Origin of the sequence: Falsiroseomonas frigidaquae (assembly GCF_012163145.1) — a bacterium.
GTDB lineage: Bacteria > Pseudomonadota > Alphaproteobacteria > Acetobacterales > Acetobacteraceae > Falsiroseomonas > Falsiroseomonas frigidaquae.
This window is the reverse complement of the sequence record NZ_JAAVTX010000001.1, coordinates 729972-784876: the sequence shown is the minus strand read 5'-3', so window position 1 is coordinate 784876 and position 54905 is coordinate 729972. Positions and strand designations below refer to the sequence as shown.

General features: G+C 71.0%; 52 protein-coding genes (1 of these 52 only partly in view). 14 read left to right on the top strand and 38 right to left on the bottom strand.

Translation table 11 applies throughout. The features are described 5' to 3' along the window. The 4 genes in view from HB662_RS03700 to HB662_RS03685 are tightly spaced (at most 5 nt apart) and all read right to left on the bottom strand, a layout consistent with a single transcriptional unit that may run on beyond the window. Positions 1-371, bottom strand: partial view of a MaoC family dehydratase gene (locus HB662_RS03700; protein ID WP_168047237.1) — the 5' portion only. Its footprint begins 73 nt before the window's first position; only the first 371 of its 444 coding nucleotides appear in the window; its start codon is at positions 369-371; its stop codon lies off the left edge, out of view. Then, positions 371-814 (bottom strand): hypothetical protein, encoded by a 444-nt coding sequence (locus HB662_RS03695; RefSeq protein ID WP_168047235.1) that lies wholly within the window; start codon positions 812-814, stop codon positions 371-373. Before HB662_RS03695 ends, HB662_RS03700 begins: the two co-directional genes overlap by 1 nt. A gap of 1 nt (position 815) precedes the next feature. Continuing rightward, positions 816-1589 (bottom strand): enoyl-CoA hydratase/isomerase family protein, encoded by a 774-nt coding sequence (locus HB662_RS03690; RefSeq protein WP_168047233.1) that lies wholly within the window; start codon positions 1587-1589, stop codon positions 816-818. A 5-nt stretch (positions 1590-1594) separates the two neighbouring features. Then, positions 1595-2566, bottom strand: coding sequence for a Bug family tripartite tricarboxylate transporter substrate binding protein (locus HB662_RS03685; RefSeq protein ID WP_168047231.1), 972 nt, complete (start codon positions 2564-2566; stop codon positions 1595-1597). A 235-nt stretch (positions 2567-2801) separates the two neighbouring features. On the opposite strand from HB662_RS03685, the gene HB662_RS03680 reads away from it, so the two are divergent. Both HB662_RS03680 and HB662_RS03675 read left to right on the top strand, forming a co-directional pair. Next, on the top strand, positions 2802-3797 hold the full coding sequence (locus HB662_RS03680) for a Bug family tripartite tricarboxylate transporter substrate binding protein (RefSeq protein WP_168047229.1): 996 nt from the start codon (positions 2802-2804) through the stop codon (positions 3795-3797). A gap of 16 nt (positions 3798-3813) precedes the next feature. Next, a complete protein-coding gene (locus HB662_RS03675; protein WP_168047227.1) occupies positions 3814-4794 on the top strand; it encodes an MBL fold metallo-hydrolase in 981 nt (326 codons plus the stop codon). 10 nt (positions 4795-4804) lie between these two features. Here HB662_RS03675 and HB662_RS03670 read toward each other — a convergent pair whose 3' ends face one another. From HB662_RS03670 to HB662_RS03660, 3 genes are all read right to left on the bottom strand, one after another. Then, entirely contained in the window at positions 4805-5695 is an 891-nt protein-coding gene (locus HB662_RS03670) for a LysR family transcriptional regulator (RefSeq protein ID WP_209443074.1), read from the bottom strand. Between the two features lie 128 nt (positions 5696-5823). Then, positions 5824-6789 carry a Bug family tripartite tricarboxylate transporter substrate binding protein gene (locus HB662_RS03665; RefSeq protein WP_168047223.1) on the bottom strand — a complete coding sequence of 322 codons (966 nt, stop codon included), beginning with the start codon at positions 6787-6789 and terminating at the stop codon, positions 5824-5826. A gap of 5 nt (positions 6790-6794) precedes the next feature. Then, positions 6795-7775, bottom strand: a complete 981-nt coding sequence (locus tag HB662_RS03660; protein ID WP_168047221.1) for a Bug family tripartite tricarboxylate transporter substrate binding protein — start codon at positions 7773-7775, stop codon at positions 6795-6797. 93 nt (positions 7776-7868) lie between these two features. Here HB662_RS03660 and HB662_RS03655 point away from each other — a divergent pair, with 93 nt between their 5' ends. From HB662_RS03655 to HB662_RS03645, 3 genes are read left to right on the top strand one after another with little or no spacing between them, the layout of a single operon-like run. Beyond that, on the top strand, positions 7869-9578 hold the full coding sequence (locus tag HB662_RS03655; protein WP_168047219.1) for an SMP-30/gluconolactonase/LRE family protein: 1710 nt from the start codon (positions 7869-7871) through the stop codon (positions 9576-9578). Positions 9579-9590: 12 nt separating this feature from the next. Next, positions 9591-10502, top strand: a complete 912-nt coding sequence (locus HB662_RS03650) for a dihydrodipicolinate synthase family protein (protein ID WP_168047217.1) — start codon at positions 9591-9593, stop codon at positions 10500-10502. After that, a complete protein-coding gene (locus HB662_RS03645; protein WP_168047215.1) occupies positions 10499-11683 on the top strand; it encodes a mandelate racemase/muconate lactonizing enzyme family protein in 1185 nt (394 codons plus the stop codon). Before HB662_RS03650 ends, HB662_RS03645 begins: the two co-directional genes overlap by 4 nt. A 43-nt stretch (positions 11684-11726) precedes the next feature. On the opposite strand, the gene HB662_RS03640 is transcribed toward HB662_RS03645, so the two are convergent. The 6 genes from HB662_RS03640 to phnA are packed head-to-tail and all read right to left on the bottom strand — an operon-like array spanning position 11727 to position 19248. Beyond that, the gene (locus HB662_RS03640) at positions 11727-13382 is read right to left on the bottom strand and encodes a dipeptide ABC transporter ATP-binding protein (RefSeq protein ID WP_168047213.1); all 1656 of its coding nucleotides are present in this window, start codon (positions 13380-13382) and stop codon (positions 11727-11729) included. Continuing rightward, a complete protein-coding gene (locus HB662_RS03635) occupies positions 13379-14290 on the bottom strand; it encodes an ABC transporter permease (protein ID WP_168047211.1) in 912 nt (303 codons plus the stop codon). The genes HB662_RS03640 and HB662_RS03635 overlap by 4 nt, the downstream gene beginning before the upstream one ends. Continuing rightward, positions 14287-15135, bottom strand: a complete 849-nt coding sequence (locus tag HB662_RS03630; RefSeq protein ID WP_168047209.1) for an ABC transporter permease — start codon at positions 15133-15135, stop codon at positions 14287-14289. The genes HB662_RS03635 and HB662_RS03630 overlap by 4 nt, the downstream gene beginning before the upstream one ends. A 2-nt stretch (positions 15136-15137) precedes the next feature. Further along, positions 15138-16676 (bottom strand): ABC transporter substrate-binding protein, encoded by a 1539-nt coding sequence (locus HB662_RS03625; RefSeq protein ID WP_245185389.1) that lies wholly within the window; start codon positions 16674-16676, stop codon positions 15138-15140. Positions 16677-16678: 2 nt separating this feature from the next. Next, positions 16679-17965: an alkaline phosphatase family protein gene (locus tag HB662_RS03620; RefSeq protein ID WP_168047205.1), complete on the bottom strand. Its 1287-nt coding sequence runs from the start codon at positions 17963-17965 to the stop codon at positions 16679-16681. Further along, positions 17962-19248 (bottom strand): phosphonoacetate hydrolase, encoded by a 1287-nt coding sequence (gene phnA, locus HB662_RS03615; protein ID WP_342449434.1) that lies wholly within the window; start codon positions 19246-19248, stop codon positions 17962-17964. Before phnA ends, HB662_RS03620 begins: the two co-directional genes overlap by 4 nt. 134 nt (positions 19249-19382) lie before the next feature. Here phnA and HB662_RS03610 point away from each other — a divergent pair, with 134 nt between their 5' ends. After that, the gene (locus HB662_RS03610) at positions 19383-20285 is read left to right on the top strand and encodes a LysR substrate-binding domain-containing protein (RefSeq protein WP_168047203.1); all 903 of its coding nucleotides are present in this window, start codon (positions 19383-19385) and stop codon (positions 20283-20285) included. A 48-nt stretch (positions 20286-20333) separates the two neighbouring features. Here HB662_RS03610 and HB662_RS03605 read toward each other — a convergent pair whose 3' ends face one another. From HB662_RS03605 to HB662_RS03540, 14 genes are all read right to left on the bottom strand, one after another. Continuing rightward, positions 20334-21314: a Bug family tripartite tricarboxylate transporter substrate binding protein gene (locus HB662_RS03605; RefSeq protein ID WP_168047201.1), complete on the bottom strand. Its 981-nt coding sequence runs from the start codon at positions 21312-21314 to the stop codon at positions 20334-20336. A 37-nt stretch (positions 21315-21351) separates the two neighbouring features. Then, positions 21352-22428 carry a 3-isopropylmalate dehydrogenase gene (leuB, locus tag HB662_RS03600; protein ID WP_168047199.1) on the bottom strand — a complete coding sequence of 359 codons (1077 nt, stop codon included), beginning with the start codon at positions 22426-22428 and terminating at the stop codon, positions 21352-21354. Between the two features lie 11 nt (positions 22429-22439). Then, positions 22440-23042: a 3-isopropylmalate dehydratase small subunit gene (gene leuD, locus HB662_RS03595; RefSeq protein WP_245185388.1), complete on the bottom strand. Its 603-nt coding sequence runs from the start codon at positions 23040-23042 to the stop codon at positions 22440-22442. Next, positions 23039-24457, bottom strand: a complete 1419-nt coding sequence (gene leuC, locus HB662_RS03590) for a 3-isopropylmalate dehydratase large subunit (RefSeq protein ID WP_168047197.1) — start codon at positions 24455-24457, stop codon at positions 23039-23041. Before leuC ends, leuD begins: the two co-directional genes overlap by 4 nt. Beyond that, on the bottom strand, positions 24454-25599 hold the full coding sequence (locus HB662_RS03585; RefSeq protein WP_168047195.1) for an iron-containing alcohol dehydrogenase: 1146 nt from the start codon (positions 25597-25599) through the stop codon (positions 24454-24456). The genes leuC and HB662_RS03585 overlap by 4 nt, the downstream gene beginning before the upstream one ends. A 19-nt stretch (positions 25600-25618) precedes the next feature. After that, entirely contained in the window at positions 25619-26650 is a 1032-nt protein-coding gene (locus tag HB662_RS03580) for a LacI family DNA-binding transcriptional regulator (RefSeq protein WP_168047194.1), read from the bottom strand. Between the two features lie 83 nt (positions 26651-26733). After that, complete coding sequence (locus HB662_RS03575; protein WP_168047192.1) at positions 26734-27705, bottom strand: tripartite tricarboxylate transporter substrate binding protein; 972 nt, start codon at positions 27703-27705, stop codon at positions 26734-26736. A gap of 33 nt (positions 27706-27738) precedes the next feature. Next, positions 27739-28548: an enoyl-CoA hydratase/isomerase family protein gene (locus tag HB662_RS03570; RefSeq protein WP_168047190.1), complete on the bottom strand. Its 810-nt coding sequence runs from the start codon at positions 28546-28548 to the stop codon at positions 27739-27741. Then, the gene (locus tag HB662_RS03565; RefSeq protein WP_168047188.1) at positions 28545-29696 is read right to left on the bottom strand and encodes a CaiB/BaiF CoA transferase family protein; all 1152 of its coding nucleotides are present in this window, start codon (positions 29694-29696) and stop codon (positions 28545-28547) included. The genes HB662_RS03570 and HB662_RS03565 overlap by 4 nt, the downstream gene beginning before the upstream one ends. Further along, positions 29689-31428: a hydantoinase B/oxoprolinase family protein gene (locus HB662_RS03560; RefSeq protein WP_168047186.1), complete on the bottom strand. Its 1740-nt coding sequence runs from the start codon at positions 31426-31428 to the stop codon at positions 29689-29691. Before HB662_RS03560 ends, HB662_RS03565 begins: the two co-directional genes overlap by 8 nt. Continuing rightward, entirely contained in the window at positions 31428-33497 is a 2070-nt protein-coding gene (locus tag HB662_RS03555) for a hydantoinase/oxoprolinase family protein (RefSeq protein WP_168047184.1), read from the bottom strand. The genes HB662_RS03560 and HB662_RS03555 overlap by 1 nt, the downstream gene beginning before the upstream one ends. A 217-nt stretch (positions 33498-33714) precedes the next feature. After that, positions 33715-34581 carry an amidohydrolase family protein gene (locus tag HB662_RS03550; RefSeq protein ID WP_168047182.1) on the bottom strand — a complete coding sequence of 289 codons (867 nt, stop codon included), beginning with the start codon at positions 34579-34581 and terminating at the stop codon, positions 33715-33717. An 11-nt stretch (positions 34582-34592) separates the two neighbouring features. Continuing rightward, a complete protein-coding gene (locus HB662_RS03545; protein WP_168047180.1) occupies positions 34593-35579 on the bottom strand; it encodes a Bug family tripartite tricarboxylate transporter substrate binding protein in 987 nt (328 codons plus the stop codon). A gap of 14 nt (positions 35580-35593) precedes the next feature. After that, positions 35594-36586: a Bug family tripartite tricarboxylate transporter substrate binding protein gene (locus HB662_RS03540; protein ID WP_168047178.1), complete on the bottom strand. Its 993-nt coding sequence runs from the start codon at positions 36584-36586 to the stop codon at positions 35594-35596. 293 nt (positions 36587-36879) lie between these two features. Here HB662_RS03540 and HB662_RS03535 point away from each other — a divergent pair, with 293 nt between their 5' ends. Beyond that, positions 36880-37734: a DNA-binding transcriptional regulator gene (locus HB662_RS03535; protein ID WP_168047176.1), complete on the top strand. Its 855-nt coding sequence runs from the start codon at positions 36880-36882 to the stop codon at positions 37732-37734. Positions 37735-37760: 26 nt separating this feature from the next. Further along, a complete protein-coding gene (locus HB662_RS03530) occupies positions 37761-38669 on the top strand; it encodes a DUF6282 family protein (RefSeq protein ID WP_168047174.1) in 909 nt (302 codons plus the stop codon). A gap of 85 nt (positions 38670-38754) precedes the next feature. Here HB662_RS03530 and HB662_RS03525 read toward each other — a convergent pair whose 3' ends face one another. Both HB662_RS03525 and HB662_RS03520 read right to left on the bottom strand, forming a co-directional pair. Beyond that, positions 38755-40137: an MmgE/PrpD family protein gene (locus tag HB662_RS03525; RefSeq protein WP_168047172.1), complete on the bottom strand. Its 1383-nt coding sequence runs from the start codon at positions 40135-40137 to the stop codon at positions 38755-38757. After that, entirely contained in the window at positions 40134-41114 is a 981-nt protein-coding gene (locus HB662_RS03520; RefSeq protein WP_168047170.1) for a Bug family tripartite tricarboxylate transporter substrate binding protein, read from the bottom strand. The genes HB662_RS03525 and HB662_RS03520 overlap by 4 nt, the downstream gene beginning before the upstream one ends. 209 nt (positions 41115-41323) lie before the next feature. On the opposite strand from HB662_RS03520, the gene HB662_RS03515 reads away from it, so the two are divergent. Then, positions 41324-42388, top strand: a complete 1065-nt coding sequence (locus HB662_RS03515; RefSeq protein ID WP_168047168.1) for a mandelate racemase/muconate lactonizing enzyme family protein — start codon at positions 41324-41326, stop codon at positions 42386-42388. 6 nt (positions 42389-42394) lie between these two features. Here HB662_RS03515 and HB662_RS03510 read toward each other — a convergent pair whose 3' ends face one another. From HB662_RS03510 to HB662_RS03480, 7 genes are read right to left on the bottom strand one after another with little or no spacing between them, the layout of a single operon-like run. Continuing rightward, a complete protein-coding gene (locus HB662_RS03510) occupies positions 42395-43348 on the bottom strand; it encodes a Bug family tripartite tricarboxylate transporter substrate binding protein (protein WP_168047166.1) in 954 nt (317 codons plus the stop codon). Between the two features lie 22 nt (positions 43349-43370). After that, on the bottom strand, positions 43371-44144 hold the full coding sequence (locus tag HB662_RS03505) for an SDR family NAD(P)-dependent oxidoreductase (RefSeq protein WP_168047164.1): 774 nt from the start codon (positions 44142-44144) through the stop codon (positions 43371-43373). A 20-nt stretch (positions 44145-44164) separates the two neighbouring features. After that, positions 44165-45121 carry a Bug family tripartite tricarboxylate transporter substrate binding protein gene (locus HB662_RS03500; RefSeq protein WP_168047162.1) on the bottom strand — a complete coding sequence of 319 codons (957 nt, stop codon included), beginning with the start codon at positions 45119-45121 and terminating at the stop codon, positions 44165-44167. A gap of 22 nt (positions 45122-45143) precedes the next feature. After that, positions 45144-45968, bottom strand: a complete 825-nt coding sequence (locus HB662_RS03495) for an amidohydrolase family protein (protein WP_168047160.1) — start codon at positions 45966-45968, stop codon at positions 45144-45146. Between the two features lie 10 nt (positions 45969-45978). Continuing rightward, positions 45979-46830, bottom strand: coding sequence for an amidohydrolase family protein (locus tag HB662_RS03490; RefSeq protein ID WP_168047158.1), 852 nt, complete (start codon positions 46828-46830; stop codon positions 45979-45981). A gap of 28 nt (positions 46831-46858) precedes the next feature. Then, on the bottom strand, positions 46859-47659 hold the full coding sequence (locus HB662_RS03485; RefSeq protein WP_168047156.1) for an IclR family transcriptional regulator domain-containing protein: 801 nt from the start codon (positions 47657-47659) through the stop codon (positions 46859-46861). A gap of 20 nt (positions 47660-47679) precedes the next feature. After that, positions 47680-48684 carry an NAD(P)H-quinone oxidoreductase gene (locus HB662_RS03480; RefSeq protein ID WP_168047154.1) on the bottom strand — a complete coding sequence of 335 codons (1005 nt, stop codon included), beginning with the start codon at positions 48682-48684 and terminating at the stop codon, positions 47680-47682. A gap of 170 nt (positions 48685-48854) precedes the next feature. Between HB662_RS03480 and HB662_RS03475 the strand changes: the two genes are divergently transcribed. Genes HB662_RS03475 through HB662_RS03460 form a run of 4 tightly spaced genes read left to right on the top strand, consistent with a single transcriptional unit; the run spans position 48855 to position 52119 of the window. Continuing rightward, positions 48855-49847 carry a Bug family tripartite tricarboxylate transporter substrate binding protein gene (locus HB662_RS03475; RefSeq protein ID WP_168047152.1) on the top strand — a complete coding sequence of 331 codons (993 nt, stop codon included), beginning with the start codon at positions 48855-48857 and terminating at the stop codon, positions 49845-49847. Continuing rightward, on the top strand, positions 49844-50653 hold the full coding sequence (locus tag HB662_RS03470) for an amidohydrolase family protein (protein ID WP_168047150.1): 810 nt from the start codon (positions 49844-49846) through the stop codon (positions 50651-50653). Before HB662_RS03475 ends, HB662_RS03470 begins: the two co-directional genes overlap by 4 nt. 28 nt (positions 50654-50681) lie before the next feature. Continuing rightward, positions 50682-51665, top strand: a complete 984-nt coding sequence (locus tag HB662_RS03465) for a Bug family tripartite tricarboxylate transporter substrate binding protein (RefSeq protein ID WP_168047148.1) — start codon at positions 50682-50684, stop codon at positions 51663-51665. 16 nt (positions 51666-51681) lie between these two features. Then, complete coding sequence (locus HB662_RS03460; RefSeq protein WP_168047146.1) at positions 51682-52119, top strand: nuclear transport factor 2 family protein; 438 nt, start codon at positions 51682-51684, stop codon at positions 52117-52119. 24 nt (positions 52120-52143) lie between these two features. On the opposite strand, the gene HB662_RS03455 is transcribed toward HB662_RS03460, so the two are convergent. Both HB662_RS03455 and HB662_RS03450 read right to left on the bottom strand, forming a co-directional pair. Continuing rightward, the gene (locus tag HB662_RS03455) at positions 52144-53046 is read right to left on the bottom strand and encodes a cupin domain-containing protein (RefSeq protein WP_168047144.1); all 903 of its coding nucleotides are present in this window, start codon (positions 53044-53046) and stop codon (positions 52144-52146) included. A gap of 69 nt (positions 53047-53115) precedes the next feature. Beyond that, positions 53116-53907, bottom strand: coding sequence for an IclR family transcriptional regulator (locus HB662_RS03450; protein WP_168047142.1), 792 nt, complete (start codon positions 53905-53907; stop codon positions 53116-53118). A 125-nt stretch (positions 53908-54032) separates the two neighbouring features. Here HB662_RS03450 and HB662_RS03445 point away from each other — a divergent pair, with 125 nt between their 5' ends. Beyond that, the gene (locus HB662_RS03445) at positions 54033-54809 is read left to right on the top strand and encodes an HpcH/HpaI aldolase family protein (RefSeq protein ID WP_168047140.1); all 777 of its coding nucleotides are present in this window, start codon (positions 54033-54035) and stop codon (positions 54807-54809) included. The last annotated feature ends 96 nt before the right edge of the window (positions 54810-54905 follow it).

Here is a 54905-nt window from a genome sequence, read left to right as displayed (position 1 = left end):
GAAAGGCGCTGGCCGCCCTGCGGCAGGGCCTGCACGCCTTCCACGCGCAGCACGCAGGTGATCGGCACATCCTCGTACACCGGCGCCACGAACTTGGTCAGCAGCGCGCCCGGATCCTCCAGCACCTGGGTGCCGAAGCTGCGCAGCAGCAGGTCCAGGATCCAGTTGGTGGTGATCATGCCATCCGAGATGATACCCGGCAGGCCCTGGCCGCGCGCATATTCGTCGTCGTCATGAATGGTCGGCACGCTGAAATGCACGCGCCCGTCATTCGCTTCCACCGTCGGCAGCGCATCGACATACCAACGCATGCGTTCCCGCGTCATGATGCGCGGCGCGGAGCGGATTTCGTCGCCCGGGGACAGTTCCATCACGCGGCATCCTTCGCGGCTTCGCGGTAGGAAAGGCAGACCGTGTCGCGGTATTCCACCAGCAGGCGGTCGGCGGCCTTGTCACGCATGGTGATGTCCACATCCATGTATTCGCGGCCGCGCTTCATGTAGCGGCTGCGCACCACGCCCTCCACCACCAGCGGCGTTCCCGCCCGCAGCGCGCCATGCCAGCGCACATCGAAGGTATAGTGCACCCGCGCATTCGGCCCGCAGCCATCCGGGCAGTAGATCGTGTAGAAGCGCAGTTTCTCCAGATGCGCCATGGTCGGCGGCACGATCGGGTTCGGGACGTTCTGGAAGCAGGGCTGGTGCATCTCGTTCGCGTGGCAGTATTCGCGCACCTGGAAGGGGCTGATCACGACATCCACCGGCCCGAGCCGGTCGCCTTCCTCCAGGTCGCTCGTGTAGCGGCCGGTTGCCATTCTATTCCCCCTTGAAGACGGGCTTGCGTTTCTCGACGAAGGCGCGCTGCGCCTCCTGCGCATCGGCGGTGTGGGAGAGCCCCTCCGTCACCGTCTGCTCGAAGCGGTAGGCCTCGCGATAGGGCATGCTCTCGACCACGTTGAAGGACCGCTTGATCTCGCGCACCGCGAGCGGGCTTTTCGCCGCGATCTCCCGCGCCATCTCCATCGCCGCCGGCAGCAGCGCCTCGGGCGGCAAGACCGCTTCGAGCAGGCCCAGGCGGTACAGCTCGGCGGCCGGGACCTTGCGGCCGGTGAAATACATGGCGCGGGCGCGGGACCGGCCGAAATGCTCGGACAGCAGCTTGGTGCCGCCGGCCAGGCCGACATCGATCTCCGGCATCTGCACCCAGCAGGTCTCGGAGGCCAGCATCACGTCGCAGGACAGCATCAGCGCGAAGCCGGCGCCGATGGCGGGCCCGTTGGCGGCGCAGATCACCGGCTTCAGGCAATCCATCGGCGCATAGAAGAATTCCCGCGTCAGCCGGTTGTGCGCGATGTAGTCGCCCGGCTCCTGCACCAGGCCGACGCGTTCCTTGATGTCGGCACCGGCGGAGAAGGTGCCGCCCGCCCCGGTCAGCACCACGCAGCGCACGTCGCGCCGGTCGCTGCAGCTGTCCAGGATCCAGGTCAGCTCCTCCCGCAGCCGCCGGTTCTGCGCATTCACCGGCGGGCGATCCAGGGTGATGCTGGCGATGCCATCGGCCACCACCAGGCGGCAGGTCTGCAATTCCATCGGGCTCAATCCAGCTTCACCGCGGCACGCTCGATCACCGCCCGCCATTTCGTGCGGCCTTCCGTGATCACCTGCGCCAGCTCCTCCGGCGAGCCGCCGGAGGCCGCCATGCCCATCTCCCGGAACCGTCCGCGGATGCGTGGCAGGGCCAGCACCTCGTTGAAGGCCACGTTCAGCCGCTGCACCACGGCGGGCGGCATGCCTGCCGGGCCAAGCATGTAGAGCAGGGTGGTGCCCTCATAGCCTTCCAGTGTCTCGGCGATGGCCGGGATCTCCGGATGATCCTCCAGCGGCCGCGCGGTGGAGATGCCGAGCACGCGCAGATGGCCAGCGCGCACCGCCGGGATCATCGCCGCGAAGCTGTCCAGGCTGACCTGCACGCGGCCCGCCATCAGGTCGATCAGCGCCTGGCCAGAGCTGCGATAGGGCACATGCGTCATCCGCGTGCCGCTCATGCTCATGAACAGCTCCATCGCCAGGTGGCTGGAACTGCCGGGGCCGGTGGAGGAGAAGCTCAGCTTGTCCGGGTTGGCCCGTGTATGGGCGATGAACTCCGCCACATTCCGCACCGGCAGGCTGGGATGCACCACCAGGATATTGGGCAGGTAGGCGATGTGGACGATCGGCGTGAAGCCGCGCTCCGCATCATAGGGCAGGTTGCTGTAGAGGAAGGGGTTGGTCATCTGCACGCCGGGGGTGCAGATGAGGATGGTGTAGCCATCCGGCGGCTGCTGCGCGACATGCGCGGCACCCACCGAGGCCGCCTGGCCCGGCCGGTTCTCCACGATCAGCGGCTGGCCGAGGCGCGGCGTCAGCTCCTCCACCAGCAGGCGGGCGACGATGTCGCTGCCGCCGGCGGGGGCGAAGGGCACCACGAAGCGGATGGGGCGGTTGGGGAAGGGGGCTTGCGCGATTGCGGGCGCGGACAGCACGAGGCCTGCCCCCATTCCCAGCACTCCGCGGCGGGTCGCCTGCATCGATCTCTCCTCCCGGCTGGTCTTGCCGTCAGTCTTGCGGCGCGGGGCAGGGGCGGACAACGTGCAGCGGATGAGCAGCATCCTTGCTCTGGATGCAACGCCGGGCCGGCGCCCGCATCCTTTCATCCGGCGCAAGGATGCCGTGCTGCGGAACGACATTCTCCCGCCGCCGCGCCATGCCTAACGTCACGGCAACCCGGCCGCGTGGCGGCACGGGACGAAGGGGGAAGCGTCGATGCACAAGCTGGGCCGCAGGCAGGCTGTTCGTCTGGTGGGCATGGCCACCGCCATGCTGGGAGCCCCCGCCCTGGTGCGCAGCGCCGGGGCGCAAGCCGCCTGGCCGGACCGGCCCATCCGCATCGTCGTGCCCTATCCCCCCGGCGGGTCCACGGACCCGGTGGCGCGGCTGCTGGCGGCCGAGCTGCAGACCCGCCTCGGCCAGCCCGTGGTGGTGGAGAACCGCGCCGGTGCGGCCGGGTCGATCGGCACCGAATCGGTGACGCGCGCCGCGCCGGATGGCAGCACCTTCCTGTTCCACACCTCGGTCCTGGCGACGGAGCCGAGCTTCAAGCAGAACCTGCCCTACAATGTGCTGACCGACCTGGTGCCGGTCTCCCTGCTGGTCACCGGACCCTATCTGCTGGTGGTCAATCCCACGCTGCCGGCGCGCGATGTGGGGGAGCTGATCGCCTATGCGCGAGCCAATCCGGGCAAGGTGAATTTCGGCTCCGCCGGCACCGGGTCTTCCGGCCATCTGATCGGGGAGCTGTTCGCCCTGCAGGCGCGCACCCAGATGGTGCATGTGCCCTATCGCGGCGGCGGGCCTTCCGTGACCGCGCTGATGCAGAACGACATCCAGTTCATCTTCGACACCATCCCCGGCTCCCGCGGCCTGGTGGAGGATGGCAAGCTGCGCGCCCTGGCGGTGACCAGCGCGGAACGCGCGCCGCTGCTGCCGCAGGTGCCGACCATCGGCGAAAGCGGGCTGCCGGACTTCGCCAATGAGTTCTGGCTCGGCCTGATGGCGCCCGCCCGGCTGCCTGCCCCGATCCAGGCGCGCATGGCGGAGGCGGTGCGCGGGGCGCTGGCCGAACCCGGTCTGCGCGACCGGCTGCTGGCGCTGGGCATGGTCCCGCGCGGGCTGGGGCCGGAGGAGTTCGGCGCGACCTTGCGCCGCGACATCGCCGCGTGGCGGGACGTCATCCAGCGCGCGAATATCCGCGCGGAATAGGGTCGGGGAGCAGATCATGCACAGGACCAACCTGCCGCGCCGCTTCATGCTGCTCGGCACGCTCGCGGGCGCCGCTGCCCTGGCGAGCGACCCGGCCCCCGCCGCCGTGCCGCGCGCCACGGGCCAGGCGCCGGGCTTCTACCGCCACCGCGTCGGCGAGATCGAGGTGACTGCGCTGCTCGACGGCAACCTGGCCTTCCCGGACGCCGCGCTGCCCAACCTGTTCCGCGGCTATGACCCCGCCATTGGCAGCCGCCTGCGGACCGAAGCCTTCGACGCGCCGGGCGGCGTGCCGCTCGCGGTCAATGCCTTCCTGGTCAATACCGGCACGCGGCTGATCCTGGTGGATGCCGGCGCGGCCGCGGCGCTGGGCCCGACCCTCGGGCAGATCCCGGGAAATCTGCGCGCCGCTGGGGTGGAACTGGCGGATATCGACGCCATCGTGCTGACCCATCTGCACCGCGACCACGCCGCCGGCCTGCTGACCGCCGATGGCGCCGCGCTGTTCCCCCGCGCGGAGCTTCTGGTGGCGGAAGCCGAGGCCGCCTACTGGTCCGATCCCGGCGAGGAGACCCGCGCCCCGGCGCCGCTCCGCCCCTTCTTCGCGCCCGCCCGCGCCGTGCTCGCGGCCTATGGCAACCGGGTCCGGCGGATCGGCGTGGAGACGGAGGTGGCGCCGGGCATCCGCACCATGGCGATCCCCGGCCATACCCCCGGCCATCTCGGCGTGCATGTCGCCTCCGGCAATGCGCAGTTCCTGATCTGGGGCGATGTGGTGCATGCGCAGTCGCTGCAATTCGCGCGCCCGGACTGGTCGATCTCCTTCGACTCCGATCCGGACCTCGCGGCCCGCACCCGCAGCCGCATCTTCGACATGGCGGCGACGGACCGCATCGTCATCGCCGGCTCGCACCTCGCCTTCCCGGCGATCGGCCATGTCGCACGGCGGAGTGAGGGCTATGGCTTCGTGCCGGCGATGTGGCGTTCGCCGCTGTAGCGTCTTCCGCTCAGCGCTCCGCGGCGCGGAAGGTCTCGACCAGGAAGTCGATGAAGACGCGCACCCGCGCCGAGAGGTGGCGGCTGCGCTGGTAGACGGCGAAGACGCCGTTCTCGAATTCCAGATGGCTCGCGCGATGCCCGGGCAGCAGCCGCACCAGCCGGCCGGCGCGGATATCCTCCCGCACCGACCAGTCGGGCATCAGCACGATGCCGAGGCCCGCCAGCGCCGCGGCATGCAGCGCCGGGCCGTTATCCGTGGTGAAGGACCCGGTCACCGGCACCTCCGTGGTCTGCCCATCCGCCGCGGCGAAGCGCCAGACGGCGCGGCCCATGCTGAGCCGGTAGGTCAGGCAGTTCTGCGCCGCCAGATCCGCCGGCGCCAGGATGGGCGGGCGCTCGGCCAGATAGGAGGGCGCGGCGCAGACCACGCGCTCGCTGGTCGCCAGGCGGCGGGCGATCAGCGCGCTTTCCGTCAGCTTGCCGATCCGCACATCGACATCGACGTTGCGCTCCGCCAGGTCGATCGCGTGGTTCGACATGGCGAGTTCCACGGAAATCTGCGGATAGGCCTGCAGGAAGCGCGGCAGGCTCGGCATCAGCACCAGCGTGCCGACCAGCAGGCGCGAATGCACGCGCAGCAGGCCTGACGGTTGCTGTTCGCGCTGGCTGACCTCGACCTGCATCTCCTCGATCTGGTGCAGGATGTTCTCGGCGTGGCGCAGGTAGATCTCGCCGGTGCTGGTCAGCGTCATGCTGCGGCTGGTGCGGTTCAGCAGCCGGGCGCCGAGCTGTTCCTCCAGCGCCGTGATCTGGCGGGAGACGGAAGCCGGCGAAAGCCCCAGCTTGCGCCCGGCCGCGGACAGGCTGCCATGGTGCGCCACCGCGGCGAACAGGCTCATCGTACGCAAGGTTTCCATGGCCGGGCCGGACTTCTTTTCGCTCCCTGCACGGATTGGTAGCGCCCTGGCCCGGGATATCAAGCCGCAATGCGCGACGCGGCCACGCGGCCGGGGGCGCGGCCGGGCGGCTAGTCGATGCGGATGCCCGCCCGGCGTGGCACGGCGGACCAGCGTTCCACCTCCGCCAGATAGAAGCGGCCCCACTCCTCCCGCCCCATAGGCTTCGGGATCAGGCCCAGCGTGCCGAGGCGCGCCTGCACCTCCGGCATTGCCGCCACCTGGGTGAAGGCGCCGTGCAGCCGCTCCAGCGCCGCCGCTGGCGCCGCGCGGGGGGCGAGGATGCCGAACCAGCTATCGGATTGCAGGGCGGCGACGCCCAGCTCGGCGAAGGTCGGAACCTCCGGCAGCAGGGGGCTGCGCGTCGGACTGGTGACGGCGAGCGCGCGCAGCCGCCCGGCGCGGACATGCTCCGCCACCTCCAGCACGTTGCTCACCATGAAGTCGAGCCGCCCGGCGATCAGGTCCGTCTGCCCCTGCGGGCCGCTGCGATAGGGCACATGTTCCAGCGCCAGGCCGTAGGCTTCCTTCATGATCTGGTGCGCGGGCTGCCAGCCGGCCAGCGCGGCGCTGCCGGTCTGCAGGGGCGTGGCGGAAGCCTTGCCACGCGCGACCAGCGCCGCCAGGTCGCGGTCCGGCGCGGCGGCGGGCACCACCAGCACATTCGCCGAATTGCCGGCGAAGAACACGGCGGCGAAATCGCCGGCCGTATCATAGGGCAGCCGTGCATAAAGGCCCGGCGCCACCGCATGCGCATTGGCGATCAGCATGATGGTGGTGCCATCCGGCGCCGCCTTGGCGACGCGGTCGGAGGCGATGGTGCCGCCGGCCCCGGGCTGGTTCTGCACCACCATCGGCTGGCCGAGCAGCGGCTGCATCCGCTCCGCCAGGGTCCGCGCGATGATGTCCGTCGCGCCACCGGCGCCGTAGCCGACGACCAGGGTCACCGGACGCTCTGGCCAGCCTTGCGCCCGCGCGGGGAAGGGTGCGGCGAAGGGCAGGGCAAGCCCGGCGGCCAGCAGGGTTCGGCGATTCATGCGCGTCACTCCACCACGATGTTCTGGGCGCGGGCGAGGTCGCGGAAGGTCGCGAGTTCCCGTGCCATGAAGGCGCTGAAATCGGCCGGCGTGGTATGCTGCGGCATCTCCAGGGAAAGCTGCGTGTAGCGCTGCACCGTCTCCGGATTGCGCAGGAAGGCCTGCGTTTCCGCCGACAGCCGCGCCAGGATCGGCGCGGGCGTACCGGCCGGGGCGGCGAGGCCGTGCCAGGAGGCGAGTTCCGCACCCGGATAGGTCTCGTTCAGCGCCGGCAGGTCCGGATAGGCCGGCATGCGCGCGGGGGCGGTGGTGGCCAGGGCGCGGATCTGGCCATCGCGGATCAGCTGCGTGGTCGTCGCCGCGACATCCAGCGAGACATCGATGGTGCCGGCCAGCAGCGCCTGCAGCAGCGGCCCGCCGCCGGCGAAGGGCACATGCGTCATGCGGATGCCGGCCTTGGCCATGAACAGCTCCATGCCGAGATGCAGCGAGGAGCCGACGCCGGAGGAGCCGAAGTTGATCGCCTCCGGCCGTGCCTTCGCCGTAGCGACCAGGTCCGCCACCGTCTTCACGTCTGGCAGCTTGCGCGGGTTCACCAGCAGCAAGGCAGGCGTCACCGCGAGGTTCGAAATTGCGGAAAAGTCCTCGATCGGGCGGTAGGGCAGCGGCGCCTTGCGCACGGCGGGCAGAATGGCGTTGGCGGCGATGTTGATCATCCCCACCGCCGTGCCATCCGCCGGCGCCTTAGCCAGCGCATCGACGCCGATGGCGCTGCCGGCGCCGCCGCGGTTCTCCACCACGAAGCCCTGGCCGAAGGCCTGCTGGAAATGCGCCGCCAGCATGCGGCCCACCAGATCCGCCGCGCCGCCGGGCGGGAAGGGAATGATGAAGCGCACCGGCCGGCTCGGCCAAGCGGCCTGCGCCTGGGCGAGGCGGGGCGCTGCGAGGGCGGCGAGGCCGAGGGCTGCGAGCTGGCGGCGGCGCATGGGGGAATTCCTCCTGTTCCTTGGTGTCTTGCGTGACTTGGAACTTGGTTCCACGATATGGACACGACCGAAGGCGGTCAATCGGGGAGATTCATGGCGCGCAGCAGACCGGCGGAGGTGGAGGAGGAAGCAGCCTCGGTGCCCGGCACCCAGGCGCTGACCCGCGGCATCGCGCTGCTCGGCCTGGTGGCCGACGCGCCCGCGCCGCTGCGCTTCGCCGAGATCGCCGACCGCGCCGGCCTCGCCCGCCCCACCGCGCACCGCATCCTGGCCGCGCTGGTGGAGGCGCGGCTGCTGCGGCATGAGCCGGCGACGCAGACCTACGCACTCGGCGCCCGTTTCCTGGAGATGGCGCATCGGGTCTGGGACGGTTTTGACCTGCGCGCCACCGCGGCGCCGGAGCTGGAGCGCCTGGCGCGCCTTGCCGGCGAGACCGCGCGGCTGGCCGTGCTGGATGGCGATGGCGTGCTCTATGTCGACCAGCGCGATACGGAGCAGGAGGCGGTGCGCCTGGTGAACCGCGTCGGCGCCCGCGCCCTGCCGCATGCGAGCGCCTGCGGCAAGGCGATGCTGGCGCAGCTTCCGGCCGCCGAGCGCCGCGTGCTGATGGAGCGGCTGATGCCGCTTGCCGCCCCCGGCCCGCGCAGCATCACGGACCAGCCGGCGCTGGAGCGCGAATTGGCGCTGGTCGCGGCACGCGGCTACGCGCTGTCGCTGGAGGAAGCCGCCGCCGGGGTGAATGCGGTGGCCGCCGCGGTGCTGGACCGCCGCGCGCGGCCGCTCGGCACCATCTGCCTCGTCGGCCCCGCCTTCCGGCTGGGCGAGGCGCGGCTGCATGCGCTGGGGCGGGAGGTGATGGAGGCGGCGCGCCGCATCTCCGGCAACGCCGCCCAATCCGCCATGACGCTGACGGTGGCGCCGCGCCCCGCCAGCGTGTCCGAGGGCGTGCGACTTGCGGTGCGGGCCGAGGCGCTGCTGGGCGAGGGGCCGCTCTGGCATGAAGGCCGGCTGCACTGGGTCGATATCCTGGCGCCCGCCGTGCATGTCAGCGATCCCGCGACCGGCGAGGATGCCGTGATTCCGGTGGAGGAGCTGGTCGCGGCGCTGGCGCCGCGGCAGGGCGGCGGGCTGGTCGCCGCCGCGCGGTCCGGCCTGCGGCTGCTGGATGCGGCGGGGCTCGGCCGGGTGGTGGCGGCGCCGATCGCGGAGGGCGCCTCGCTGCGGCTGAACGATGGGAAATGCGATCGCGCCGGGCGCTTCTGGGTGGGTTCCCTGGCGCTGGATTCCACGCCGGATGCCGGCGCGCTGCATCGCATCGATGCGGCGGGCCAGGTGCGGGTGATGCAGGCGGGGCTGCATGTGGCGAACGGCATCGGCTTCAGCCCGGATGATGCGCGGCTGTACCTGGCCGATAGCGGCCGGCGGCGCATCGACGTGTTCGATTTCGACCTCGCCGCCGGCACCGTCGCCAACCGCCGCCCCTTCGTCGCCTTCGCGGAGGGGGAGGGCGTGCCGGATGGGCTGACGGTGGATGCGGAGGGCTGCGTCTGGGTGGCGCTGTGGGATGGCTGGCGCGTCGCGCGCTACCGGCCGGATGGCACGCTGGACCGCGCCGTGAACCTGCCCGTGCCGCGCCCCACCAGCTGCGCCTTCGGTGGCCCCGACCTTGCCACGCTGTTCGTCACCAGTGCCCGCGTGCGGCTGTCCGCCGCGGAACTCGCGGAGGCGCCGCTTTCCGGTTCCGTCTTCGCCATCGAAATTGGCGGCCCGCGCGGCCTGCCCGAACCGTCCTTCAACGGCTGAGGATCTTCTTCCATGCACAGGCTCTCGGGTGTCTTCCCGGTTCTGCCGACACCCTTCACCGCGGAGGATGCGGTGGATGAGGCGGCGTTCCGGCGGCTGATCGACTTCGCCGTGGAAGCGGGCGTCGATGGCGTGGTGTTCCCCGGCATGGCGAGCGAGGTGGAGACGCTGAGCGCGGCCGAGCGCGGGCAGATGGTCGCCGTGCTCGGCGCGCATCTCGCGGGGCGGCTGCCCTTCATCGTCGGTGCGTCCCATGCCGATCCGGCCGAGAGCGCCGCGCGGGCGCGGGAGGGCATGGCGGTCGGCGCCGTCTGCGCCATGATCATGGCGCCGCCGCAGGCCGGCCAGGATGTCGCGAAGCAGGTCGCCTTCTTCACGGCGGTGGCGGATGCGGCGCCGGGCCTGGTGATCATGCTGCAGAACGCGCCGGCCCCGAATGGCGCGGCGCTGTCGCCGGAAGCGGTGGCGGCGGTGGCGGCGGCGGTGCCCGCGATCCGCTACGTGAAGGAGGAGACTTTGCCCTGCGGCCAGCACGTCACCCGCATCCTGGCCGCAGCGCAGGGTGGGCTGGATGGCGTGATGGGCGGCGCCGGCGCGCGCTTCGTGCTGGATGAGCTGGCGCGGGGCGCCAACGGCACCATGCCGGCGCTGGAAATCGCCGATGTCCATGCGGCGCTGTGGAAGGCGTGGCGCGCCGGCGACAAGGCGAAGGCGCGGCGCATCTACACCGAGACGCTGCCGCTGCTGCTGTTCCAGATGAATTTCCGCGTGCGCGCCACCAAGGACGTGCTGCGGCGGCGCGGCCTTCTGGAGCACATCGGTGCGCGGGCGGCCGGGCCGAAATTCGATGCGGGCGATCTGGCGCAGATCGGGGAACTCATCGCCACCGCGGCCAGCTGCATGACGATGCACCGGCCGCGATGACGCGCGCTGACAGGATCACGCGCGTCACGGCGCATGTCATCGCCATCCCGCGCGAGGTGCCCTATCTCGGCCCGCTGCGCGAGGGCGAGTTCATCAACCGCGCCGGCTATATCGTCCGTCTCGGCAACCGCACGCTGTACCCGACGCAGGACCGCAGCATCGTGCTGCGCATCGACACGGAACAGGGCCTGACCGGCTGGGGCGAGACCTACGGCATCGTCGCGCCGGAAGCCGTGCGCGCCATCGTGGATGATGTGCTGGCGCCGGTTCTGGAAGGCCGGGATCCCTCCGCGCCGGCGATGATCCATGAGGATCTGTATGATCTGATGCGCGTGCGCGGCTTCTTCGGCGGCTTCTACCTGGATGCGCTGGCCGCCGTGGACATCGCGCTGTGGGACCTGCTGGGGCGGCGGCTTGGCGTGCCGGTCTCCACCCTGCTGGGCGGGCGGCGCCATGCGCGCATCCCCGCCTATGTCTCCGGCCTGCCGCGCGCCACGCTGGCGGAGCGCGTGGACTTCGCGCGGGACTGGCAGGGGCGCGGCTTCGCCGGTTTCAAATTCGCCGCCGTCGTCGCCGATGATGGTGCGGAGGCGGAGATCGCGGCGCTGCGCGAGGGGCTCGGCCCGAAGGCCGCCATCATGGCCGACCTGCATTGGAAGAACAGCGCGGCGGAGGCGATCCGCCTGATCCGCCGCCTGGAACCGCACGGCCTCGCCTTCGCCGAGGCGCCCTGCGCGCCGGAGGATATCGCGGGCGTCGCGGAAGTCGCGCGCGGCGTCGGCGTGCCGATCGCACTCGGCGAGGAACTGCGCACCGTCTTCGAATGGCTGCCGCGCCTGCAGCAGCGATGCATGGCGATCGGCCAGCCGGAGATGGGCCATACCGGCATCACCGAATTTTCCCGAATCGGCGCGCTGTGCCACGCGCACCACGTTGCGATCATGCCGCATGCGGCCATCGGTATCGGCCTGTTCATGGCGGCCAGCCTGCAGGCCGCCAGCGCCCAGCAGAAGCTGCCCTGGCATGAATACCAGCACAGCATCTTCGACCCGAACCTGCGCCTGACCCGCCCTACCGGCAGCAGCCACATGCAATGCGAGGCCGGCTTCTACACGCTGCCGGACGGACCCGGCCTGGGGGTGGAGCCCTCGGAGGCGCTGCTGGCCGCCATGGAAGCGTAGCGCCCGCTTCCGCGCATTTAACCGATGGCCGGCCGAGGCGGCCTCACATCCCCGCGGCGGCCGGAGCCCGGGCATGGGCGCCTTCCGATGCGGGTGCCGGCCTGGTTGCGGCGGCATCGCCGCCACGCGCCAGCCGTCGCGGCATGGCGGCGACCAGCGCCTGGGCATAGGCGGTGACGGGCCTGCGCAGCACCGCCTCGGCGGTGCCGATCTCGACCACGCGGCCATCCTTCATCACCGCGATCCGGTCGGAGACGGCGCCCACCGCCTCCAGGTCATGGCCGATGAACAGCAGCGCCAGGCCACGTTCACGACGGATGCGGGCGAGCAGGTCCAGCACCTGCGCCTGCACCGTCATGTCCAGCGCCGAGACCGGCTCGTCGCAGACCAGCAGGCGCGGATTGACCGCCAGCGCGCGGGCGATGGCGACGCGCTGGCGCTGGCCGCCGGAAAGCTGGTGCGGATAGCGGTCCAGATGCGCGGCCGGCAGGCCCACCTCCTCCAGCAGCCGCGCCGCGTGGTGGCGGCGCTGGTCCATTGGGCACAGCGCATGCACCGCCAGCGGCTCCGCCAGGATGGCGGCGATGGTCAGGCGCGGGTTCAGGCTGCCGGCGGCGTCCTGGAACACCATCTGCACGGTCCGCGCCATGGCGCGGCGCTCCCCGGTCATCGGATCGCGGCCGAAGACGCGGATGCTCCCCGCCGCCGGCACGGCCAGCCCGACGGCGGTGCGCGCCAGCGTGCTCTTGCCCGAGCCGCTCTCGCCGACCAGGCCGAGCGCCTCGCCGGGCGCGATCCGCAGCGAGACGCCGTCCACCGCGCGCAGCGGCACGCCGCCCAGCCGATGCGCGCGGAACACCACGGCGAGGTCGCGGACCTCCAGCGCCGGAACCGCCGCCGCATCACCGGCCACGGCCGGCGCCACCGGTCCTGGCCGGCTGGCCAGCAGCGCCGCGGTATAGGCATGCGTCGGCGCGGCAAACACCCTTGCCGTCGGCCCTTCCTCCACGATGCGGCCGTGCTGCATCACCGCCACGCGCTGGGCGATGCCCTCGACCACCGCCAGGTCATGCGAGACGAACAGCATCGCCAGCCCGCGGCGTGCCTGCAGCGCCACCAGCAGGGCCAGGATCTGCGCCTGCACCGTGGCATCCAGCGCGGTGGTGGGCTCATCGGCGATCAGCAGGGCCGGGTCCGCGGCCAGCGCCATGGCGATCATCACGCGCTGCTGCTGGCCGCCGGAAAGCTGGTGCGGGAAGGCGGCGGCCTTGTCCCGCGGATTGGGCAGCCCGACCTCCTCCAGCGCTTCCAGCACGCGGCGCGCGACCTCGGTGCGCGGCAGGCGCAGATGCGCTTCCATCACTTCCGCGATCTGCGTGCCGATCCGCATGGCGGGGTTGAGGCTGCCCATCGCATCCTGGAACACCATGCCGATGCGGGCCCCGCGCAGCCGGCGCCAATCGCGCTCCGGCGCGCCCAGCATCTCCCGCCCCTCGATCCGCAGGCTCCCGGACAGCAGCGCCGCCGGCGGCGACAGCCCGGCGATGCCGAGCGCGGTCAGCGACTTGCCGGAGCCGCTTTCGCCGACCAGCGCCAGGGTCTCGCCGCGTCGCAGGGTCAGGGACACGTCCTGCACCGCGACCGCCGCGCCGAAGCGCACCCGGAAGTCGCGCAGTTCAACCAGTGTGGTTTCGGTCATCGGCGCAGCCTCGGGTCCAGGGCACGCTGGGCCAGGTCGGCCAGCCAGTTCACCAGCACGACGCCGGCAGCGAAGACCAGCACCACCGCCTGGATCACCGGGTAGTCACGGCCGGACACCGCCTGGAAGGCCAGCGTGCCGAGGCCCGGCAGGCCGAACAGCACCTCCATGGTCAGCGCGCCGCCGATCATGCCGGCGAGGATCAGGCCGCCCAGCGCCACCACCGTGGTCAGCGCGTTCGGCAGCAGGTGCCGCAGCACGATGCGCGCGGGCGACAGCCCCTTGGCGCGGGCGGTGCGGATATGGGCGGCGGTCGCGGCTTCCTTCAGATCCTCATGCAACGGCTTGGCCACCTGGCCCGCGATGTCGAGGCCAAGGATGGCGACCGGCGACAGCCATTGCTCGATCACCGGCAGCCAGCCCAGCCCGACCGAGAACAGCAGGATGGAACCCAGGCCCAGGCAGAAGGTCGGCAGGGCGATCGACCACAGGTTCAGCGCCTCGACCAGCGCCGGCAGGACCGAGCGCGGCCAGAGCACCGCCGCGGTCGCCAGACCGATGCCCAGCGCCATGCCGAATGCCAGCGCCAGCGTGGCGAGGCCGATCGTGGTCGGCACCGCGGCCAGGATCAGATCCGCCACCGGCATGTCGAAGCGCAGCGAATTGCCGAAATCGCCTTGCAGCACCCGCCCGGCCCAGATGCCGAACTGGGTCAACGTCCCGGCATCGAGGCCGAGATCGGCGCGCAGCTGCGCGATCGCCTCCTCGTCCAGGCTGCCTTCCAGCGCCATGGAATCCACCACGTCGCCGGGGACGATGCGGATCAGCAGGAACACCGCGATGGCGATGCCTGCCAGCAGCATGGCTTGTCGCGCCAGGCCCAGCCCGGCCCGCATGGCGAGGCTCATTGGCCGCGCTCCCGCAGCGGGTCCAGCGCCAGGCGCAGCCGGTCCCCGGCCAGGGCGAAGCCCAGCGTCACCAGGCACAGCGCCAGTACCGGCGCCAGCACGGCATGCGGCGCGGCCTCGGCGAAGCGGGTGGCGCCGGAGATCATGCGGCCCCAGCTCGGCGTTTCCGGTGCGACGCCCAGGCCGAAGAAGGACAGCACGCTTTCGGTGGTGATGGCGCGCGGCATGATGATGGAGGCCTGCGTCACCAGCGCGCCGGCGATATTGGGCAGCACATGCCGCCGCAGCGTCGCCAGCGGCGCGGCGCCCATAACCCGCGCCGCGGCGACATAGCCCGCCGCGCTTTCGCGCCGCCAGGCGGCGCGCGCGACCAGCGCCATATGCGGCGCGAAGGCGATGCCGAGCGCCAGGATCAGCGGCGCCATGCCGACGCCCAGCGCCACCATCAGGGTCAGCGCCAGCAGGATCGATGGCAGGGCGCGCACCATGTCGAAGGCGCCGAAGACGAGGAAGGACGGCCAGCGCCCCAGCGCCTCCGCCGCCAGCCCCAGACCGGCTCCGACCAGCACCGCCAGCAGCGTCGCGCCCAGCGCGACCGCGAGGGAGATGCGCGTGCCGGCCGCGAGGCGGGCAAGGATGTCCCGCCCCAGATGATCCCGGCCCAGCCAGTGCAGGGCATCCGGCGGCGCGTTGCGCGCCGCCAGTTCCTGCACCAGCGGGTCATGCGGCACCAGCATGGGCCCAAGGATGGCGACCAGCAGCGCGGCGGCGAGGATCGTCAGCCCCACCGCGGTGCCGCTGATCCCGCCGGCGCGGCGCGGGCCTGCTGTCGCGCTGGCGGACATGCTCAGCCCCGCGCGCCGAGCGCCGCGAAGGCCAGGCCGCCATCGACGCGGTGCTGGCCCCAGGTGAAGCCGGGCGAATAGCCGGAGACCTCGCGGCGGTTGACGATCGGCTCCGGCGCATGGCCGATGACCACGGTGTAGTACTTGTCCATCGCCCGCTGCCAGGCGGCGAGATACAGGCGCCGGCGTTCGTCCAGATCCACCGCCGCGACGGCGCCATCCACCAGGCGGTCGAATTCCGCATCCCGCGTGCCGCCCCAGAGCCCCGGGTTCGGCCCGTCCGACATCATCCGCACGAAGCGCAGGAAGATGTCGGCGCGCGGGCCGGAGGCGAAGGGCGCCAGGTCCCAGTCATACTGGCCGAGCCGGCGCTGCGCGCCGATATCGTCCAGCGCCAGATGCTCCACCTGGAAGCCGAGCTTGCGCATCGCCTGCCCGGCGATCTCGGTATAGGGCGACTGCCAGGAGACGATGCGGCAGGGCGTGCTGGCCGGATTCACCCCGGCCTCGCGCAGCAGGGCGCGGGCGCGGTCTTCGTTCGGCGTCGCATGCGCGTCGGCGTCATGCATCGCCTTGTCCCAGAAGAACTGGCCGGGGGCGGCCATCTGGTTGGTGACGACGCCGGCATCCCCGGCGACGAAGCGCATGAAGGCGGGCTTGTCGAGCATATAGGCCACCGCCTGGCGCACGCGGATGTCGTTGAAGGGCGCGCGCGGGTTGCGGTTGTTGAAGGACCAGAACCACCAGGTGGTGTCCTTCATGAACTGTACCTCGAGCGCCGGGTCGGCGCGCACCGAGGCCAGCTTGTCGTAGCCGACGCGCGCGATGTGCAGGTCGCCGGCGCGCAGCGCCAGCGACAGGTCGCTGTCGTCACGCAGCGAGAATTCCACCGCCTCGGCGCGCGGCAGGCCCGGCTGCCAGTACTGCGCGAAGGCCGGCGCGTGGAAGCTGACATTCGGCTGCCAGCGGCCGAAGCGGAACGGGCCGGTGCCAATCGGCTGGCGGATGGTCTGCGCCCAGCCCTCGCTTTCCGGCGCCACGATCCACAGCTCCGACAGCAGGTTCAGCAGCGGGCCGTAGGGCTCCTTCATGGTCATCACGAAGGTCCGCGCATCCGGCGCCTCCAGCGCCTCGACCAGCTTCATCGGCGTCGAGAGCCAGCCGCCGCGCACCTGGTCGCGCACCCGCACCGCATTGGCGCGCACATCCTCGGCGGTCAGCAGGCGGCCATTGTGGAAGCGGACGCCCTCGCGGATCGTGAAGGTGTAGCGCTTGCCATCCGGGCTGATCTCCCAGCTGCTCGCCAGGAACGGCTTCACCGTGCCGTCATCGGCGATCGAGGTCAGCGTCTCGACGAAGACCTGCTGCACGGCGATGGAGCCGGTATGGCGATGCGGGTCCGCCGTATCCAGGCCGAGGAAGGCGACCTTCAGCGTGCCGGCGCGTGGGGCGGATTGGGCGATCGCCGCGGTCGGCAAGGCCAGGGCGGCGCCACCCAGCAGCAGGTGGCGGCGCAGCAGGTTCAGCGGAACGTCGGTCATCGTCATTCTCCCGGGTTGGGCGTCTGGAGCGCAACGCCGTCGCAGCCATCGGCCGCAAGGCGCAGGTGGCGCAGGATGGAGGGCGCCAGGTCGATCGGGCTGCTCGGCCCGTCATGCCGCGCACCGGCGGTGAAGCCGGCGCCCTCGATCATCAGGAAGGGCATCTGCTCGGCGGCGCCGAGGCCGCCATGCTGGCCGCAGCCCAGCCGGTCCGGCTTGCTGCCGGCAGGCTTCGCCGCATAGGCGAGGCCAGGGATGCCGTATTCGTTCGGCTCCGGCTCGGTGGCCATGGCGACGGCACACAGAAGGTGGTCCCGCGCGGCATGGCCGATCTCCGCCAGGCCGGCGCCGCTGAAGACCGCGCCGGCCCAGGGCTGGGCCGCGAGGAAGTCCAGCACCGCCCCGGCCTGCGCGGCGCGGTCCGGATGCAGATAGACCAGCAGCCCGGTGCCGTTGGAGACCGAGAGCAGGCCGGCATCGGCGGCATCGCGCTTCAGGCCGGCGGCGATGAACTCCGCCTCGACATCGACCACGGCACGCACGGTCTGGTGCCCGTGGTCGGAGCAGGCGATCAGAAGGATATCCTCGCCGGCATCCCGGCGGGCCTGCACGGCGGCGCGGATCTGGGCGAAGCGCGCATCGGCGGCGGCAATCGCCTGCATCGCCGCTGGCGCACCGAGCGGCACGGCGTGCTGCGTCGCATCCGGCTCGCCGAGCCACAGCACCGCCAGCGCCGCCTCCCGCCCCGCCAGCGCCCGGGCCAGGAAGGCCTCGGTCAGCATCGCATCGCCGGCGGCATCCAGGGTGACGGCGGCGACCGCTTCCTCGCCCTGCAGCGGGCGCAGCCCCGGGCCATGCGCCCAGGCCCGGTGCAGCACCCAGCCATGGCCATCCGGGTCATGCGCGCGGGCCGCGCCGGGCGAGACATTGGAGAAGACCATCACCTCTCGCCCCGCCGCCGCCAGCCGCTCGGCCAGGGTCGGCACGGCCAGGCTGTGGCCGCGCAGGCTGCGCAGATGGTCCATGAAATCCGGCCGGCCGACGTCATGCGCGACCAGCACGCCGGCCTCCATCAGCGCCACGCTATTGCCCTGCAGCCCATGCCGGGCCGGCAGGCAGCCGGTGGCGAAGCAGGCCGAGACCACCCGCGTGGCGGAGGGGAATACCGAGCGGTGCCGGGCGAACCAGGTTGCGGCGCCAGCAAATTCGGCCAAGGCCGGCGTGGTGTCCGGCCGAACCATGTCGCGGCGCAGCCCATCGAGCACGACAACCACCGCGCGGCGCGTCATGGCCTGGATGTCCCGTTCAGGGCGGCGTCGAAGATGTCGTAGTTCCGCGGCGCGGGGTGCGCCGCCTGCCAGGCCGGATCGAGCGGCGCGGAGAGCAGGAAGGGCACCCGGCGCTCGAACAGCCCGCCATGCGAGCGCAGCCTTTCGCCCGACAACTGGCTGAGATCGTGCTCGGCGGCCCGCGCCCCCAGCGCCACGCCGCGCGCCCCGAGGACGGCGACATCGCCCTCCATCTCCGGCACCAGGTCGTAGCGGGCGCAGGCCTCGGCGCCGGTCAGCGCGAGATGCACGCCGGGCACCTCCTGCAAGGCGGCGATGATCTCGGCCGGTGTGGGGCCGCCCGGGGCGAGGTGGACCCGTACGAAGCCGCCCAGGGCGCCGTGGTGGCGCACGAAGGGGTCGGCGATCGGGCAGATGACGCGCGCGGCGCCGGGGCCGAAGCGCGCATCCAGCAGGTCGCCGACGAAGACGATGTTGGGGCGGCCATCGGGCAGTGCCATATCCGTCATGCCATGGTCGGCGGTGGCGGCGACCAGCGCGCCGGCCGCCATCAGGGCGCCGATCCGCTGATCCACGGCGCGCAGGAAGGCGCGCGCCTCCGGCGCCTCCGGCGCGTGGCGGTGCTGGATATAGTCGGACAGCGACAGGTACAGGAACTGGGCGCGGCCGGCGCGCAGCAAAGCGAGGCCCGCATCCAGCACGAACAGCGACAGTTCCGCGGAGTACTGCCCCGGCACCGCGGCGCCGGCCAGTTGCGGCAGATCCTCGATGCCATGGGTGGCGAGCCGCGCCTCCCCTGCGCGTTCGGCGGAGACGGCGATGCCCCTGGCGCCGATCGGCAGCCCCTTCGCGAGGGCGCGGCGCAGCTTGTCCTTGGCGGTGACGACGGCGACCGGAATGCCGGCCTCGGCCAGCGCGGCGAGGATGGTGGGCGCGCGCAGCTCGGCATCGCCGGTCACCATCACCACCTCGCCCGTCGCGCGGTCGAGATAGGTGTTGCCGGAGACCCCGTGCCGGGCTGGCGGCACGCCGGTGACGAGGGAGAAGTTGTTCGGGTTGGTGAAGCTCGGCATGGCCGAATCCGCCTCGCCGAGGAAGCCCATGGCGGCGCAGCGGGCGATCGCGGGCAATTCCCCGGCGGCCAGGGACAGGTCGAGATAGGCGGGGTCCCAGCCATCCAGGCAGATCACCGCGACGGGATCGGCCGGGCAGCGATAGCGGCGCCCGCTGACCAGGATCTCGCGGTCTGCAACGGTCGACGAGGGATGCAACGCGATGCTCACTCTTCCGGATCTCCTGTGCCGGGCGCTATATGTCGGAGGAGATGGCTGCGGTCGAATGACGAATATTCGTCGCCGTCGTGCGTTACTTTCGCTGTGACTTCAATTTGTCATAAATTTGACTGGGATTGATCACCATGGTCGCCCCTGCAAGGTCACGCCCGTCCCTGCGCATGATCGAGAGCTTCGAGGCGCTGGCACGGCTGGGCTCGCGCAGCGCCGCGGCCGCGGAGCTGAACGTGACCCCGGGCGCCATCAGCAAGCAGATCCGGGCGCTGGAACGCTGGGTCGGCCAGAAGCTGTTCGCCGAGGAGGGCCGCGATACCACCCTGAACGGTGCCGGCCGCAGCCTGGCGCAGGCGGTGACCGCAGGGCTGGCGCAGATCGGCGATGGGCTGGAGGCGTTGCGGCCAGCGGATGCCGGCCGCAGCCAGCTCAGTGTGCTGGCGCCCGCCACCTTCGCGATGAAGTGGCTGATCCCCCGCCTGCATCGGCTGGAGCGCGTGGCGCCACAATTGCAGGTGACGCTGCGGCAGACCAATACGGATGACGATTGGCTGATGCTGCCGCACCATGTCGCCATCCGCCGCGATGGCTTCGTACCCGCGGGGTATGAGGCGCAGCCGCTGCTGCGGGAACGCCTGACCGCCTATGCTGCGCCGTCACTCGCCGCCGGGGCCGGCACGCCCGAGGCACTGGCGCTGTTCGAAAGCCAGACGCGGTCCGGCGACCTGGACCGCTGGCTGGTGGCGGCCGGCGTGGCGCGGGTCGGGCAGCCGCGCCGGCGCTTCGCGCATTTCTATATTGCCTATGAGGCGGCGCTGGCCGGCGAGGGGATGATCGTGGCGCCGACCCTGCTCGCCGCCGCCGATGTCGCCGGCGGGCGCCTGGTGGCGCCGTGGCCCGATGTCGTCGTGCCCGGCGCCGCCTACAGCATCGTCCTGCCCGCGACCGCCGCGATGCATGACCGGGTGGCGCCCTTCCTGGCCTGGCTGCGGCCGGAAATTGCCCGCTGCAGCGACGCCGAGGCAGTGGATTGACCACGGCGGCGGACCACGCGCCGCCGCCGGGCCAGGGGGAAAGGCCGGTCAGCCCAGCGTGATGTTCGCCTCGCGGATCAGTTCCAGCACCTGGCTGCGCTGCGAGGCCAGCCATTCGCCAAACGCGGCGGGGCTGTTGCCGATCATGATCGCGCCGGCCGGATCCATGCGCGCGCGCACCGCCGGCGCCTTCGCGGCCTCGGCGGCGGCGGCGGCGATGCGGTCGATCGCGATGCGTGGCGTTCCCTCGGCGGCGAACAGCCCGTTCCAGTCATTCAGGTCGAAGCCGGGGAAGCCGGATTGCGCGAGGGTCGGCACATCCGGCAGCGAGGGTGGCCGTTCCAGGCTGGTGACGGCCAGCACGCGCGCCTTGCCGGAGACGACCGGCGGACGGATGGAGGAGGTGGTGATCAGCACGGAATCAACGCTGCCGCCCATGATGTCCCGCGCCGCATCGGCACCGCCGCGATAGGCCGCATGCACCAGCTTGATGCCGGCGCGCTTCTCGAACGCCGCCAGCGCCAGATGCGCCATGCCGGCGGCCGGCGGCGTGCCTATGGTGATGGTGTTGGGCCGCGCCTTGGCCTGCGCGACGAAGGCCGCGATGTCCTGCGCCGGGAAGTCGCTCTTTACCGCGATGACCTGCGGGAAGGCGGAGATCTGCGTCACAGGGATGAAGGCTGTGGCATAGTCGAAGGGCAGGTCGCGCATCAGCGCGGGATTTGTAAGCTGGTTCGCCGCATCCACCAGGAAGGTGTAGCCATCACGCGGCGCCTGCAGCAGCGCATTGGCGGCGATCACCGCGTTGCCGCCGGTGCGGTTCTCGATGACGATGTTCTGGCCCAGCAGGTCCTGCATGGTCGCGGCGATGGATCGCGCCGCGGTATCGGCGGCGCCGCCGGCGCCGAAGGGCACGATCCAGCGGATCGGGCGCGTCGGCCAGGCGCCCTGCGCCAGGGACGTGCGCGCGAGCGCGGGTGTCGCCAGCGCCGCGCCCAGCAGCGTGCGGCGAGAGAGGATATTGGTCATTGTCGTTGCCTCCTGTTGTTCTTGTCGTTGGTGGTGGTCAGTCGGTCAGGCGCGCCAACTCCCTTGCCACGGCGTCGCCCATCGCCTCGGTGCCGACCTGCGTCGCGCCCGGCTCCATGATGTCCGGCGTGCGCAGCCCCTCGGCGAGCACGCGGCGCACCGCCCGCTCCAGCCGTGTCGCCGCCTCCGGCTGGCCCAGTGAATGGCGCAGCATCATCGCGGCGGACAGGATGGAGGCGAGCGGGTTGGCCAGGTCCTTGCCCGCGATATCCGGGGCCGAGCCATGCACCGGCTCGAACAGCCCCTGTCCCGTCGCGTTCAGGGATGCCGAGGGCAGCATGCCGATCGATCCGGTCAGCATCGCCGCCGCATCGGACAGGATGTCGCCGAAGATGTTGCCGGTGACGATCACGTCGAAGTCGCGCGGCCGGCGGATCAGCAGCATGCAGGCGGCATCGACATACTGGTGCGTCAGCTCGACATTCGGGTAGTCGCGCGCGACCTCGATCACCACCTCGCGCCACAGCGCGCTGGTCTCCAGCACATTCGCCTTGTCCACGGAGCACAGCTTGCGCCGCCGCTGCTGCGCCGCCTTGAAGCCGGCATGGGCCACGCGCCTGATCTCGCTTTCCGTGTAGCGCATGGTGTTGAAGCCGACGCGCTCGCCGCCCTCCGTCACGATGCCGCGCGGCTGGCCGAAATAGATGTCGCCGGTCAGTTCGCGCAGCACCACCAGGTCGACGCCCTCGATCACCTCCCGCCGCAGGGTCGATGCGCCGATCAGCTCGGGGAAGGCGAAGACCGGTCGGAAATTGGCGAACAGGTCCATGCGCTTGCGCAGCCGCAGCAGCGCATGGCCGCCGCGCGCCTCCGGCGGGCGCAGGTCGCTCTCATAGGTGCCGGCGGCGCCGAACAGCACGGCATCGGCGCGCTCCGCCAGTTCGGCGGTGGCCTCCGGCAGCGGGTCGCCGGTCTGGTCGTAGCCGGCATCGCCGATCGGCGCCTCGGTGAAGGTGAATTGCGGACCGTTGGCGGCCAGCGCGCGCAGCGCCTTCACCGCCTGGCTGGTGACCTCCGGGCCGATGCCGTCGCCGGCGAGCACCGCAATATGCATGGATCCGATCCTCAAAAATTCTCGCGCCCGAGGCGGCGCTCGAAGGCGGCGATATCCTCGTGGTGCGAAAGGGTGAAGCTCATCTCGTCGATGCCTTCGAGCAGGCATTTGCGCGCGAAGGGATCGACCTCGAAGGGATGGATGGTGCCGTCGGCCGCCGTCACGGTCTGGGCTTCCAGATCCACCGTGACCTCGCCTTCCGGCATCGCCTCCGCCTGCGCGATCATCATGGCGACGGTCTCGGCCGGCAGGCGCACCGGCAGCAGGCCGTTCTTCAGCCCGTTCTGCGCGAAGATATCGCCGAAGGACGGCGCGATGACGGCGCGGAAGCCATGCCCATGCATCGCCCAGACCGCATTTTCCCGGGATGACCCACAGGCGAAGTTCTCACCGCCGAGCGCAATGCGGCCGGCGCGCCAGGCCGGGCGATTCAGCGGAAAATCCTCCACCTCGCTGCCATCGGCGTGATAGCGCAGGTCGCGGAACAGGCAGGCGCCGTGGTCGGCGTCGCGCGCCAAATGCAGGAAGCGCGCGGGCAGGATCTGGTCGGTGTCGATATTGTCGCGGGCGAAGGGCACGGCTACGGAGCGCAGGCGGGGGAAGGGCTCCATCATCCGGCCTCCATCAGGCGTCGCACATCGGTGATGCGCCCGGTGACCGCGGCCGCCGCGGCCATCGCCGGGTTCATCAGGTGCGTGCGCACGCCGGGCCCCTGGCGGCCGCGGAAGTTGCGGTTGGAGGTGGAGGCGATGCGTTCGCCTGGCCGGCCGATCTCGCCATTGGTGCCGAGGCACATGGAACAGCCTGCCTCTCGCCAGGCGAAGCCGGCCTCGCGGAAGATGCGGTCCAGCCCCTCGGCCTCCGCCTGCCGCTTCACCTGCGCCGAGCCCGGCACCACCCAGGCGGTGACACCCTCCGCCACCTGGCGGCCGCGCGCGACGCCGGCGGCAGCGCGCAGATCCTCGATGCGGCCATTGGTGCAGGAGCCGATGAAGACGCGGTCCACCGCGACCTCCGCCAGAAGCTGGCCGGGCGACAGGCCCATATAGGCCAGCATCTCCTCCATCTCCGCGCGGCGGCCGGGGCTGGGGGCCGCGGCGGGGTCGGGCACGCGGCTATCCACCGCTACCGCCTCCTGCGGCGAAGTGCCCCAGGTGACGGTCGGCGCGATGGTTGCCGCGTCGAGTTCCACGAAGCGGTCGAAGACCGCGCCGGGATCGCTGGCAAGGCTCCGCCAGCGCGCCACGGCGGCGTCCCAGGCGGCGCCCGTCGGAACATTCTCGCGGCCTTCAAGGAAGGCGAAGGTGGTTTCATCCGGCGCCACCATGCCGGCCCGCGCGCCCGCCTCGATGGTCATGTTGCAAAGCGTCAGCCGGCCTTCCATCGACAGCCCGCGCACGGCGGAGCCGGCATATTCGATGACGTGGCCCGTCGCGCCCGCGGTGCCGATGGTGGCGATGACATGCAGGATCACATCCTTCGCAGTCACGCCGGCGCCGAGCGCGCCCTCGATGGCGATGCGCATGGTCTTCGGCTTGCGCTGCCACAGGCATTGCGTCGCCAGCACATGCGCCACCTCTGTCATGCCGATGCCGAAGGCGAGCGCACCAAGCGCGCCATGCGTCGAGGTGTGGCTGTCGCCGCAGACGATGATCATGCCGGGCTGGCTGAGGCCGAGCTCCGGCCCCACCACATGCACGATGCCCTGTCGCGGATCGTCCAGCCCATACAGCGCGAAGCCCTCCGCCGCCGCATTGCGTTCCAGCGACAGCACCATCTCGCGCAGCGCCGGGTCCGGGATCTCGGCCGCGATGCGGGTATCCGTGGGCATGTAGTGATCCGGCGTGGCGAAGGTGCGTCCCGGCGCGCGCATCTTCTGGCCGCGCGCCTTCAGCATCTCGAAGGCCGGCGCCGTGCCGTCATGCAGCAGGTGGCGGTCCACATAGAGCAGGGTCTGGCCATCCTCCCGCTCCAGCACGCGGTGGCGGTCCCAGACCTTCTCGAACATCGTGCGCGGTTCGGGGTTCATGCGGCGCCTCCCGGATGGGCGTCGCGCAGCAGGCGAAGATACTCCGCCTCCGTCGCGCGGCGCGGATTGGTCAGGTGGTGGTGGTCGCGCATTGCGGCGGCGGCGATGGCGGGCAGCACATCGGCCGCGATGCCCATCTCGGCCAGGCCGGCAGGCAGGCCGATGGCGGCGTTGCGCGCGGTGATGGCACCCGCCACGGCGGCGCCGTCCGGCAGGCCGATCGCATCGGCCAGTACGGGCAGCACGCCCGCGATCTCCGGCGCGTTGAAGCGCAGCACATGCGGCAGCAGCACGGCGTTGAGCGTGCCGTGATGCGGCGAGACGGGCAGGGCGCCCAGCGCATGAGACAGCGCGTGCACCGCGCCCAACCCCTTCTGGAAGGCGAGCGCACCCTGCACGGAAGCCAGCATCATCGCCGCCCGCGCCGCGCGGTTGCCGCCCTCCGCCACCGCCATCGGCAGCGCCCGCCAGCCGCGCCGCAGCCCGTCCAGCGCGATGGCATCCGCGATGGGGTTCTCCCGCGGCGAACACAGCGTCTCGATGCAATGCGCCAGCGCATCCATGCCGGTGGCGGCGGTCAGGCGCGGCGGCAGGCCGAGCGTCAGCAGCGGGTCGCAGATCGCCGCGCGCGGGATCAGATACGGGCTGCCGATCGAGACCTTCCGCCCGTCATCCAGCACGATCAGCGCGCCGCGGCTGACTTCGCTGCCGGTGCCTGCGGTGGTCGGCACCGCCACCAGCGGCGCGGCCGCGGCGGTGATGCGCGCCAGCCCGCCCTCCACCACCGCATAGCTCGCCAGCCGTTCCGCCGGATGCGTCGCGGCGAGCGCGATGGCCTTGGCAAGGTCCAGCGGCGAACCGCCGCCCAGGCCGATCAAGCCATCGGCACCATGCGCGAGGAAGGCGACGCAGCCGGCGCGGACGGCGACCTCCGTCGGGTTCGGCGGCGTGGCGTCGAACACCGCGCAGGGCATCTCGGCGGGCAGCACGGCGCGCAGGCGCTCCAGCAGCCCCGCCGCGACGACGCCCGGGTCGGTCACCACCAGCGGCCGCCGGATGCCGGCCAATGCCAGTTCCGCGGGCAGTTCGGCCAGCGCATCCTCGGCGAGTTGGATGCGGTTGAGGAAGACCATCAGCGCCATGCGATGGTCCTCCCGCCCGTTATCGTGGTGGGGCGCAGGATCCCCGGGGCACGTATTCCGTGGCGCCCACGGCGCGCTGCGGTGGCAGGTCCTGCTGCTCGATCCGCGCCAGCAGGAAGCGCGCCGCGGCGGTGCCCAGCGCGCCATGATCCCAGCGCACGACGGAGATCGGCGGCGAGTGGAAGGCGGCCAGCTCGCTCTCCGCCCCCGCGATCACGGAGACATCGCGCGGCACCGAAAGCCCGCGTTCCTGCAGCGCGCGTAACAGCCCCGGCAGTAGCGCCGTGCCGGCGACGAAGAAGGCGGTGGGTGGCGTCGCCTGGTCCAGCAGCGCCGCCGCGGCCTGCGCCGCATAGGCGCTGGAGAAGTCGCCGAGGCGCAGCAGCGCCGGGTCCGGCTTCAGCCCGATCGCCGCGAAGGCCTGTTCCACGCCACGCAGCCTTTCCCGCACCGGGCTGACGGTATTGGCGCTGGAGATCACCGCGATGCGCCGATGGCCGAGCGCCAGCAGATGCGCGATGGCGGTGCGCGTGCCGCCGGCATGGTCCACCCGCACATTGTCCAGCGTCGCCGGGCTGTCCCGGTCGAGCAGCACGACCGGGATCGTCGCCTCCCGCAGCAGTTTCAGCAGCGCGCGGTCCCGTTCGGAGGAGGTGGCGATGACCAGGCCATCCACGCGGCGCCGCGCGAAGCTGGCCAGCAGATCCCGCTCCCGCGCCAGCGCGTGGTAGGAGGAGGCGATCAGCAGCCCGTAGCCGCGTCGGTCGAGTTCCTGCTGCATGCCCTCCGCGAAGCTGGCGAGCACCGGCACGGTCAGGTCGCGCACCACGCAGGCGAAGGTGCGCGACTGGCCGCTGCGCAGGGTCTGCGCCGCGGCATCCGGCGCGAAGCCGAGCTGCGCCACCGCCGCCTGCACGCGCGCGCGCAGCGCCTCCCCCACATTCGGATGGCCGTTGATGACGCGGCTGACGGTGCCGAGGCCAACGCCCGCCGCCTCGGCCACGTCCCGTATGGTGGGCGCGCGTCCGTCCAGCGCGCGTGCGCGAGCCATGCAATCCTCCGGTCCCTTCCCGGCGTGCGGCCGGGGCCCGGGAGTCTGGGGCGGGCGCCTGACCCACGCAAGCCATCTGCCGCCTAGCCCTCCACGCGGATATTGCCGCGCCGCACCACCTCGCCCCAGCGTGCCGATTCCGCGGACAGGAAGCGGGCGTATTCGGCCGGGCCCAGGCCGAGGCTGCTGAAGCCGTTGGTGCGCAGCGTCTGCTGGAAGGATTCCGTCTGCTGCACCCGCGACACCGCGGCGTGGATCGCCTCCGCCACGTGGCGCGGCGTGCCGGGGGCGCCGAGCAGGCCGATCCAGGCATCGGCGGTCAGGTCGAAGCCCTGTTCCCGCAGGGTCGGCACATCCGGCACCAACCCGAAGCGCTCCGCATTCGCCACCGCCAGCATCTTGAGGCGGGAGCGCTGCGGATTGGCGACGGCGACCGGCACCATCATCATATCCACCTGGTCCGCGGTGACGGCCAGCACGCCCGGCCCGGCGCCGAGATAGGGCACATGCGTCATCTCCGCCCCGATCGCGGCGCGGAACATCTCACCGGCGGCGTGGGACACGCTGGCATAGCCGTAGGAGGCGTAGGTCAGCGGCTGGCGCGCGCTGCGGGCCAGCTCGACGAACTGGTTGACGTTGGACACCGGCAGGCCGGGCCGCACCGCCAGCGCGAAGACCACGCTCGCCATGCCGCTGACCGGCACGAAATCCGCCACCTTGTAGGGCAGGCGCGGATTGGCGGCCGGCAGCACCGTGTGGGTATCCGCCGTCGCCAGGATCAGCGCATGGCCATCGGCCGGCGAGCCGAGCAGCGCCTGCGTCGCGACCACGCCATTCGCGCCGGGGCGGTTCTCCACCACCAGCGACTGGCCGAGCGATTCGCCGAGGCCGCTTGCCACCAGCCGCGCCAGCATGTCCGTCGCGCCACCCGGCGGGAAGGGCACGATGATCCGCACGGCGTGGCTGGCGCGCCAAGCCGGCTGGGCAATGACCGGCAGCGGCAACAAGGCGCTCGCCGCGAGCAGCCCGCGTCGGCCGATGGTGGTCTTGTTCATTTTCATTCTTCCCTCCCCATTCTCGCCTGTTGGTCAGCGCCCCTTGAAGACGGGCGTCCGTTTCTCGTTGAAGGCGGCAATACCCTCCCGCCGGTCCTCGGTCGGGATGAGCTGGTAGTAGGCCTCGATCTCCACCTGCATGCCGGTGCGGAGATCCGTGCCGGCGCCGAAATCGATCGACTTCTTGGCCTGGCGGATCGAGATCGGCGCGTTGGCGTTGATGCGCCGCGCCGTGGCCAGGGCCTGTTCCACCACGGTGCCCGGCGGACACAGCCGGTTGACCACGCCCCAGGCGAGTGCCTGTTCGGCGGTGAAGGGCTCGCCGGTGAAGATCACTTCCTTGGCGCGGCGGCTGCCGATGGTGCGGGGCAGAAGCTGTGTGCCGCCACCGCCGGGCATGATGCCGCGCGTCACCTCGGTCAGCGCGAAGCGCGCGCCTTCCGCGGCATAGGCGAAGTCGCAGCACATCGCCATTTCCAGCCCGCCGGCATAGGCGGCGCCGTTGATGGCCGCGATCAGCGGCACCGGGCAGGCCAGCAGCGCGCGCATCATGCGTTCGAACATGTAGTGCTGGCGCGCGAAGGCCGCGTCATCCATGCCGTCGCGCTGCTTCAGGTCGGCGCCGGCGCAGAAGGCGCGATCGCCCGCGCCGGTCAGCACCACGGCGCGCGCCAGGTCCAGGTCGGCTTCCAGCATGCCGAACAGCGCGATGATCTCCCCACCCATCCGCGTGCTCATGGCATTGGCACGCTCCGGCCGGTTCAGCGTGACGAGCAGCACGCCGGGCTCCCGCTGCTCGACCAGCAGCGTCTCCCACCGCGTCGAGGTCAGGGCTTCGGTCATGGGGCGTCCTTCCGGCTTTCATCAAGGATGTGCTGGTGCTCGCCCAGGCGGGGGGCCGGGCCGGCCAACGCGGGGCGCACGCCGTCGAAGCTCAGCGGCAGGCCAACCGTGCGCATGGCGCGCCCCGGCAATTCACCGATGATGCCGAGGGCTGCGAGCTGCGGGTCCTGCAGCGCCTGCGCCACATCGGCCACTTCGCCGCAGGGGATGCCTGCGGCTTCCAGTGCCGCGGTCAGTTCCGCAAGGCGGCGATCGGCGACGCGCGCCTGCAGCAGTGGGATCAGCGCCTCGCGGTTGGTGGCGCGGGCGCCATTGGTGGTGAAGCGCGTATCGGCCGCGATCTCCGGCGCGCCCAGCACCGCGCAGAGCCGCGCGAAGAGAAGGTCGTTGCCGGCGGCGATCAGCAGCGTGCCATCGGTGGCGTCGAAGGTCTGGTAGGGCACGATGTTGGAGACGCCGGAGCCGTAGCGGCGCGGCAGCGGGCCGCCGGCCATGTGGTCCGAGAGCGGCACCGTCATCCAGGCCAGCGCCGTCTCATACAGGGAAACATCCACCACGCCGCCGCGCCCATCGCCTTCCCGTCGCAGCAGCGCCGCGCAGATGCCGAGCGCGGCCCAGACGCCGGTGCCAAGATCGTTCAACGCCACCGGCACCCGCGCCGGCGCTGCGCCGGGGTGCCCGTTGATGGACATCAGCCCGCTGGCCGCCTGGATCAGCGGATCATAGCCCGGCGCGCTGCGCTTGGGGCCGGTGCGGCCGAAGGCGCCGATGTTGCAGATGACGAGGCCAGGTTTCTCGGCAAGCAGGGATTCCGCGCCCAAGCCCGCCGCCTCCAGCGCGCCGACCTTGAGGTTCTGCAGCAGGATGTCGGCGCGTTCCAGGATGATGCGGCGCAGCGCCGCCACCGTGGCAGGATCACGAAGATCGGCCGTGACACTCAGCTTTCCGCGATTGACGGCGTGGAACAGCGCGGCGTCACCATCCACGAAGGGCGGCCCCCAGTCGCGCGCATGGTCGCCCTTGCCCAGGGATTCCACCTTCAGCACCGTGGCGCCCAGATCGGCCAGGATCGCGCCGGCATAGGGCCCGGCGAGGCTGTGGCCGATCTCGACCGCGTAGCGGCCAGCCAGCGGCAGGGCCTCAGCCATGCGCGGCGGCCTCGGCCAGCATCGCGGCTGCGTCTTCCGCCGTCAGCCCGTAGTCCCGCGTCAGAGCTTCGGCGCTGACATAGCCATCCAGCAGGTCATCCCGCAGCCGCGTCCGGTCGCGGTCGCGCGGGTTGCCATAGCCGCCGCTGCCGGCCGGCTGCAGCACCACGCGGTCGCCGGCATGGACAATCTCGTGCCCGCCCTTAGCCGGCACCTGCGTCACCTGGCCATCGCGCGTCACCTCGCAGCGGAAGGTGGCGCCGGCGGCGCCGCCGAATTGGCCGAGTGGCGGATGGATGCCGCGTTCGCCGCAGACGGTGAAGGTGGCCTCATCATAGGCCACGCGATAGACGCGGCGGGAGGTGAGGCCACCGCGCCAGGTGCCGGCGCCGCCGGTATCCGGCACCAGCGACCATTCCTCGACGCGCACCGGCGATGTCTGCTCGATGATCTCGACGGCGGAGCTGCCGGCATTGCCGACATAGACGCGCACGCCATTCACGCCATCCTTGGTGGCGCGGGCGCCCATGCCGCCGGCATGCGGGTCGATCATGCCGACGAAACGCCGCCCGGTGGCGGCGACGCGCGCCGCATCCGGATCCATGCCGCCGAACACGCCGGAGAAGGCGCCGCAATTGCTCTGCCCCACCACGCGTTCCGGCACCGCCGCGGACAGCGCCTTCAGCAGCAGGTCGATGATGCGCGGCGAGGTCTCGGTATTGCCGGCGACGACGGGGGCCGGGAAGGTGCAGTTCAGGATGCTGCCTTCGGGCGCGCTGATCGTCACCGGGCGGTAGCAGCCCTGGTTGATCGGGATGGTGACATCCGTGATCGCCTTCACCGTGAACCAGGTGCTGTTGCAGGTGACGGAGAAGGGGCAGTTGATGCCGCCGCGCGCCTGCGCGCCGCTGCCCGCATAGTCGAAATGGATGCCGTCGCCCTGCTTGGTGATCTTCACGCGGATCGGCACCGGGTCGCGCGACCATCCGGCGGGGCCGGTCACCGGCTCGATTGCGTCCTCGGCCTCGTAGACGCCATCCGGGATGGCGCGCAGCGCGGCGCGCATCAGCCGCTCGGAATGGTCCAGCGCGCGCCGCATCGCCGCCGCCAGCGCGTCCTTGCCGTAGCGCCGCGCGATCTCCGTGATGCGGCGGTCGCCGACGACGCAGCCGGCATATTGCGCCTGCATGTCCAGCAGCCGCACCGCCGGGTCGCGGGTGTTCTGTAGGATCAGCGTGACCAGGTCCTCTACCGGACGGTCGTCGCGGTACAGCAGCACGGGTGGGATGCGGATGCCCTCGGCGAAGACGTCCCAGGTCAGCGTCGTGTAGCTGCCCGGCAACTGGCCGCCGATGTCGCTCCAGTGGCCGCGGGTCATCACGAAGGCGATGATCTCGCCATCCAGGAAGACCGGCCGGGTGAACTGCACATCCGGCTGGTGGTTGCCGCCGCCGAGATAGACGTCGTTGCTGACGATCACGTCGCCGGGCCGCAGCCGGTCGCGCCCGATTGCCTCGACCGAGGCGCGCGTCGAGATGACGGCGGATCCCAGCATGGTCGGGATGTCGTTGCCCTGTGCAACCAGCTGCATCTCCGCATCGAACACGGCGGCGGAGGCATCGCCGCCGGAATGGACGATGGGGCTGCCGGCGGTACGCATCATCGCCAGCTTCATCTCGCGCGCCGTGGCGAAGAGGCTGGACCGCAGGATCTCGTAGGTGACGATATCCATCACGCCAGCGCCTCCTCGAATACGGAAGCCGGCCGCTGTTCCGCCGACAGGGAGATGACGAGCGCGCCGCCCGCCTCGATCCGGGCGACATCGCCCGGCCCAAGAGTGAGGCTGCTGCTGGCTTCCTCGATCACCGCGGGGCCTTCGACGGCGAAGCCCTCCGGCAGGTCGCGGCGCCGCCAGACCGGGACATCGCGTGCGGAATTCGGGCCGGGTCCGAACTGCACATGTCGCGTGCGGTGAGGCTTCGGTTCGGTGCCGGCCTCGGCGAAGCGCAGCGCGCCGCGCCAGCCCGTCGCTGCGCGGGCCTCGACGCGGATGTTGTTGAGCAGCACGGGCTGGTCCGGCTTGGTGAAGTTCCACAGATGCAGATGCGCGGCCTCGAAGGCCTCGCGGATCGCCGCCGGCGCACAGTCCTCGACATCGATCATGATGGAATCGGGCTGCCCCGCGTAGCGGCAATCGGCGCGGCGGCGGACGGATTGCGCGGCGTCGGCGGGCAGGCGGCCGCGCGCGGCTTCCTCCATCCCGGCATAGCGGGCGCCGAGCTCCGCGCCGTCACAGGCCGAGAGCGGACGGTCCACCGCCGCCTGCAAATCCGCCTGCCGATCGGCCAGCACCATGCCGAGCGCGCTGAACAGGCCCGGCACCGGCGGCACCAGCACGCGCGCCATTTCCAGCGATCGCGCCAGGTCCAGCGCATGCACCGGCCCGGCGCCGCCGAAGCACAGATAGTCGAAGCCGCGCGGGTCATGCCCCCGCTCCACCGTCATCAGTCGGATCGCCTGCGCCATCAGCGCATTCGCCACCGCGCGCACGGCATGCGCCGCCGCCAGGGTATCGAGACCCAGCGGTTGCGCCAGGTGCAACTCCACCGCCCGCTGCGCCGCCGCGCGATCCAGCTTGAAGCCGCCATCGAGGAAGGTGTCCGGATCGATGTAGCCCAGCAGCAGGTTGCAGTCGGTGACGGTCGGGCGGGTGCCGCCGCGGCCGTAGCAGGCCGGGCCGGGATCGGCGCCGGCGCTCTGCGGCCCGATGCGGACGCCGCCGCCGGCATCGACCCAGGCGATGGAGCCGCCGCCGGCGCCGATGCTCTCGATGTCGATGCTCGGCGCGCGAACGGCGTAGCTGTGCAGCAGCACCTGGCTGCGCAGTTCCGCACGGCCGGCCCGCACCAGGGAGACGTCGAAGGTGGTGCCGCCCATGTCGCCCAGGATGGCATCCTGCCAGCCATGCCGCTCACCCAGGCGTATCGCGGCGCTGACGCCGCCGGCCGGGCCGGATTCCAGCAGCAGCACCGGCCGCGCCGCGACCAGCGCGGCGTCGGCGAGGCCACCGTTGGAGCCCATGAACAGCAGCTCGCCACGAAAGCCCGCGTCCCGCAGCCCGTCCTGCAAGGCGCCGATGTAGCGGGCGCAGAGCGGGCCGAGCATGGCATTCATCACCGTGGTGCTGGTGCGTTCGTATTCGCCGACCTCCGGGTTAACCTCATGCGAGACGCTGATGAAATGGCCGGGCAGGCGCTGCGCCAGGATCTCCGCCGCGCGCTTCTCATGCGCCGGGTTGGCCGCGGCGTGCAGGAAAGCGATGGCAACGGCCTGCACCGGGCTCTGCGCGATGCGGTCCGCGATGGCGTGCAGCGCGGCCTCGTCCAGCGGGGTTTCCACCTGGCCGCGCCAATCCATCCGCTCCGTCACCTCATGGCGCCAGCGCCGGGGCACCAGCGGGGCCGGGTTGTCGAATTGCAGGTCATAAAGGTCGGCGCGGTCGTGCCGGGCGATGCGGCGCAGCTCCAGCAGGTCCCGGAAGCCCTGGGTGGCGACCAGCGCCGTCGGCGCGCCGGTGCGTTCGACCACCATGTTGGTCGCCATGGTGGAGCCGTGGCCGATGAAGCCGACATCGCCGGCGGCGCAGCCGGCGATCTCCAGGATGCGGCGGAAGCCGTTGAGGGCGCCGATCACCCTGTCCTGCGGCGTGGTCGGAACCTTGGCGGTGTGCACACGCCCGACCTCGTCCACCAGGACGACATCGGTGAAGGTGCCACCGACATCAATGCCGATGCGCTTCAAACTGCTTCACTCCCATCCCGACCCTTTGGCGGGCCTTTCGTCAGGAATGGTGAAACGTTTCCACGAGCCGGTCAACACCTCCCCGCGGCGAGACTTGCCCCGGTTGGAGAGGCTGGATTCACAAGGGCGATGGCGCCGCCCGGTAGGCGGAAATTCCGGCGGCCAGCTGCCGGACCCCGCGCTGCTTCAGCGAGGCCCAGCGAGCGCAGGCGGTGCGTCAGCCGAAATCGTACAGCCGGCGGGCATTGTCGGACAGGATGCGGTTCCGCACCGCTTCCTCCGGCGCCCAGTCAAGCAGCAGGTCGAGCAGGTCGCCATCATTCGGCATGCCGCGGCCCTGCATGTTCACATGCGGCCAGTCGGAGCCCCAGATCAGCCGGTCCGGCGCATGGGCGACCAAAGCCTGGGCAATCGGCGTGACGGAGGCATAGGGAAAATCCTCCTTTGTGCAGCGCATCGGCCCGGACAGGCGCACCCAGACGCGCCCGCTGTCCAGCATCCGCAGCATGGTGCGGAAGGCCGGCTGGTCAATGCCACCAGCGGCCGGCACCGCGCCGAAATGATCCAGCACCACCGGGCCGGGCAGCGCCATCAGCCGATCAGCGAAATCCTCCAGGTCCCGCGGCGAGGGGTAGAACTGCACCACCCAGCCGAGCTCCGCCGCCATCGCCGCGGCGCGTTCCGACAGATGCGGCAGATGCGCGCCGTGATGCGGGCTGACGAAACGCAGGCCGCGCACGCCGAGGCCATGCAGCCTTGCCATCTCCGCCTGCGTCGTCTCAGGCTTCAGCAACGCCACCCCGCGGAAATGCTGCGGAAAGCGCGCCAGTGTGTGTTCCAGATGCGTGGTGTCCATGCCGTAGCCGCCGCCGCTGACGATCACGGCATGGTCCAGGCCCAGCTTGCGCTGCAGCGCGATGCTGGTCTCCGGCAGCGCATCCTCCGAGATGTATTTGCTGCCGGGGTCGAAGGGGTACTGCGTCGCCGGTCCGAACAGATGCACCTGGCAATCCACCGATCCGGGCGGGCAGACCAGGCGCGGCGTCTTCGGGTTCGGATCGGGCGGCGGTGTCATCGGGGGCATGCGATACTCTCTCACTCGGCGCGGATATTGGCGTCGCGGATCACCTGGCGCCACAGCGGGATCTCACGCGCGATGATGGCGCGGAATTCCTCCGGCGTGGTGCCGACCGGCTCGACGCCGGAGCGGTCCAGCCGCGCCATCACCTCCGGGTCGCGGGCCGCCGCCATCAGCGCGCGGGACAGGGCGGCGATCGCCTCGGCCGGGGTGCCGGTGGGCGCCACCACGCCCATCCAGAGAATGCCCTCGAAGCCCGGTAGGCCATGCTCGGCGATGGTCGGCACATCGGGCAGCTTCGGTGACCGTTCCTTGCTGGCGATCGCCAGGGCCCGGATTGAGCCTTCGGCCATGCTGGCTGCGGAGGTGGCGAGGCTATCCAGCTTGAGCTGCACGCGGCCCGCCACCAGGTCTGTGAAGGCCGGCGCCGCGCCGCGATAGGGCACGTGCAGCACCTCCAGCCCCAACCGCTTCAGCATCAGCTCCATCGTCACATGCGGGTGGGATCCGATGCCGGCGGAGGAATAGGTCAGCTTGCCTGGATTGGCACGCGCATAGGTCACGAATTCGGCGAAGGTGGTGAAGGGCGCGGAGCGCGGCGCGATCAGCAACTCCGCGATCTGCGCGACCAGCGAGACCGGGATGAAGTCGCGTTCCGGGTCGAAGCCGCTGTTCGGCGTCAGGCTCGGGTTGATGGTGTGGTTCGGCGCTGTGAACAGCAGCGTGTAGCCATCCGGCGTGGCGCGCGACACACGCTGCGTGCCGACATTGCCGCCGGCGCCGGGCGCGCTGTCGATGATGACGTTGCCGCCGAGCAGCTCCGCCACCTTGCCCATCACCAGCCGTGCGGTGACATCCACGGTGCCGCCGGGCGGGAAGGGGACGATCAGGCGAATCGGCTGGCTCGGGTAGTCGGCGGCGCGGACCGCGGGCGCGGCGAGCGTCGCGGCGAGACCGCCGCCGGCGGCGAGCAGCAGGCGGCGGGTCGGGGTGTTGATGGGCATGGGGCTTCTCCCTCTCATTGCCGTTCGATGGCGGCGCGGTCGATGACCTGCGCCCAGATGCCGATGTCGCGCTTCAGCAGCGAGTCCATCTCGGCCGGCGTGTTGGGCGCCGGTTCGACGCCCAGCGCCAGCAGCCGGGTGCGCATGGCCGGCATGGCCAGGATCTCGCGCAGATGCCGGTTCAGCAGCGCGATCACCGGCTGCGGCGTGCGGGCCGGCGCGAACAGCCCGTTCCAGCCGGTGACGGCATATTCCGCCAGCCCGGCCTCCCGCAGCGTCGGCAGATCCGGCAGCATCTGGGAACGTCGTTCGCCGGTGCTGGCGATGGCGCGAAGCTGGCCGCCGTCCAGCGCACCGCGCGCCGCCGCGTAGGATTCGAAGGCGATCTGCACATCGCCGCGCTGTGCCGCCGTCAGCACCTCCGGCGTCGTGCGATAGGGGACGACGGTGGCATCCAGCCCGGCGGCGACGCGCAGCCATTCGGCCGCCAGGTTCTGCGTGCTGCCGGGGCTGATGGTGGCGATCGCCAGGCGGCCGCCGTTGCGGCCGGCTGCCAGCACGTCCTGCACCGAACGCAGCGGCGAATTGGCGCCGGTCAACAGCAGCAGGTCGAAGGAAACCATGGCGGAGATGGCGGTGAAATCCGCCACCGGATCATAGGGCAGCGACTTGAACAGCGACTTGTTGATGGCGTTGCCGGTGCTCAGGATCATCAGCGTATGGCCATCGGGTTCCGCCGTGGCGCCGATGCGGGCCGCCACGGCACCGCCGGCACCCGGGCGGTTGTCCACCACCACCTGCTGCCCGAGGCGCTGCGACAACTGCTCCCCCACCAGCCGCGCGGTGAGGTCCGCCAGCCCGCCTGGGCCGAAGCCGATGATGATGCGGATCGGGCCGGAGGGAAATTCCGCGGCGCGGGCGGGCGTCCAGGGCAACAGGCCGGCGCCCAGCAGCGCACCGCCGAGCAGGCGGCGACGGCCGCTTGTCGGGGCTTGGGACGGGTTCATGTCAGGTCCTCCCGGGACGTGTGATGGGCGCGCAGGGGCATGGCCCATTCTTCGTGCCCTTCCCCCTGCCTGGCCGCACCCTAGTCCGGGCCCCTGCAACCGTGACAAGCGCGCTCTGCCCGCGTTCCGCATGGTGGAAGGCTGGCCTGGCTTGACTTGATCGCGTTCCAGGATGCGGAATGCGCGCAGAAGGTCGCGGCTGCCGCAATCAGGCAGGCGCGCGGGGGAAATGGGCAGGAAACGATGCCATTCGTCATGACCATGCGCGGCACCGCCAGGCCGCTTCCCACAGGATGAGCGGGCCGCCTGTCCAATCCGTGCTGCGGGCGCTGGACCTGCTGAAGGAACTGAACCGCCAGCGCCACACCACGGTGGACCAGCTACACCGCGCCAGCGGCCTGCCCAAGCCCACCATCATGCGCCTGCTCGGCACGCTGGCCGCGGCCGGGCTGGTGGCGAAGGGGGAACGCGGGCTGGGCTACCGCATCACCTCCCAGGTCGCCACGCTCAGTTCCGGCTTCCATGGCGGTCCGCTGGTGGCGGAGGCCGGGCGCGCCTGGGCGGTGGACCTGACGCGGCGGCTGAAATGGCCGGTGGCGATCGCGGTGCCGGACCAGGGCCGCGTGGTGATCAGCGTGAGCACCATGGCCGACAGCGCCGTTTCGCCCTTCCATGCCACCGTCGGCGTGCGCTTCAGCCTGGTGACGCGCGCCATCGGCCGTGCCTACCTGGCATTCTGCCCGGACGAGGAGCGGCGCATCCTGCTGCGCCTGCTTGCCGCTTCCGCCGACCCCGAGGACAACCCGCCGAACCTGGAGCGTGTGGTGCAGGGCATGGTCGCCCTGGTGCGGCGGCAGGGCTATGCGCAGCGCGACCCGAAGGTGGAGCCGCGCAATTCCAACACCGTGGCGGTGCCGATCTGGCTGGGGGATTCGGTGGCCGGCACGCTCGGCCTCAGCTATTTCCGTTCCGTCGTCAGCCATGCGGTCCTGACCGAGCAGCTCGTGCCGGCGCTGCAGGAGGCAAGCCGGCAGATCACGGCCTCCATGGAACGGTTGCGGCAGGCCGCGCCGGCGCCGCAGGCGGATGCGTTTCGCGATGCGGAACAGGCCGAGAATGCGCTCCCCGCCCGCATCGCGCCCCCCTAGCCTCCGGGCTCCAAAGGAGCCTGCCGATGAATGCCGACCCGCAGCTGATCGAAAGCCTGATGCAAGGCGCCATCGACCTGCATTGCCACAGTGGTCCCTCCGTGATGGCACGGGCGGTGAACCATGAGCAGGCGCTGGAACAGGCCGCCGCGGCCGGCATGCGCGCCGTGCTGTTCAAGGACCACTACTACCCGACCGGGCCCTTCGTGGATGTGCTGAAGGATGCCGGCAAGGCGACGAAGGCGGAGCCGATCGGCAGCATCGTGCTGAACAATTCGGTCGGCGGCATCAACCCCTTCGCCGTCGAGCCCGCCGTGAAGACCGGCGCCAAGGTGGTGTGGATGCCCACCGTCTCCGCCGCCAACCACATCCGCGAGGGTCACCGCAAATCCCTGCTGCCGACCAAGGGCAAGATGCTGAAGCAGGTTGCGCTTTCGGTGCTGGATGCGCGCGGCGACCTGCTCGACCCGGTGAAGCAGGTGCTCGACATCATCGCCGAGCATGATGTGGTGCTGTCCTGTGGCCATCTGCACATCAGCGAGGTCTGGCCGCTGTTCGAGGAAGCCAAGAAGCGCGGCTGCAACCGGCTTCTGGTGAACCACCCCAGCTACACCGTCGGTGCTTCCCTGTCCGACGTGAAGGAGCTGGTGAGCATGGGGGCCTGGATCGAGCACTCCATCTGCATGTTCATCCCGAACCGGATGAAGGTCTATGACGAGGCCTTCCTGAAGGCGCTGATCGAGGCGGCCGGCGTCGACCGCACCTTCTTCGGCTCCGACCTCGGCCAGACCAATGCGCCGCTGCCGGTGGAAGGCTTCCGGCAGATCATCGGCCTGTGCCTGTCCATCGGCTATTCGCCGGAGGATGTGCGGAAGATGGTCTCCACCAACGCCGCGCAGCTCGCCGGCATCGGCGCCAATACGGCCGCCGCATAGCGATTGCCGAAAGCCCTCTCCCCCCGACGGGGGAGAGGGTCGGGTGAGGGGGGAACCCGCCAAAGCCCCCCCCAGCCCGGCATCCTCAGCCGGCCGCGCAGAGCCCCTCGAACAGCGGCGCGACATCCTCCAGCGCGTCGAGCCGCAACAGGCTGTCGATCGCCGAATCGGCCTGGCCGGCGCTGAGCACATCGCGCGTATTGGCGCGGAACTTCGCCACCACGTCATAGCGCGACATCGGATTGCTGCGGGTGCCGCGCATGTCATCGATGCGGTGCGTCAGCTCCCGCCCATCATGCAGCCGCACGATGACGGTGCCGCCGGACCTCGTGGCCTCGGTCTCCGGGTCGTCCTCATGCAGCACCTTGTCGGCCAGCGCATTGATCACCGGGTCGCGCAGGCTGGCCTCGGCATAGGCATCCTTGTCCATGCGGCCATGCACCAGCGCCTCCGCCACCGTATGCTGCAGGCTGATGCGGCCATGCCAGGTCGTGGCGGGGCGGCGCTTGTCGGCCACCGGCTCGCACATGGTGGGGAAGGACCGCTTGCCGATGCGCGCCACCACCTGCGCGATATCCTCCGGCCGCAAATCATGCGTGTTGCGCAGCGCGATGGCGGCCTCGATATGCGGCATCATGGTGAAGGCGCAGGGATGCACCTTGGAAGCGATGTTCAGCACCTCCCATTCCTCGCCAAGCCCGTCGCACAGCGCGTCGAAGCGCAGATCCTCGCGGCCCTGCACATGGCTGCGAAACCAGCCGAAGCGGCCATCATAGACCGGGCCGGGGCCGGAGATGCCGGCCTGCGCCAATGCCACGGCGCGCATCGCCCCGGTGGCGGCGAAGCCGACATGCATCATCTTGGTCGAGCTGCCATCCTCGAAGGAGGCATTCAGCCCGGCCGAGAGGCTGCCCGCCGCGCCGATCGCATCGGCGATGACGCCGGCCCCCAGGCCGCGCAGCTTCGCCAGCGTATAGGCACCGCCGAATACGCCGAACACCGCGGTCGGATGGAAGCCGAGATTGTGCAGCCGCACCGGCGTGATGCGGCCGAGCCGGCAGGTCAGCTCGCTGCCCACCAGCACAGCCTCGATGAGCTGCCGGCCGGACAGGCGGCGGCGCTGCACCTCGGGGAAGCCGACGGCGACGCAGGGCGCGGTGGGGTGGATGAAGCTTTCGATGTGCGTGTCGTCGAATTCCAGCACCGCGGTCATCACGCCATTGACGAAGGCGGCCGCCATCGGCGCCACTGCCTCCGCCTCGCCCAGGATGCGCGCGCCGCCGCCGCCTTCCAGCGCCAGGGCGGCGCGGCGCGCGGCGGCCACCAGCTCCAGCGGCTTGGCGGCCAGCATCACGCCGATCAGGTCCAGCACGCGCAGCTTCGTGCTCTCCACCACCTCCGCCGGCACCTGGTCGAGCGTCAGGCCGGCCGCCCATCCGGCGGCGCGGCGGTTCAGTCCCTCGCTCATTCGGCGGAGATCCCGGCCGTGCGGATGATGGCGCCGAATTGCCGCGTATCCTCCGCCAGGTCGCCGGCAAGCTGTTCTGGCGAGCGGAAGCTCGGCACCACGCCGACGCGGGACAGGCGGTCGAGGAAGGCGGGTTCCTTCAGCAGCGCCTCGACATGGCCGGCGAGCAGCGTCACGACCTCCCGCGGCATGTTCGCCGGGCCCATCAGCGCCTGCCAGCCGGAGGTGCGGACATTCGGGTAGCCCTGTTCGGCCAAGGTGGGAACATCCGGGAATTGCGGCAGGCGGCGGTCGCCCACGGCGGCCAGGGCGCGCAGCCGGCCCTGCTGCGCATGCTGGATCACCCCAGTGTCGATCATGAAATCCACATCCCCGCCCAGCATCGCCTGCACGGCGGGTGCGGAGCCGCGGAAGGGAATGTGCACCGCCTCGATGCCCGCCTCGCGCCGGAACATCTCCGTCATCACATGCAGCGTCGATCCGATGCCGGCGGAGCCGTAGTTCAGCTTGCCCGGATTGCGCTTCCCGTATTCCACCAGCTCCGCCAGCGTGGTGACCGGCAGCGTGTTGCGCACGGCGAGAAGCCGCTGCGATTCGCTGATATTGGCGATGGCGGTGAAGTCCTTCACCGGATCGAAGCCGACATTGGCCATATGCGGCAGGATGGCGAAGATCGCGTTGCCAGCGAGCATCATGGTGTAGCCATCCGGCGCCGCGCGGCTGACCGCGCGCGCCGCGATGGCACCGCCGGCACCGCCCTGGTTGTCCACCACCACGGGTACGCCAAGCCGCGCCGCCAGCCCTTCGCCCACCAGTCGCCCGACCAGGTCGCCGGTGCCGCCGGCGGCGTAGGCGACGATGAGGCGCAGCGGCCGGTCGGGGAAGGCCGCCCAGGCGGGCCGCGCCAGGCCAGCCGTGAGCAGCAGCGGGCCCAGCATCAGGGCCGACCGGCGCGGCAAGGGGTGTCGGATGGGCATGAGGGACGCTCCATGGCGGGACGGGCAATCGGGGATGCGCAGCCCGGCCGCAGCGTTCCGGCGACGATTCCCCCGCCGCAATCTAGAACGGGATTCGCCGCCCCGCCGGGCTATCTCGGGGCGTTCCGCATGCCGGAAAATTGCGCGAAACCGGGCGGCTCCGGCCGCACCGGCATGGCACCTTCCGCGGCACAGATCAGGGGACAGCCATGCAGATCGTCACGGCCGAGTTGCGTCCATGCCGCCAGCGGCAGGCCGATCCGAATTGGAAGTTCGCCCGCGCGACGGTGGCGGAACTGCAAGGCTGGGTCATCATCCTGACCGATTCGGAGGGCGTGACCGGCCTGGGCTACTGCCACGCGATTCCCGCCATCACGACGCATGGTCCGGGCGCGGAGGCGGCGCTGCATTTCCTGCGGCCGTTGCTGATCGGGCGGGACCCGGCGGAACTCGGCGCCATCATGGATCTGGTCGAGGCGACGCTGGTCGGCAACCGCTCGGTCAAGGCTGCCATCGACATGGCGCTGCACGACCTGCTGGCGCGGCGCGCCAATGTGCCGCTCTCCGCGCTGCTCGGCGGGCGGTTCCGGGAGAGCATTCCGCAATCGCGCATCCTGCCGATCAAGGCCCCCGCCGAGATGGCACAGTCCGCCGCGGCGCTGGTGGCCAAGGGCTACCGCACACTGAAGCTGAAGCTGGCCGGCGATGCCGCGCTGGATGCGCGGCGCGTGGCGGAGGTGCGCGCGGCGGTAGGGGCGGAGGTGGCGCTGACGCTCGACCCTAACCAGTCCTATAGCGCCAAGGGCTTTCTCTCCGCCTGGCGGCAGATGGAACGGCACGACATCGCGCTGGTGGAACAGCCGGTGCCGGCGGGTGACTGGGCCGGGCTCGCGCTGGTCACGCGCAGCCTGCCGGTGCCGATCGAGGCGGATGAAAGCGTCGAGACCATCGCCGACGTCCTGCGGGTTGTCGAAGGCCGGGTGGCGGATGTGGTGAATCTCAAGCTGACCAAGCTCGGCGGCGTGCGGAACTTCGTGACCGCGGCGCGGATCCTGGAGGCCGGGCAGATCGCGACGCGGATGGGCGCGGCCTTCGGCCCGGCGCTGCTGCAGGGCGCCTCCGCCCATGCCGCGGCCTCGCTGCGGCAGCTGCCCTTCGCCTGCGAGCTGTCGGAGCACGACCACATCCTGGACGACCCCTTCACGCCGCTGCCGATCCAGGATGGCATGATCGCCGTGCCACCCGGCCCCGGCTGCGGCATCGTCTATGCCTGAGGCGGTTCAGCCCAGGCCGAGATCCCGCACCAGCCGGGCGCTCGCCTGGTCCTCCGCGGCCAGGGCCTGGGCGAATTGCGCGCGATCCTGCAGCAGCACCTCGTTATAGGCGCGCCGCATCGCCTGGGCGTAGTCGGGCGTCCCGGCCGCGGACATGAAGACCTGGGCCAGGCGGTCCAGCACCGGCTCCGGCGTCTGCTTCGGCGCGAAGAAGCCGAAGCGCGTCACCAGATCCACATCCAGCCCGATCTCCCGCAGCGCGACCAGGTCGGGCAGCGCGGCGCTGCGCGTGGCGCCGGTCTGCAACAGCGGCAGGATGCCGTGCGATTCGACGGTCGGCAGGATGATGCCGGGCGCGCCCACCACCAGGTCCACATCGCCGGCCAGCAGCGCGGTCATCGCCGGCGCGATGCCCGGATAAGGCACGTGCAGCAGTTTCACGCCCGCCGCCCGCGCCATCGCCTCGGCCGCCATATGCGGCGAGCTGCCGATGCCGGGCGAGGCGATGGTGATGCCCTCCGGCCGTGCGCGGGCCGCGGCGAGCATGTCCTGCGCCGTGCGATGCGGGAAGCCGCGCTTCGCCGCGATGATGATGGGCAGCGCCACCAGGTTGCAGATCGGCGCGAAATCCGCGGCCGAATAGGGCAGCTTGTTGATGCGCGGCACCACGGTGATGGCCGCGGTGCCGGCGAAGAGCAGGGTATAGCCATCCGCCGCGCTGGCCTGCACGCGGTTGGCGCCGATGCCGCCACCGCCGCCGACGACGGAATCGATCAGCACCGGCTGGCGCAGGCGATGCGCGAAATCCTGTTGCAGCAGCCGCACATATTGGTCCGTGCCGCCGGCCGCATAGGGCACGATGATGCGGATGGCGCGGTTCGGGAAATCCTGCGCCATGGCGGGGCGGGCGAGGAGCGCGGCGCCCAGGGCGGTCAATGCATGACGGCGCGTGATCTGCATGGCGTGTTGTCCTTGTGCTGGGTCAGAGGTGCCGGCCGCAATCCACCAGCAGCGAGGTGCCGGTGGTCAGCCGCAGATGCGTGACGGCGGCGACAACGGCCAGCGCCACGTCATCCGCCTGGCAGACGATCTTCAACGGCGTCAGCGCCGCCTGCTTCAGCACGGCGTCGCGGCTGCGGCCCGGCACGAAGCCGGTATCGACGGCGGCGGGGGAGATGCCGATGACGCGGATCTCCGGCCCCAGCACGCGGGCCAGCGACACGCCCATCACATCCAGCGCCGCCTTGGAGGCGCAATAGGCGATGCTGCTGCCGAGCCCGTTCACCGCGGCGAGGGAGGAAATATTCACTACCACCGCATCGCCGCCGCGCTTCAGCAGCGGCGCGAAGGCGCGGATGGTGGAATAGGGGCCGCGGACATTGGTGATGAGGATGCGGTCGAAGGTCTCATCATCCAGCGCCTCGAGATCCGCATGCGGCACGGCGCGCGTGGTGCCGGCGGAGTTCACCAGCACATCGGCGCGGCCGAATTTTGTCTCGACTTCCGCCGCCGCGGCGCGGATGGCGGCGGTATCCGCCATCGGCAGGAACAGCGGCAGGTGGCCACTGCCCGGCAGCTCCGCCGCCAGCGCCTCCGCCCGCTCGCGCCCGCTATTGTAGCCGATGGCGATGGTCGCCCCGAGCTCCGCCAGCCGGCGGGCGGAGGCCGCGCCGATGCCGCTGCTGCCGCCGGTGATGACGACGACCTTGCCTTGCAGGTTGTAGGGGCCGAGGGCGCCCTGGTTCAGTTCGGTCATCGCGCGATCCTTCAGATGTCTCAGCCGGCTGTCAGGTTCAGGGCGGCCAGCAGCTCCGCCGTGGCCGCGTCCTCCGCCGCCAGGAAGCCCTGGAAGCGGGTCCGGTCCAGCAGCTCCACCTCGTTGAAGGCGCGCTGCATGGCCTGCGCATAGGCGGGGTCGCCGCCGCCTTCGAGCAGCAGCCGCGACCAGCGATCGAGCACGGCGGCATCCGTGCCCTTCGGTGCGAAGAAGCCGAAGCGGGTGACGAGATCCACCTCCAGCCCCGCCTCGCGCAGCGTCGGCAGATCCCGCAGCACGGCGATGCGCCGCGCGCCGGTCTGCGCCAGCGGCACCACGCCGCGTTCCACCAGCGGCATGATGTTGCCCGGCGCGCCCATCACCAGGTCGATGTCGCCGGCCAGCAGCCCAATCACTGCGGTCGCCACGCCCGAATAGGGCACGTGCAGCAGCTTCACGCCGGCCGCCTTGGCCATCGCCTCCGCCACCAAATGCGGCGTGCTGCCGACGCCCGGCGTGCCGTAGCTCAGCCCCTCCGGCCTGGCGCGGGCCGCGCGCAGGAAGCCGGCGAAATCGGTGAAGGGGGCACCCTGTCGCGCCGCCAGCACGTAGGGGATGGCGATCAGGTTCGCGATCGGCGCGAAATCCGCGATGGAGTAGTTCAGCCGCTGCAGCCGCGGCACCGCCGTCAGCGCACCGGTCCCGGCGAAGAGCAGCGTGTAGCCATCCGGCGCGGAGGTGCGGACGCGGTTGGCGCCGATCGCACCACCACCACCGGTGACGGAATCGATGACGATGGGCTGGCCGAGCGCCTGGGTCAGCCGGGCCTGCAGGGGCCGTATGAACTGGTCCGCGCCGCCCGCCGCATAGGGGACGATCACGCGGATCGCGCGATCCGGATAGGTCTGTGCCCGTGCGGTGCCTGCCCCCAGCATCAGCCCCGCCGCCGCCAGCACGTTGCGCCGCGTCGTGTTCATGCGATCTTCCCTTTCTTGCCGGTCAGGCGGACATGCGGAACAGCCGCGCCGGATTGGTCCAGAGCACCTTCTCCCGATCCGCCGCATCGGGCAGGACGCGATGCAGCGCTGCGAGCAGCGGGCCGAAATCCGTGCGCGCCCTGGCGCGCAGGAAGGGCCAGTCGGAGCCCCAGATGCAGCGATCGATGCCGAAGGCCTCGATCAGCGCCGCGACGAAGGGGTCCGTGTCGGCATAGGGTGAATCCGTCACGCTGAAGCGGAAGATACCGGACAGCTTGATGACGGCATCGCTGCTGCGGCCGAGTTCCAGCAGGGCGCGGAAGCCCGGCTGGTCCAGCCCGCCCGCTAGCTCCGGCCGGCCGCAATGGTCGATGATGACCGGCAGCTTCGCCGCACGCAGCCTGGGCAGCGCGGCGATCAGCGAATCGCCGTGGTGATAGTGAAGCTGCGCGAACCATCCGACATCCCGCGCCCGTGCCAGCGCACGCTCGCCAACCGGCCCCAGAAGCGGCGGGCTGGTCGGGAAGTCCAGGTTGAAGCGGATGCCAACGATGCCGCCTTGCACCATGCGATGGATCTCGGCTTCCGGTGTCGCATCCGGCAGCAGCGCCACGCCCTTCAGCCGGCCGGCGGAGGCGGCGATCGCCTCCAGCATGTAGGTGTTGTTGGCGCCATAGCCGCCGAGCGGATTGATTAGCACGCCATGGGTGAAGCCGTGGCTTGCCAGCATGTGCAGGAATTGCGGCGCGGTGCCGAGCTCATTCGCCTGGATGTCGAAACCGCGGTCGCCGCCCCAGCCCTGGCGGGTGAGGTCGAAGGCATGGGCGTGTGAATCGACGGCCGGCATGCGTGACCTTTCAGAAACCATAGAGCGTGGCGGGGTTGTCGACGAGCAGGCGCTGCCGGTCCGCGGCCTCCGGGGCGAAATCCGGGACCAGGTTCAGCAGCTCCATCTCATCCACCGGCGTGGTCAGGTTGGGGTGCGGGAAATCGGTGCCCCACAGCACCCGGTCCGGTGCGGCGCGCAGCAGGGCGCGGGCGAAGGGCAGGGCCTCGGCGAAGGGGCTGCGGGTCATCCGCTCGGCGCCGCTCAGCTTCACCCAGATGCGATCATCGCCCAGCAGGTCCAGCAGCGTAAGGAAGGCAGGGCCGTTCACGCCGAGGGCGGGATCGACGCGGCCCATGTGGTCGATCACCACGGGCATCCGCAGCCCGCGGATCACCTCCGCCATCTCCAGCACGCCATCGCCCTGCAACTGCATCACCATGTGCCAGCCGAGCGGCCGAGCCCGGTCCGCGGCGCGGTGGAACAGCGCCATGTCGGGCGCGCCGCCGAGCGCCTTGATGAAGTTGAAGCGGATCCCGCGCACGCCGGCCTCCTGCATCTCGCGCAGCTCGGCATCCGTCGTCGCGTCGTCGATCATGGCGACGCCGCGGTAGCGTGCGGGATCGGCGCGCAGCGCATCCACCATGGCGCGGTTGTCCGTGCCATGGCAGCTCGCCTGCACGATCACGGCACGGCCGAGCCCAAGCCGCCGGTGCAGCGCGGCCAGCACTTCCTTCGGCTTGTCTTCCGGCGTGTAGCGGCGGCTGGGCGCATAGGGGAAGCGGTCGGCGGGGCCGAAGACGTGGCAATGCGCATCGCAGGCCAGTGGCGGCACGGTGAAGCGCGCCTGGCTTGGCGCGAGGTCCTGGCCTTCGGCCTGCATGTCGTTTCCCCGGGTTTCTGGCGGGAAGCTAGTGTGGTGCCCCGCCGGTGCAGAAGGATGAACTGCCCGTGTTCCGCATGCCGGAATGCAGGCGCAGCAGTGCCGCGCTGATCTCGCGGCTCGCCTGGTGCAGCGCAGGCACCAGCTCCTCGACCAGCGCGTGCTGGCTGACGGCGGAGCGGAAGAAGCTGAGTCCGAGGGTGCCGGCCACCGCATCCTCCAGCCAGATCGGCACCGCCACGGTATTGGAGTTGCGCGGCTCCACCTTCGGGTCGCGCAGCGCGTAGCCCTGGCGCCGCACGGTCAGCACAAGGGTGCGGACCACGCGGTCCAGCTTCGGCGGGTTGTCCTCGGGATCGGGGGAGGCGGCGAGCAGGCGCAGCAGGCTGCGGCGCTCCGCCTCCGGGCAGCAGGCGAGGTAGGCGCGGCCCAGCGCGCGGGTCACCATGCTGTGGCGCATGCCGATGGTGGCGTGGAAGGGGGAGACCGGGCTGCTGGCCGCGGTGCTGAGGCTGATGGCGATGCGGCTGCCATCGCGCACCGCGATCGCCGCGGGCCAGCGCAGCCGGCGGGTCAGCTCCACCGCCCAGGGGCGCCCGGCTTCCGCCACCAGCGGCCCGCCTTGCAGACCGGCGCTCAGCGCCTGCACGTCGGAGGTGACGCGGTAGCCGATGCCGCGTTCCCCCTTCATCACCAGCCCCGCGCCGGTCAACGTGCCGAGCAGCCGCATCACCGTCGGCTTCGGCAGGCGGGTGACGCGGTGGAGCTGGTCCACGGTCGTGTTCTGCTGCCTGTTCAGTTCCCGCAGGATCGACAGGGCGCGCAGCACGGATTGGACCGGCGCCTCGGTCAGGGGATCGTCTCCGCCAGGTCGGAGACGGTCAGCACCAGCTTGCCGATCTGCGCATTGGCATCCAGCACCGCCTGTGCGGCCGCCGCATCCTCCAGCCGGTGCGTCCCGCAGATGTGGGTGCGGATGCGCCCGGCCTCCAGCAGCGGCCAGACCTGCGCCACCAGCTCCTGCGCGATGCGGCCCTTATAGGCGGCGGGACGGGCGCGCAGGGTGGACCCGGTGAGCGTCAGGCGGCGGATGTAGATGTCCCGCGTGCTGATCTCCGCCATGGGGGCGCGGTGGCTGGCGATCAGCACCAGCCGGCCGTCCGGCGCCAGCAGCGCCATCTCCAGCGGCGTGTAGTCGCCGCCCTGGCCGTCGAGGATGACATCGACGCCGGCGCCGCCGGCCAGGGCGCGCACCTGGTCCGGCCAATCGGCCTCCCGGTAATCCACCACGTGATGCGCGCCGTATTCCAGGCAGACGGCGCGCTTGGCGGCGGAGCTGCTGGTGGCGATGACGGTGGCGCCGCGCAATTCCCGCGCCATCTGCATCGCCGCCATGCCGACCCCGCTGGTGCCGCCCTGCACCAGCAAGGTTTCGCCTTCGGCGAGGCGGCCGAGCCAGAAGACGTTGTTCCAGGCGGTGAAGAACACCTCCGGTAATGTCGCCGCCTGGGCGAAGCTGAAGCCGCGCGGGATCGGCATGCATTGCGGCGCCGGCACCAGGCAGAACTCCGCATAGCCGCCGCCGGCGACCAGCGCGCAGACCGCGTCGCCGGGGCGCGGCCAGGTGACGTCCGGCGCCACCGCCTCCACCACGCCCGCGACATCGAGGCCGGGGATGTCCGTGACGCCGGGCGGCGGCGGGTACAGGCCCTTGCGCTGCTGCACATCCGGCCGGTTCACCCCGGCGGCGGCCACGCGTACCAGGACCTGCCCTTCGCCACAGACGGGCATTGGCCGCTCCGCCAGTGCCAGCACCTCCGGCCCGCCCTTGCCCCTGATCTCGATCACCCGCATCCGTCGGCATCCTCCATCGCGCTGGAAGCTAAGCATGGCGGCGCGCATCCGCAGGCGGAGGATGCGTGTCATTCCGAGATGCGGAACGCGCGCTCGGCGCGCTGGATGGCGCCCGCGAAGTCGCTAGCTTGCCCGAAACGGCGCGGGGACATGCGCCGTGGAGGACGTTCATGCTGTACCGTGCGCCCTGCCGCCGACGGAGCCTGCTGGCCGCCGGCCTTGCCGCCTTCGCGACGCCCGGCTGGATACAGCAGAGTTGGGCACAGGAGGCCTGGCCGGCGCGCGGCGTCCGCATCACCGTGCCCTTCGCGCCCGGCGGAACCACGGACATCCCGGCGCGGATCATCGCCGACCATCTGGCGCGACGCCTTGGCAAGCCCTTCGTGGTGGAGAACCGCTCCGGCGCCGGTGGCGCGCTGGGCATCCGCACGGTGGCGCAGGCGGCGGATACGCATGCGCTGCTGCACACCACCTCCGCCGTCGCCATCCTGCCGGCGCTGCAGCGCGACCCGGGCTTCGACCCGCTGGTCGACCTGGTGCCGATCACGCAGACCGCGGCCTCGCCGATCCTGCTGATGGTGCGGGCGGATTCGCCGTTCCGCGATCTGGCGGATTATCTGGCCCGCGCCAAGGCGGAGCCCGGTCGGGTCAGCTTCGGCACTGCCGGCATCGGCACCACGGTGCATTTCGCCGGAGAGGTGCTGCGCGCGCGGGCCGGGCTGGACCTGCTGCATGTGCCGTATCGCGGCTCCGCACCCTCCGCCACCGCCCTGCTTGGCGGGGAGGTCGCCTCCGGCTTCCTCAGCCCGATCGAGGTGCTGCCGCATATCCGCGGCGGCCGCCTGCGCGCTTTGGCCACCTGCGGGCGCCGGCGCAGCGCATTGCTGCCGGAGACGCCGAGCATCACGGAACTGGTGCCGGAGTATGACGGCGTGGAACTATGGTTCGGCCTGTTCGGCGCGCGCGACCTGCCGCGGGAGGCGGTGGCGACGCTGATGCGGGAACTGGCGCCGCTGCGCACCGGCGCGCCGCTGGCGAACCGCCTGGCGGAACTCGGCGCCGAGACGCTGCTGGATGGGCCGGAGCCGCTGGCCGCGCGCATGCGCACCGAGGTGCCGCTCTGGCAATCCATCGCCACCCGCGCAGGAATCCCACGCGAATGACCGAGACCGATACGCCGCTCGTCGATACGCATTTCCACGTCTATCTGAAGGACATGCCGCTCACCTCCTGGGCGTGGCACCACCCGCCGGAGGATGCCTCCGCCGAGCGTTTCATCGAGGTGATGGACCAGCACGGCATCGGCTTCGGCGTGATCGCGGCGGCCAGCCTGCATGGCCAGTACAATGACTACGTCATCCGGTCCCTGCGCCGCCACAAGCGGCTGCGCGGCACGGTCTTCGTGCAGCCGGAGACGGACATGTACACGCTGGAGCGGATGAAGGCCGATGGCGTGGTCGGCATCCGCCTGTTCTTCCGCCGCGTACCCAACCCGCCCGATTTGCGCAGCCCCGAATACCGCCTGCTGCTGCGCCGCGTGCGCGACCTGGATTGGCATGTGCACACCCTGGTCAGCAGCCCGATGCTGCCGGAGGTGATCGAGGCGGTGGAAGGCGCCGGCGTGAAGCTGGTGATCGACCATTTCGGCAAGCCCGATGAACAGCTCGGCGTGAACTGCCCGGGCTTCAAGGCGCTGCTGGCGGCGGTGGAGCGCGGGCGCACCTGGGTGAAGATGTCCGGCGGTTTCCGCATGCCGTCACCGGATTCAGCGCGCAGCTATGCGCAGGCGCTGCTACGCGTCTCGGGTGGGGAGAGGCTGATGTGGGCCAGCGACTGGCCCTTCGCCGCCTTCGAGAATCGCGTGAGCTATGCGCAGACCATCGCGGATCTGCGGGACTGGGTGCCGGATGCGGCGACCCGGCGGCTGATCGCCGGCGAGACGCCGATGCGGCTGTATTTCAGCGACTGACAACAAGAAGTCCAAGGGAAGCAAGATCATGTCCATCCTCACAAGGCGGCGGCTCGGCGGCCTGGCGCTCGGCGCCGGGCTCGCTGCCACCGCGCGGCCCGTGCACGCACAGGCCTGGCCGGCGCGTCCCGTCACCGTCGTCGTGCCCTGGCCGGCCGGCGGGTCCACCGATGTGCTGGCGCGCTCCGTCTCGCGCAATTTCTCCGAGCGTTTCGGACAGCCCTTCGTGGTGGAGAACCGCTCCGGCGCCAACGGCAATATCGGCGCCGCCTCCGTCGCCCGCGCCGCGCCGGATGGCCACACGCTGATGATCACTACGAACGGCCCGATCACGAACAACACGCTGCTGTTCAAGTCGATGCCCTTCAACCCCTCCACCGACCTGGCGCCGATCGCGCTGCTGGCGGAACTGCCGATCGTCCTGGCGGCGCGCAGCCAGATGCCGTATCGCAACGTGCAGGAGCTGGTGGCCTTCGCGAAGGCCAATCCGGACAAGGTGAATTGCGGCACGCCGCCGCTGGGTTCCGCAGCGCATCTGGCGATCGAGTTGCTGATGCACCGCACCGGCATCCGGCTGAACCTGGTGCCCTATCGTGGCTCCGCGCCGCTCACCAACGACCTGCTGGCGGGCGCGGTGGATATGGGCATCGACCTGGTCACCACCTACCTGCCGCATATCGAGGCCGGCACGCTGCGCGCGCTCGGCGTCACGGCAACCGAAGCGATTCCGCAGCTGCCGAATGTGCCGCCGGTGCAGGCGCAGGGCGTGGCGGATTACCGCGCCACCGGCTGGATCTCGCTGCTCGGCCCGGCGCGGATGCCGGCGGATGCGATCGCCAAGCTGAATGCCGCGAGCAACGCCTATCTCGCGCTGGGTGAGACGCGTTCGCTGCTGCAACCGCTCGGCCTGACGCCGCTCGGCGGCACGCAGGATGACCTGACGCGGCGGATGGCGGCGGAGATCGAGCAATGGCGGCCGATCATCGCTGCCGCCAACATCTCCGTGGACTGAACAGGAGAAAGACTTCATGGCCTTCGACGAATTGCGCATCCGGCAGGAGCTGGAAATCCTCAACATCGCCTTCTGGCACGATGTGGATTCCAACTGGGGCCGCAATGCGCATGAGCATTTCACCGAGGATGGCGTCTACACCACCAGCCACAAGGCGCGGCAGGGACGTGAGGCGATCCGCGGCTTCTATGCGGAGCGTGAGGGGCGCGGCGACCGCGTGGCGCGGCACCTGATCCACAATTTCCATGTCACGGTTCAGGATGCCGACCACGCGACCGCCGAATGGACCATGTGCCTGTATGCGGAGGATGGCGTGCCGCCGCTGCTGTCGGAGCCGCCGATCCTGATCGGCGCGGTGACGGATGAATGCGTGCGCGGCGACGATGGCCGCTGGCGCTACGCGGCGCGCACCACAAGGCCGCTGTTCAAGGGCAGCCGGCCGACCTCGGGCTGAGGCCGGCCGGCGATGCGCGGCGGGCTACTCGCCCGGCATCGGGTAGTCGGCCGCGTTCAGCACCCAGCCCGGCTTGTTCGAGAAGTCGCGGCGCGGCGGGCAGAAGATGTCCACCATCTGCCCGGCTTCCTCGGCGCGGGAGGTGTGGATGCTCGGCGGCGGGATGACGGTGACGGAGGGGGCGCCGCACAGCTCGTGCTCATCCTCCCGCCACAGGGTCTGGTCCGGCGTCCAGGGCCAGCGGATATGGTGGGTGTAGGAGCCGTTGAGCACCAGCGAGCATTGCTCGAAATCATCATGGTGGTGCGGCGACAGCTTGCGGATGTCGCGCGGCCCAGGGGCGGGCTCCAGGTAGTTCACCATGAAGGTGGTGCAGCGCCAGATGCGGCCGAAGCGCCCCGGCTCCTTCGGCACGTCCAGCGTATAGTCGCGGATGCGGAAGCCATCCGGCGGCGTCGGCCAATCCTGCAGCGGAGGAATGCGCGGGTCCGGGGCCTCGTAGCGCGCGGCGTTGCTGCAGCGCGCGGCGAGGTCGGTGGAGCGCGGCGTGAACAGGCGCACGATGCGGCCCTTGCCGTTCACCGTGATCCGGCTTTCGCCCGGCGGAATGAAGGCCAGGGAATTGCCTTCCACCGTCTTCGTCTCCGCCCCGGCGGTGATCGTCGCGGAAAGGCCGGGATCGGGCAGCAGCAGCACGTATTCGTCCGGCTGGTCCTGCCGCGCCAGCACGGCGCCTTCCGTCACGTCGGAATAGGCGATGATGAAGTTGCGGCCGCGCACCAGCCAGGTGCGGATGCCGTCCGCGTCTTCCTGCGGCGGCGTCTCGTAGAATTTGGCGTAGTCGGCGGGGGCGTAGGGCCCATCCACCGTCTTCGTTGCGGCGGCCGGGGCGAGCGCCGCGCGGGGGTCGGAAGCATCATAGGCCATGGCGTTCGCTCCATCCTGGCTTGTTCTGATGATCGGAACATAGTTTCTTCAGATGGTTCAGTCTTGTTGTCAGTCCGCACGCCTGTCAAGAACCCGTCCGAGCCGCGCCGAAATGCGCTCCGCCGCATCCCGTACCTGGTCGATCAGCGCCGCAGCGGGCTGGCGCGGGATGAACTGGATGGAGCCGAGCAGGGCGATGGCGCCGACCATGCCGCCACCGCCCTCGAAGATCGGCGCCGCCAATGCATTGACACCGACCAGGCTTTCCTCGGCCGCCGTCGCCCAGCCCTGCGCGCGGATCACCTCCAGATCCTGCCGCAGCCGCTCCGGGTCCGTGATGGTGTGCGGCGTCCGCATGTCGAGCCGGGAGAGCAGCACGCGCTCACGCAAGGCCGCCTCCGCATGCGCCAGCATAAGCTTGCCCTGCGCCGTGCAATGCAGCGCCATCATCGCGCCGGACTTTGCCGAGATCTCAATCATGTCCTGGCCCGGCAGCGTCGCCAGCACCACCACGCCGGCCGGTTCGGCGCGGCTGAGCACCACGGTCTGGCCGACCCGGTCGCGCAACGCGCGCATCTCCTCCCGCGCCACCGTGGCCAGGTCGAAATTCTCCGAAACCGCCCGGCCCAGCGTCACCAGGCGGTGGCCGATGCGGTAGCGTTCCTGCGCCTGCACGATGTAGCCGGCCTCCAGCAGGGTCCGCAGATGCCGGTGGATGCGGCTTTTGGTGGTCTCCAGCGCGCGGGCGAGTTCGGTGACGCCGACATCGCCGCGCTGGCGGGCCAGATGCTCCAGGATCAGCAGCGCCATGGCGACGGCCTGCAGTCCCTCGCCCCGTTGCGGTCCATCGATGCGTGGCATGGCGGCCCTCCTCATGCGGCTGGCTTGACAGCCGCCGCCATCCTGCCAGTGTTTCTCTAATCGACGTCATGTTCTGTTAATCGGAACATCTCAGCTTCGTCAACTCCAAGCCGCAGGACCGACCCATGGCAGATCTGGACAGCAGCTTCCGCGCGCGACTTGCCCGTGGCGATCGACTGGTTGGCAGCTTCATCAAGACACCGACGCTGCACGCCACCGAGATCCTGGGTGGCATCGGCTTCGACTTCGTCGTGGTGGATGAGGAGCATTCGCCCTTCGACCGCGCCGCCACCGATGCCGCGCTGTTCGCGGCGCGCGCCACCGGCACGGCCGGCCTGGTACGCGTGCCCAGCCCGGCGCCGCATCATCTGCTTTCCGTGCTGGACTGCGGCGCCACGGGCGTGCTGGTGCCGCACGTCGCCACCGCCGCCCTGGCCGCCCAGGTGGCCGCCGCCTGCCGCTATCGCGGCGGCAAGCGTGGCTACTCCGGCAGCGTGCGCTCGGCCGGCTATGGCGGCGGCAGGATGTGGGACTACATCGAGGCGGCCGATGCCGCGGCCACCGTCGTGGCGCAGATCGAGGATCCGGAGGCGCTGGACGAGATCGACGCCATCGCCGCGACGCCGGGCATCGACGCCCTGTTCATCGGCCGGGGCGACCTGACCGCGGCGCTGGGCGCGCCGACCAATGACGCACCGCCGATCCGCGACGCGGTGTCCCGCATCGCCGCCGCGGCACAGCGCGCCGGCAAACCCGTGATGGTGTTCGTCGGCGGGATGAAGGAGGCCGCTTGGCTCGCCAGCATCGGCGCCACCGCCTTCGTCTATTCCTCCGACCAAGGCTTCATGAAGTCGGCCGCGGCCAAGGCGCTGGCGGATATGCGCGGGCTTGGCACCAGCTGATACCGGCGCGGCCGGCCGGGAAGCTTGCCTGGCTTCCCGATCTTGCGAACCGGCCTGCACAAGGGTTCCCTGGAGGGCGCCAGGCCGTATCTCGCG

Excerpts from the sequence above, each read along its gene's own strand:
- HB662_RS03695 (WP_168047235.1), bottom strand. The coding sequence starts at position 814 with ATGGCAACCGGCCGCTACACGAGCGACCTGGAGGAAGGCGACCGGCTC.
- HB662_RS03690 (WP_168047233.1), bottom strand. The coding sequence starts at position 1,589 with ATGGAATTGCAGACCTGCCGCCTGGTGGTGGCCGATGGCATCGCCAGC.
- HB662_RS03685 (WP_168047231.1), bottom strand. The coding sequence starts at position 2,566 with ATGCAGGCGACCCGCCGCGGAGTGCTGGGAATGGGGGCAGGCCTCGTG.
- HB662_RS03680 (WP_168047229.1), top strand. The coding sequence starts at position 2,802 with ATGCACAAGCTGGGCCGCAGGCAGGCTGTTCGTCTGGTGGGCATGGCC.
- HB662_RS03675 (WP_168047227.1), top strand. The coding sequence starts at position 3,814 with ATGCACAGGACCAACCTGCCGCGCCGCTTCATGCTGCTCGGCACGCTC.
- HB662_RS03670 (WP_209443074.1), bottom strand. The coding sequence starts at position 5,695 with ATGAGCCTGTTCGCCGCGGTGGCGCACCATGGCAGCCTGTCCGCGGCC.
- HB662_RS03665 (WP_168047223.1), bottom strand. The coding sequence starts at position 6,789 with ATGAATCGCCGAACCCTGCTGGCCGCCGGGCTTGCCCTGCCCTTCGCC.
- HB662_RS03660 (WP_168047221.1), bottom strand. The coding sequence starts at position 7,775 with ATGCGCCGCCGCCAGCTCGCAGCCCTCGGCCTCGCCGCCCTCGCAGCG.
- HB662_RS03655 (WP_168047219.1), top strand. The coding sequence starts at position 7,869 with ATGGCGCGCAGCAGACCGGCGGAGGTGGAGGAGGAAGCAGCCTCGGTG.
- HB662_RS03650 (WP_168047217.1), top strand. The coding sequence starts at position 9,591 with ATGCACAGGCTCTCGGGTGTCTTCCCGGTTCTGCCGACACCCTTCACC.
- HB662_RS03645 (WP_168047215.1), top strand. The coding sequence starts at position 10,499 with ATGACGCGCGCTGACAGGATCACGCGCGTCACGGCGCATGTCATCGCC.
- HB662_RS03640 (WP_168047213.1), bottom strand. The coding sequence starts at position 13,382 with ATGACCGAAACCACACTGGTTGAACTGCGCGACTTCCGGGTGCGCTTC.
- HB662_RS03635 (WP_168047211.1), bottom strand. The coding sequence starts at position 14,290 with ATGAGCCTCGCCATGCGGGCCGGGCTGGGCCTGGCGCGACAAGCCATG.
- HB662_RS03630 (WP_168047209.1), bottom strand. The coding sequence starts at position 15,135 with ATGTCCGCCAGCGCGACAGCAGGCCCGCGCCGCGCCGGCGGGATCAGC.
- HB662_RS03625 (WP_245185389.1), bottom strand. The coding sequence starts at position 16,676 with ATGACCGACGTTCCGCTGAACCTGCTGCGCCGCCACCTGCTGCTGGGT.
- HB662_RS03620 (WP_168047205.1), bottom strand. The coding sequence starts at position 17,965 with ATGACGCGCCGCGCGGTGGTTGTCGTGCTCGATGGGCTGCGCCGCGAC.
- HB662_RS03610 (WP_168047203.1), top strand. The coding sequence starts at position 19,383 with ATGGTCGCCCCTGCAAGGTCACGCCCGTCCCTGCGCATGATCGAGAGC.
- HB662_RS03605 (WP_168047201.1), bottom strand. The coding sequence starts at position 21,314 with ATGACCAATATCCTCTCTCGCCGCACGCTGCTGGGCGCGGCGCTGGCG.
- leuB (WP_168047199.1), bottom strand. The coding sequence starts at position 22,428 with ATGCATATTGCGGTGCTCGCCGGCGACGGCATCGGCCCGGAGGTCACC.
- leuD (WP_245185388.1), bottom strand. The coding sequence starts at position 23,042 with ATGATGGAGCCCTTCCCCCGCCTGCGCTCCGTAGCCGTGCCCTTCGCC.
- leuC (WP_168047197.1), bottom strand. The coding sequence starts at position 24,457 with ATGAACCCCGAACCGCGCACGATGTTCGAGAAGGTCTGGGACCGCCAC.
- HB662_RS03585 (WP_168047195.1), bottom strand. The coding sequence starts at position 25,599 with ATGGCGCTGATGGTCTTCCTCAACCGCATCCAACTCGCCGAGGATGCG.
- HB662_RS03580 (WP_168047194.1), bottom strand. The coding sequence starts at position 26,650 with ATGGCTCGCGCACGCGCGCTGGACGGACGCGCGCCCACCATACGGGAC.
- HB662_RS03575 (WP_168047192.1), bottom strand. The coding sequence starts at position 27,705 with ATGAACAAGACCACCATCGGCCGACGCGGGCTGCTCGCGGCGAGCGCC.
- HB662_RS03570 (WP_168047190.1), bottom strand. The coding sequence starts at position 28,548 with ATGACCGAAGCCCTGACCTCGACGCGGTGGGAGACGCTGCTGGTCGAG.
- HB662_RS03565 (WP_168047188.1), bottom strand. The coding sequence starts at position 29,696 with ATGGCTGAGGCCCTGCCGCTGGCTGGCCGCTACGCGGTCGAGATCGGC.
- HB662_RS03560 (WP_168047186.1), bottom strand. The coding sequence starts at position 31,428 with ATGGATATCGTCACCTACGAGATCCTGCGGTCCAGCCTCTTCGCCACG.
- HB662_RS03550 (WP_168047182.1), bottom strand. The coding sequence starts at position 34,581 with ATGCCCCCGATGACACCGCCGCCCGATCCGAACCCGAAGACGCCGCGC.
- HB662_RS03545 (WP_168047180.1), bottom strand. The coding sequence starts at position 35,579 with ATGCCCATCAACACCCCGACCCGCCGCCTGCTGCTCGCCGCCGGCGGC.
- HB662_RS03540 (WP_168047178.1), bottom strand. The coding sequence starts at position 36,586 with ATGAACCCGTCCCAAGCCCCGACAAGCGGCCGTCGCCGCCTGCTCGGC.
- HB662_RS03535 (WP_168047176.1), top strand. The coding sequence starts at position 36,880 with ATGAGCGGGCCGCCTGTCCAATCCGTGCTGCGGGCGCTGGACCTGCTG.
- HB662_RS03530 (WP_168047174.1), top strand. The coding sequence starts at position 37,761 with ATGAATGCCGACCCGCAGCTGATCGAAAGCCTGATGCAAGGCGCCATC.
- HB662_RS03525 (WP_168047172.1), bottom strand. The coding sequence starts at position 40,137 with ATGAGCGAGGGACTGAACCGCCGCGCCGCCGGATGGGCGGCCGGCCTG.
- HB662_RS03520 (WP_168047170.1), bottom strand. The coding sequence starts at position 41,114 with ATGCCCATCCGACACCCCTTGCCGCGCCGGTCGGCCCTGATGCTGGGC.
- HB662_RS03515 (WP_168047168.1), top strand. The coding sequence starts at position 41,324 with ATGCAGATCGTCACGGCCGAGTTGCGTCCATGCCGCCAGCGGCAGGCC.
- HB662_RS03510 (WP_168047166.1), bottom strand. The coding sequence starts at position 43,348 with ATGCAGATCACGCGCCGTCATGCATTGACCGCCCTGGGCGCCGCGCTC.
- HB662_RS03505 (WP_168047164.1), bottom strand. The coding sequence starts at position 44,144 with ATGACCGAACTGAACCAGGGCGCCCTCGGCCCCTACAACCTGCAAGGC.
- HB662_RS03500 (WP_168047162.1), bottom strand. The coding sequence starts at position 45,121 with ATGAACACGACGCGGCGCAACGTGCTGGCGGCGGCGGGGCTGATGCTG.
- HB662_RS03495 (WP_168047160.1), bottom strand. The coding sequence starts at position 45,968 with ATGCCGGCCGTCGATTCACACGCCCATGCCTTCGACCTCACCCGCCAG.
- HB662_RS03490 (WP_168047158.1), bottom strand. The coding sequence starts at position 46,830 with ATGCAGGCCGAAGGCCAGGACCTCGCGCCAAGCCAGGCGCGCTTCACC.
- HB662_RS03480 (WP_168047154.1), bottom strand. The coding sequence starts at position 48,684 with ATGCGGGTGATCGAGATCAGGGGCAAGGGCGGGCCGGAGGTGCTGGCA.
- HB662_RS03475 (WP_168047152.1), top strand. The coding sequence starts at position 48,855 with ATGCTGTACCGTGCGCCCTGCCGCCGACGGAGCCTGCTGGCCGCCGGC.
- HB662_RS03470 (WP_168047150.1), top strand. The coding sequence starts at position 49,844 with ATGACCGAGACCGATACGCCGCTCGTCGATACGCATTTCCACGTCTAT.
- HB662_RS03465 (WP_168047148.1), top strand. The coding sequence starts at position 50,682 with ATGTCCATCCTCACAAGGCGGCGGCTCGGCGGCCTGGCGCTCGGCGCC.
- HB662_RS03460 (WP_168047146.1), top strand. The coding sequence starts at position 51,682 with ATGGCCTTCGACGAATTGCGCATCCGGCAGGAGCTGGAAATCCTCAAC.
- HB662_RS03455 (WP_168047144.1), bottom strand. The coding sequence starts at position 53,046 with ATGGCCTATGATGCTTCCGACCCCCGCGCGGCGCTCGCCCCGGCCGCC.
- HB662_RS03450 (WP_168047142.1), bottom strand. The coding sequence starts at position 53,907 with ATGCCACGCATCGATGGACCGCAACGGGGCGAGGGACTGCAGGCCGTC.
- HB662_RS03445 (WP_168047140.1), top strand. The coding sequence starts at position 54,033 with ATGGCAGATCTGGACAGCAGCTTCCGCGCGCGACTTGCCCGTGGCGAT.